The sequence below is a fragment of the Nostoc sp. genome (assembly GCF_036917815.1).
Lineage (GTDB): Bacteria > Cyanobacteriota > Cyanobacteriia > Cyanobacteriales > Nostocaceae > Nostoc.
Genome location: NZ_JBALEK010000041.1, coordinates 173015 through 230685 on the forward strand (window position 1 = coordinate 173015; position 57671 = coordinate 230685).

At 42.9% G+C, this 57671-nt stretch carries 37 protein-coding genes and 2 pseudogenes (2 of these 39 running past the window's edge); 18 read left to right on the plus strand and 21 right to left on the minus strand.

Translation table 11 applies throughout. The annotated features are described in order from the left end of the window. Window positions 1–1099 carry the 5' portion of an AI-2E family transporter gene (locus V7K97_RS11700; protein WP_334801075.1) on the minus strand. 68 nt of this gene lie to the left of the window's left edge, so only the first 1099 of its 1167 coding nucleotides appear in the window; it begins with the start codon at window positions 1097–1099; the stop codon falls past the left edge of the window. Between the two features lie 109 nt (window positions 1100–1208). Between V7K97_RS11700 and V7K97_RS11705 the strand changes: the two genes are divergently transcribed. Beyond that, window positions 1209–1694: a hypothetical protein gene (locus V7K97_RS11705; protein ID WP_442936814.1), complete on the plus strand. Its 486-nt coding sequence runs from the start codon at window positions 1209–1211 to the stop codon at window positions 1692–1694. A gap of 285 nt (window positions 1695–1979) precedes the next feature. Beyond that, window positions 1980–3407, plus strand: coding sequence for an LCP family protein (locus tag V7K97_RS11710; RefSeq protein WP_334801076.1), 1428 nt, complete (start codon window positions 1980–1982; stop codon window positions 3405–3407). A gap of 184 nt (window positions 3408–3591) precedes the next feature. On the opposite strand, the pseudogene V7K97_RS11715 reads toward V7K97_RS11710, so the two are convergent. From V7K97_RS11715 to V7K97_RS11750, 8 genes and pseudogenes are all read right to left on the minus strand, one after another. Then, window positions 3592–4219: pseudogene (locus V7K97_RS11715) on the minus strand (hypothetical protein); the annotation flags it as partial. A gap of 85 nt (window positions 4220–4304) precedes the next feature. Then, window positions 4305–4949, minus strand: a complete 645-nt coding sequence (locus tag V7K97_RS11720) for an FHA domain-containing protein (RefSeq protein ID WP_334801077.1) — start codon at window positions 4947–4949, stop codon at window positions 4305–4307. After that, window positions 4927–7059, minus strand: a complete 2133-nt coding sequence (locus V7K97_RS11725; protein ID WP_334801078.1) for a substrate-binding domain-containing protein — start codon at window positions 7057–7059, stop codon at window positions 4927–4929. The genes V7K97_RS11720 and V7K97_RS11725 overlap by 23 nt, the downstream gene beginning before the upstream one ends. Before the next feature lie 43 nt (window positions 7060–7102). Further along, window positions 7103–7783, minus strand: coding sequence for a response regulator transcription factor (locus V7K97_RS11730; RefSeq protein ID WP_334801079.1), 681 nt, complete (start codon window positions 7781–7783; stop codon window positions 7103–7105). A gap of 62 nt (window positions 7784–7845) precedes the next feature. Then, complete coding sequence (locus V7K97_RS11735) at window positions 7846–8964, minus strand: sensor histidine kinase (protein ID WP_334801081.1); 1119 nt, start codon at window positions 8962–8964, stop codon at window positions 7846–7848. A gap of 567 nt (window positions 8965–9531) precedes the next feature. After that, on the minus strand, window positions 9532–10659 hold the full coding sequence (locus V7K97_RS11740) for a hybrid sensor histidine kinase/response regulator (protein ID WP_334801082.1): 1128 nt from the start codon (window positions 10657–10659) through the stop codon (window positions 9532–9534). A gap of 195 nt (window positions 10660–10854) precedes the next feature. Beyond that, window positions 10855–12107 (minus strand): annotated as a pseudogene (locus V7K97_RS11745) (RNA-guided endonuclease InsQ/TnpB family protein). Between the two features lie 186 nt (window positions 12108–12293). Next, window positions 12294–17489: a GAF domain-containing protein gene (locus tag V7K97_RS11750; RefSeq protein WP_334801085.1), complete on the minus strand. Its 5196-nt coding sequence runs from the start codon at window positions 17487–17489 to the stop codon at window positions 12294–12296. Between the two features lie 432 nt (window positions 17490–17921). Here V7K97_RS11750 and V7K97_RS11755 point away from each other — a divergent pair, with 432 nt between their 5' ends. The 9 genes from V7K97_RS11755 to V7K97_RS11795 all read left to right on the plus strand — a co-directional run bounded on the left by V7K97_RS11755 (window position 17922) and on the right by V7K97_RS11795 (window position 27243). Further along, on the plus strand, window positions 17922–18761 hold the full coding sequence (locus V7K97_RS11755; protein WP_334801086.1) for a Pvc16 family protein: 840 nt from the start codon (window positions 17922–17924) through the stop codon (window positions 18759–18761). 30 nt (window positions 18762–18791) lie between these two features. Next, on the plus strand, window positions 18792–20453 hold the full coding sequence (locus tag V7K97_RS11760; RefSeq protein ID WP_334801088.1) for a phage tail sheath family protein: 1662 nt from the start codon (window positions 18792–18794) through the stop codon (window positions 20451–20453). A 111-nt stretch (window positions 20454–20564) separates the two neighbouring features. Continuing rightward, window positions 20565–21020 (plus strand): phage tail protein, encoded by a 456-nt coding sequence (locus tag V7K97_RS11765; RefSeq protein WP_334801089.1) that lies wholly within the window; start codon window positions 20565–20567, stop codon window positions 21018–21020. 6 nt (window positions 21021–21026) lie between these two features. Further along, the gene (locus V7K97_RS11770) at window positions 21027–21524 is read left to right on the plus strand and encodes a phage tail protein (protein WP_334801091.1); all 498 of its coding nucleotides are present in this window, start codon (window positions 21027–21029) and stop codon (window positions 21522–21524) included. Between the two features lie 11 nt (window positions 21525–21535). Beyond that, window positions 21536–21883 (plus strand): hypothetical protein, encoded by a 348-nt coding sequence (locus V7K97_RS11775; RefSeq protein WP_334801092.1) that lies wholly within the window; start codon window positions 21536–21538, stop codon window positions 21881–21883. Between the two features lie 241 nt (window positions 21884–22124). Then, entirely contained in the window at window positions 22125–22508 is a 384-nt protein-coding gene (locus V7K97_RS11780; RefSeq protein ID WP_334801093.1) for a phage tail assembly protein, read from the plus strand. Then, entirely contained in the window at window positions 22451–22654 is a 204-nt protein-coding gene (locus V7K97_RS11785) for a DUF6760 family protein (protein WP_334801094.1), read from the plus strand. The genes V7K97_RS11780 and V7K97_RS11785 overlap by 58 nt, the downstream gene beginning before the upstream one ends. Next, window positions 22651–24660 carry an FHA domain-containing protein gene (locus V7K97_RS11790; protein WP_334801095.1) on the plus strand — a complete coding sequence of 670 codons (2010 nt, stop codon included), beginning with the start codon at window positions 22651–22653 and terminating at the stop codon, window positions 24658–24660. Before V7K97_RS11785 ends, V7K97_RS11790 begins: the two co-directional genes overlap by 4 nt. Window positions 24661–25068: 408 nt before the next feature. Beyond that, window positions 25069–27243 carry a CHASE2 domain-containing serine/threonine-protein kinase gene (locus tag V7K97_RS11795; RefSeq protein ID WP_334801097.1) on the plus strand — a complete coding sequence of 725 codons (2175 nt, stop codon included), beginning with the start codon at window positions 25069–25071 and terminating at the stop codon, window positions 27241–27243. A gap of 436 nt (window positions 27244–27679) precedes the next feature. Here the strand turns inward: V7K97_RS11795 and tatC are convergent, their stop codons facing one another. After that, window positions 27680–28474 (minus strand): twin-arginine translocase subunit TatC, encoded by a 795-nt coding sequence (tatC, locus tag V7K97_RS11800; protein WP_334801099.1) that lies wholly within the window; start codon window positions 28472–28474, stop codon window positions 27680–27682. A 649-nt stretch (window positions 28475–29123) separates the two neighbouring features. Here tatC and V7K97_RS11805 point away from each other — a divergent pair. From V7K97_RS11805 to V7K97_RS11830, 6 genes are all read left to right on the plus strand, one after another. Continuing rightward, complete coding sequence (locus V7K97_RS11805) at window positions 29124–29354, plus strand: hypothetical protein (protein WP_334801100.1); 231 nt, start codon at window positions 29124–29126, stop codon at window positions 29352–29354. A 43-nt stretch (window positions 29355–29397) separates the two neighbouring features. Then, window positions 29398–30255 (plus strand): SDR family NAD(P)-dependent oxidoreductase, encoded by an 858-nt coding sequence (locus V7K97_RS11810; protein WP_334801101.1) that lies wholly within the window; start codon window positions 29398–29400, stop codon window positions 30253–30255. Between the two features lie 501 nt (window positions 30256–30756). Continuing rightward, complete coding sequence (locus V7K97_RS11815) at window positions 30757–32094, plus strand: P-loop NTPase fold protein (RefSeq protein WP_334801102.1); 1338 nt, start codon at window positions 30757–30759, stop codon at window positions 32092–32094. Then, a complete protein-coding gene (locus V7K97_RS11820) occupies window positions 32064–37187 on the plus strand; it encodes an nSTAND1 domain-containing NTPase (protein ID WP_334801103.1) in 5124 nt (1707 codons plus the stop codon). Before V7K97_RS11815 ends, V7K97_RS11820 begins: the two co-directional genes overlap by 31 nt. Window positions 37188–37283: 96 nt before the next feature. After that, window positions 37284–37448 carry a hypothetical protein gene (locus V7K97_RS11825; protein ID WP_334801105.1) on the plus strand — a complete coding sequence of 55 codons (165 nt, stop codon included), beginning with the start codon at window positions 37284–37286 and terminating at the stop codon, window positions 37446–37448. Continuing rightward, window positions 37423–37590 (plus strand): hypothetical protein, encoded by a 168-nt coding sequence (locus tag V7K97_RS11830; protein WP_334801107.1) that lies wholly within the window; start codon window positions 37423–37425, stop codon window positions 37588–37590. The genes V7K97_RS11825 and V7K97_RS11830 overlap by 26 nt, the downstream gene beginning before the upstream one ends. Before the next feature lie 482 nt (window positions 37591–38072). Here V7K97_RS11830 and V7K97_RS11835 read toward each other — a convergent pair whose 3' ends face one another. From V7K97_RS11835 to V7K97_RS11885, 11 genes are all read right to left on the minus strand, one after another. After that, window positions 38073–42695, minus strand: a complete 4623-nt coding sequence (locus V7K97_RS11835) for an nSTAND1 domain-containing NTPase (RefSeq protein WP_334801108.1) — start codon at window positions 42693–42695, stop codon at window positions 38073–38075. An 86-nt stretch (window positions 42696–42781) separates the two neighbouring features. Continuing rightward, window positions 42782–46576, minus strand: coding sequence for a caspase family protein (locus V7K97_RS11840; protein ID WP_334801110.1), 3795 nt, complete (start codon window positions 46574–46576; stop codon window positions 42782–42784). A 17-nt stretch (window positions 46577–46593) separates the two neighbouring features. Next, window positions 46594–47487, minus strand: coding sequence for a hypothetical protein (locus V7K97_RS11845; protein WP_334801112.1), 894 nt, complete (start codon window positions 47485–47487; stop codon window positions 46594–46596). 593 nt (window positions 47488–48080) lie between these two features. Beyond that, complete coding sequence (locus V7K97_RS11850; RefSeq protein ID WP_334801114.1) at window positions 48081–48587, minus strand: 3D domain-containing protein; 507 nt, start codon at window positions 48585–48587, stop codon at window positions 48081–48083. A gap of 209 nt (window positions 48588–48796) precedes the next feature. Next, window positions 48797–48964 (minus strand): LysM peptidoglycan-binding domain-containing protein, encoded by a 168-nt coding sequence (locus tag V7K97_RS11855; protein ID WP_334801115.1) that lies wholly within the window; start codon window positions 48962–48964, stop codon window positions 48797–48799. Window positions 48965–49694: 730 nt separating this feature from the next. Then, the gene (locus V7K97_RS11860) at window positions 49695–50138 is read right to left on the minus strand and encodes a helix-turn-helix domain-containing protein (protein ID WP_334801116.1); all 444 of its coding nucleotides are present in this window, start codon (window positions 50136–50138) and stop codon (window positions 49695–49697) included. A gap of 401 nt (window positions 50139–50539) precedes the next feature. Then, window positions 50540–51100 (minus strand): HPP family protein, encoded by a 561-nt coding sequence (locus V7K97_RS11865; protein WP_334801117.1) that lies wholly within the window; start codon window positions 51098–51100, stop codon window positions 50540–50542. A gap of 71 nt (window positions 51101–51171) precedes the next feature. Continuing rightward, window positions 51172–51747: a TetR/AcrR family transcriptional regulator gene (locus V7K97_RS11870; RefSeq protein WP_334801119.1), complete on the minus strand. Its 576-nt coding sequence runs from the start codon at window positions 51745–51747 to the stop codon at window positions 51172–51174. Between the two features lie 180 nt (window positions 51748–51927). Continuing rightward, on the minus strand, window positions 51928–53727 hold the full coding sequence (locus V7K97_RS11875; RefSeq protein ID WP_334801120.1) for an AMP-binding protein: 1800 nt from the start codon (window positions 53725–53727) through the stop codon (window positions 51928–51930). A gap of 26 nt (window positions 53728–53753) precedes the next feature. Then, window positions 53754–54317 (minus strand): cupin domain-containing protein, encoded by a 564-nt coding sequence (locus tag V7K97_RS11880; RefSeq protein ID WP_334801121.1) that lies wholly within the window; start codon window positions 54315–54317, stop codon window positions 53754–53756. A 211-nt stretch (window positions 54318–54528) separates the two neighbouring features. After that, window positions 54529–55542, minus strand: coding sequence for an iron-containing redox enzyme family protein (locus tag V7K97_RS11885; protein WP_334801122.1), 1014 nt, complete (start codon window positions 55540–55542; stop codon window positions 54529–54531). A gap of 159 nt (window positions 55543–55701) precedes the next feature. Here V7K97_RS11885 and V7K97_RS11890 point away from each other — a divergent pair, with 159 nt between their 5' ends. Further along, on the plus strand, window positions 55702–57671 hold the 5' portion of the coding sequence (locus V7K97_RS11890) for an NB-ARC domain-containing protein (protein ID WP_334801123.1). The gene runs 1723 nt beyond the window's last position; 1970 of the gene's 3693 nt are visible here — the first part of the coding sequence; the start codon lies at window positions 55702–55704; its stop codon lies beyond the right edge, outside the window.

A 57671-nucleotide genomic window follows, 5' to 3' on the forward strand; every position in this document is an offset into this window, starting at 1 on the left:
CAACAGGTGCAGTTGTCTCCCCAATGGTGTTGTCGTTTATCTGGCTACCAGGACGCAAGGCGCTTAAAGCAGTCTTAATCACAACAGCTGTGGGTACTGCCACAATTACACCCAATAGTCCACCAATTCTTGCCCCTGTTAAGACTGAAATTAAAATCCAAACTGGATTTAAGCCAGTAAAGCTGCCTAAAATTCGGGGGGCAATTAAGTTTTCGAGAATTTGCTGGACAATTACTGCTGCTATCAAAACTCTTACACCCATTGAGAAATCTTGCAAGGCTACCAATAATGTAGTCAGAGCGATGCCTACAGAACCACCAAAGGGGACGAGAGCCATCAGCCCAATAGTTAGTCCGAATAGCAACCCAAATGGTACTTTCAGCCACAAAAAGGTAGGAATCAGGGCTGAAGCCATACAGGTAGATAAAATCAACTGGGTGATGAAGAAATTTTGGAAACTGAGGCGGACTGTTTTGGAGAAAGGATCGCGGAATTTAGCGGGTAGCCATTCCACTAAACTTTGCCAGAGTTCAGACCCATGCTGTAAAAGATAGAAAGTCAAAACTATCGTCAAGAGAATATCTAGCAGACTAGTGACTGTGAGGACAGCCAGATTTAAAACTTGTCCAGCGATCGCTTGCAATTGTCCCTTGACGCGATCGTTGATTTGTACTACCAGAGCATCGAGGTTAATCGGTAAGCCAAAAATCTCAGCTTTTTCGTTTAAGATCATTAACTGAGAGCGTCCAGAGTCGATCAACTCTGGTAAGCGAGCCACCAGTTGTTGAGCTTGGGTAAGGGCCAAGGGAAAAAGTGTCACACCCAACGCCAATAAAATCGATAAAGCCAAGAGAAATACTAAAATAGCGACTTGCTCTCGCCTAGCACCATGATGCTCCATCCAACTTACGGGGTAGTTGAGCAGAAATGCTAATACTGAGGCTCCGACTAAAATGACTATGAGAGAATGGAAATAATTAAAAAATACCGAAATTGCCCAACCATTGATAACTAGCAACGGAGCGAATAGCGCGATCGCCCCGATTCGCGCTATTGGAGTGAATGTTTGCCACCAGTCGAGTAGCTTGCGTGTCTGCATTTTGAGCTGATTGCGGGATAGAACTAAGTTAAATCTTTCTTTACAGCTTATTATCTCTAACTATATGAGTCTTATTCATCCTTCTAGTTTAGGAGTTCGACTAACCCCAATGGATAATTTTGAATCGAAAGAGAATGGGGAGTGGGGAGTGGGGAATGGGGAATGGCGACTGGGAGGAGAAGAGGGAGAAGGGGGACAAGGAAGAATTATTGAAGAAGTCTCTCCTTTGTCTCTTCCCAACCCCCAATCCCCAATCCCCAGTACCCAGTATCTTTTACATTTAGTTCCGATTATCGGCTTTTTTCCATCCTTGTGGACTCTCTATCGGGGCCAGGGTAGTCGGGAACAACTTGCTATTAGTCGTCTGTCTATCACTTTGGCACTTACTTGGCTGTTGGGTTATTTATTATTAACTACCGGAGCAGCAACTTCAGATTATTTTCCGCTACGTCTATTTATCCTGAATAGCTTTCTCACATCAGGTTACTTTTTAGTCAGTGTTTGGTTGATTTTGCGCCTGACGCACGGCAAATCTGGGCGTTTAACAGGGTTTAGTACTTTAGCAGAACGAGTGCTTGGCAAGTATTTATCTTAATTTTTCAGGTGGTAATTTGTCAGTACTTTTACTTATTTCCTAAAAATTTACAGTTGATTTATCCATATATCTAGTCAAATCCAGTTTATTATTGCCATACTTCAGTAAAACATCTCTAGGTTGGCCCAAAAGAAAGAGAAATGCTGCTATAAATGTTGTGGTTGACACTACATGAAAAAAGTTAGCACTGATAATTAAGAGTTAGCTATTATGGGTTGATTTGTTTGGATGTTTTTAGTCTGCAAATTTACCGAATTTGACTAGTGAGTAAGTGTGAGGAAGTCTGTGACCATTCAAAGAAGTTCGGCGGAAGAAAACCAGTCGGGAAAAGCCTCAAAGTCCAGTAAACAACAAATTTCCCAGAACTCGAAATCAGGACGTTGGCTGTGGTTTTGGGTAGGTATGAGTGGGATTGCGATGGTATCAGCAACAGCAGGGGCGCTTTTGGCAGTGTCTTTAACCAGCACGCCTTTGCAACAAGCCCAGCTAAGTCCAAAGGATGAGGCGGCCTTTGATGGCGATCGCATTTCTGGAGGTGTGCTGCGATTTTCAGAATTAACTCGCCCGGTAAATCTCTTGGTAATGGGGATGAGCGTACTTCCCCCAGATATTCAAAACCCTCCCCCAGAAACCAAAAACCTCAGATACCAGCCCCAGGTAAACTCCTTTGAGGGTCTTTCCGATGTGATGCTCTTGCTCAAATTTGATCCAGAGACGAAAAAAATCATCATGCTCTCTATTCCCAGAGATACCCGCACAGAAATAGAGGGGTATGGGGTGAAAAAAATTAATGCTGCCAATGTTGATGGTGGACCAGCTTTGACTGCCAGAACCGTCAGTAATCTCTTGGGTGGGGCGGGAATTGATCGCTATATCCGAATTAACGTTTTGGGAGTTGCCAAGCTGATTGATGCTTTGGGTGGCGTGAGTGTTTATGTCCCCAAAAATATGAAATACCAAGATGATTCTCAGCATTTGTACATCAATTTGAAGGCTGGTAAGCAGCATCTAAATGGCGATCAGGCACTACAATTGCTGCGTTTTCGCCATGACGAACTCGGTGATATTGGTCGGATTCAGCGCCAGCAAATGGTGATTCGCGCTTTGATGGATCAAACACTCAACCCAGGTACTGTTGCTCAATTACCTAAAGTTCTTGATGTAGTGAAAGACCACATCGATACCAATTTGACGGTTGAAGAGTTAGTAGCACTCATGGGTTTTGGGGTGCGGACAAATCGCTCTAATATGCAAATGTTAATGCTGCCAGGTCGCTTTAGCGAGAAAGGCGAGTTTGATGCTAGCTATTGGTTGCCCAACAAAAATGGTATTACTAAACTGATGGCTCAACACTTTGGTTTGGACTCAGAACAGGAACAGCTAGCGACTACGACTAACCCCCGCTCTTTGCGGATAGCAATTCAAGATAGTACAGGTGGCGATCGCTCTAACCTCCAACCATTAATTAGAGCCTTGGAAAAATCTGGGTATCGCAACGTCTATATAGCCAAGGCATGGGGTGAGCCTTTAGATGTAACTCACGTTGTCGCCCAACAAGGAGATGGTGACAGTGCTGAATCAATTCGCAACACTTTGGGATTTGGAGAAGTGCGCGTGGAAAGTACTGGCAACCTTGGCTCAGATATCAGTATCCAAGTCGGTCAGGATTGGTTGCAACAAAAATCTATTTTGGAGAAGTCGGGGACGAAATAATTCCTAATTAATTAAGAATTGTGTTGATAAGTAAGTGGGCACAATCAAACCAAACTGTGTGAAGAAAAGTAAACAAGGCTCAAACTCTTTTTCCCCCTGCTCCCTGCCCCCTGCCCCCAGCTAAGTGCCTTATCCCAACGATAATTATTTACGCCGACCTACTTACTCGGAAGTACTGAACTGTTTACACTGGTACAAATGCTGATGACAGCGAATTTACTACCTGGCTCAGTTCTTGGAGTTTAGCTGCTACCACACCATTGGTTAATAATTCTTCTGCTTTAGCTAAAACCTCTGACATATCTAGACAAATACCACTGCGCCATAGATAAAACCCGCCATTCCACAAGGCTGTTTGCATTAGTTCACCTGGTTTACCTGCCAAAACCTCCTGAATCTCCGCCACCAGTTCTTCAGTAGTTCCCAAGGGTACGTTCTTGGTAGTAAAGCCGTAATCACGCGGTACGAGGTGCAATCTTTCTACCTCTTGGGATGCTACAGATGAAGATAAGCTGATAATCACAGTGCGATCGCGCGGTAAATCGCAACTACCTTCTAATCCTTTGACGAATGTAAATTTTGTGACTCCCCGCAGTTCCAGAGCTATCTGAAATATCCCTTCTGTTGGCGGATGGACAAACCCAGCAATTACGCGATCATCCCCAGCATAAGGACACCAGATTCGCTCCATTGTTGCTAAGGGTGGACGTTTGCCGAGTTTTTGCAAGTGGTAGAGTAGTCCAATTGACTCCTAAACCCTGCCAAATATCTATCAGAGGCAAGCCGTATTTTGTTGGGAGGCGATCGCCTCCAACTGTCTTTAATTTTGAAGTAATAAATGAGTAATGAGTAATGGGTATTACTCATTACTCATTTATTTAACAACTAAGATTTTTACTACACAACGTATATAGTGAAATTAACTAGGTTATCCTGACCGAATCGCAGTAAATCACCGTTAAGTAGGCGATATTGCATACCAGGAGTGAGAGGATTGTTGTTTAAAAAAATACCATTTGTACTCATATCAACAATCATGTATGAATTTTGCGACCAGTCCCAATCGATTCGCGCATGACGACGAGAGACTATTCCCTCACTGGGGATGCCAGTCAAGTCAATTTCTGGCGGCGCTATTCCTGGACTCTGACTGCGGCGACCAATATAACCACCTTCTCCAACGAGGTGAAATTCTCTTCCAGTGCTATGAATCAGCTTTAAGGCTGGCGCTCTTTGAGGCGGGGGAGTATAAGCAGGCGGTGTTGGTGGATAAGAAACCCGTGGCTGATAGACTGTTGAATAATCAATAGGGGCTTGTTGGGGAACCTGATAGTTAGGTTGTTCTGTTGCTGGCCGCTGATACTGAATAGGTGGTTGTTGACTGGCTGGTGGTTGACTGGGTTGTTGCTGAATAGGTGGTTGTGGTGTAGTGGAAACTACATTACCAATAGGAGTGGAACACCAGGGACAAACCTTAGCATTGTTAGGCAGGGCGCGGTTAAAATATTCGCAACTAGGATTAGGGCACCGATTTGCAGGCATAGGAATTTATCACATCAGGCGGCATAGGTTGTAAAGCGACAAGGCCCACTTTACTAAGTAAACATTGGCCTTGCTGAGTAGTTAGCATCGCAGCAAATGTAAGACCAGCAGGCGGGCGGCTGGTGTCTCTAGGGTACACTACAAAAATAGGGTATCCCAAGGGGTAGCTTTTGAAAGTTGGAACATCAACATAATAACTATTATCATGCTGACAGAAGTCATCTGAGAGAGTAATTGAGCGGTGATAGCGCAGTTGGAATAGAGGTTGACTAGCTGGCTTGTTGCCATCCACTATAGCTAGGGGATAGCCAGCACACTGTTTCCAAGTTTTACTGATAATACCAAAACTGATGATACCAGACCCTTCTAAAGTCTCGCTGCGTATCTTGATCTGGGTGTCTCCTGTCTTCATCTTTTTAACAGTACTATCAAATATAGCTTTGTCCTGAGGGTCATCTTTGAGAACTATTTCTTGAAATTTAATGATTGCTTCCGGTTCAGTTGGGGCAAAAGGTTGGATTTTAAGAGATGGAAGTTTGGAATTAATCTGCTGCCAATTAGTAATTTTACCTGTGTAAATTTTACGCAATTGATCAAGACTTATTTGCCCGCCAATATCATTGGCAAGACTTGAGCCGCTCTGATTAAATGCGACAAAAACAAATAAACCATCATAAGCAAATTGTTTTTTATCAAGTTTATCTGTAATATTATTTACCAAACTAGTAATTGCAAAGTCTTTTTTACTTGTTTGGAATTCTTCTACACTTTTAATCGGATTATTTGCATCTGATGAGACAACAGGTTTATAGTTAAATGTTGCGGCTGCATCTGGCTTTGGTATGGTCAATAATTCTCCTAAACTACTCTTGTCCACTTTTAGGCTCAAAACATAACTCCACGTACTCTCTGTTTCTCCTGTGTAAGTAAATTGTCCAGAGGGAACGTTGGAGACTTCTGAGAAATTCCGCAAAAGTTTAGACCATTCTATATATTGATTAGGGCTATCTGTTTTCCTACCCAAAAGCCAATACCAAATTCCTCCACCAAGTAGTAATAAAGCCAGAATTACTAGCAAAAGAAAAGGCATTGGGAAACGCTTTTCTGATTCTTGAGAAGCTGGCGAACGCACTGAACTATTGCTATGCTCTTCTTTGGGAAGTTGCAGCAGTGCTTGACGGGCTGCTTCTGCATTCTCGAAAGGAGTTTCCAGCCCAATTAGTCGATAAATAAACTGTTTTAAATGGCTATCTGTATCTGGCCATTGTTGATTATCTCTAGGATCGAGAGGCTGATTGGAGGATAAATTAGTTGTCCGTCCTACCCATAAATAAAAGGCTACTAATCCTAATGATTCTAAATCTTGTTCAGGTCTGACGGGTGCCGGTTGAGCAATAATGGGTGGAATAAATAAGTTTTCCCAAATCGCTAAATCACAAAAATATATAGAAAACTTTTGATTATTTTCTACTTTAATTAAAGTACTTTCTAAACTGATGTTGCCGTGAGTTATTCCCAGTTGGATTTGATTTGAGGGAAAACGCAGCTTTTGGGTATGGAGAAACTGGAGAGTTTGGAGACTTTGATTTAGTACCTCACGCACATCAGCAGATGTCATCGCTCCCTTCTCTATGATATATTTACCTAAAGTTTGGGATGAATCTATTCCTTTAGTGATTAAATAACAGCGTTCTCCTTTATCATCGGCGATCGCTTCTTTACTTTCTACCAAACGGAAGTTTTGAATTCTACTATCGGCTAAACTTACCCCACCCACCCGTTTGAAGGTGTCTTTGCGCTTCTGAGTCTCGCTTTCATTAAAACAACGATTGGGTAGCAGGTATTCTTTGATGATTACAGGCTGTTTGTCTTTGAGTTGGATACCTGAGTATAAGCGGCCTAAACCCCGCACACCAAGAAAACTAGCTATTTGATAAGTACCCTGATTTCCTTTAATCTCAGCCTCCTGCGGTAAAGTGGCGGGAAAACCACATTCCAAGCAAAACTTAGCGCCCTTAATTTGCTGCGCCGTTTGGAAGGGGCGATCGCAACTTAAGGGAGAATTGTACGAGCAGGGGTATTCTTGATAAAAAGATTCAAATGAAGGCATATACAAAGAGTTTCATTAATTGCGCCGATTACTTCTGTCGCCCTCAAGCGTGAACTAATCCTAACTTGAGGGCAGCCACAATAGCTTGAGTCCGACTAGTAACCTTCAATTTTTCAAAAATACTTGTGAGATGCGCCTTAACAGTAGCAACTGTTACATATAAACGTTTAGCGATTTCTTCATTAGAAGCACCTTGAGTTAACCAGTATAAAACTTCTTGCTCTCTTTCGGTTAAATGTACCCTATGACATGCTTTCACACAAGAGTCTGAATAAGCCTGAAAAAACCGGAAAAATCGACTAGCAACCTCCGAAGGTAGATAAATTTCCGATCTGGTAACAGTATCAATAGCTTCACACAGTTGGGTGGCCAAACGATTTTTAAACACATAACCGGCGGCTCCCGCCTGCATTGCTCTAAAAATCCAGTCGTCTTCTTGATGAGCCGACAATACTAAAACCTTACCAGTGTACGCAGTTTCTTTGAGACGTGCCAAAACCGTAATTCCATCACATCCTTTCAATTGCATATCCAGCAAAATTAAATCTGGACACTTCTGGATTGTAAACTTTAAAACCTGCTCAACCGAATCTGCATCACCAATAACTTCTACAGGTAATGCAGAATTAATACTATAAAAATTCAAGAGAGTACGTAAACCTTGACGGAAGCGTTCTTCGTCGTCTACCAACAAAACCGAAAGTTTATTATTATCATTAGTCATCTTTTTAATTACAAATTACGTTAGCGTAGCGGTAGCGACGCAGGAGCGTCATTACGAATTAATTATCCATTCCTTGGTCGAGGCAAAATTACAGAAAATTGCGCTCCACTTTCTGATAGAATTTGCGCCCAGATACTTCCTTGATGATCCAGAATAATTTTTTTAGCAATAGTTAAACCTAGTCCTGTACCTCCTTTACGCCGGGAATAAAATGGGGTAAATACTTTTTGTAAATCCTCTTGAGATAGCCCTGGTCCTTGATCAGAAATTTTAATTAAAACTTCATCTTGAAAAATTTGCCAACTACAGGTGATAGTTCCTGAATTAGGACTGAAATGAGCAGCATTACTGAGGATATTATCAAATACTTGTTTCATTTGCAATCTGTCTATCTTCAGTAGTGTCGATGTATCAGGAATCGATATATTAAGTTTTTTCTGATTAATCAAAGGTTGTAAACTTGTAATACTTTCAACCACCAAACTTCTGAAATCTTGAAGTGTTACCCTTAATTTTGTGCTTTGTCCACAATCAATTAGTTCGTTTAAATTAGTATCTAAATCTTGTATGCCTTCGCGGATGATTGTTGCTTGCTCTTGCCAAGGACTATCCTGTAAACCTAAACATAAGTTATGTGCATACAATCCGATAAGTCCTAGAGAGTTACGCAATTGATGACCGACTCGATGCAGAATATCTTCTAAGAGTTGAATTTCAGTTTTTTGTCTTCCATAGTCTAAGTAAATATCTACATACTTACTCAGAAGCATAGCAGAGCGTTTTATATATAGTTGCAAACTCGATGATAGAGGTTCATGAGTAATGATTTGAATGTATTCAGGTTTTTGATTTCTATAGGATATAGGACAAATATAAGAAATGGATGAAAAGCCTTTGAGTCTAACTTTATACAATTTTAATACGTGTGGGAAATCTGTAAACCATAATTCTGACCGCAAATAAGCTAAAGTTTTTTGGGAAAAAGGAGCTTGGTCTTGACCATAATTTATAACCTCCTGATTAGCTCTCAATGATGAATCGTGATAGACAATCCGAGCGAAAAAAATTGGATATTGACTAGTTAACTGCTCAGACTCAAGCTGACAAAAGCTCTGAATATCTGAGGAATTCAAATAATTAGAGCCATTGTCTAGTTTTTGTACAGAAAAGCCTAGTGTCATAGCTATCACTCGCTTTTTGCAATTAAATGTTTTTACTCTTCTGCTGAACAGCATAAAATTATGCAGCCTCAATAATCTTTATTTTTTTGTTAAGTTATCTTGTGAGATAATTTATACAAAGAATTATTAAGTTGGCATTCACACGGATATCTCACCTGCCTAAGTATATTGGTACGTAATGATTGTCATTTGCAACACCTCGATGAATAAGTTTGTAGTGAACACGGAAGCGCTCAAGGCAAGGACTAAAGTCCTGACTAAGTAGAGCGGCGTGAATAATTCAAGGTTTGTAGTGAGGACTTTAGTCCTCACTTGAGGGCTGGAGCCGCTCACCCCGCGCATTGTCTGAACTACGTTCAAAGTTATTTGGGGGTGAAGCTCATTGCCGTTCCTCCATTCTTCTCACCGCCAACTGTTCCAGTGTGGCGGGAGTCTCCTGGAGGTTTAGATGATCAGAACTGCTCTAGACTAATCTACAAACTGAAGTTACTGTTTTTCGGATTCTTGAACCAAACGCGGCAGTCCCCACCCTCAACTCTTAGTACGGGAAAAGTCAGTTCATCGGTTCTAGTTTTTCAAGTGTGCTATTCCAATCTGTACCGTTGTTTCCTGTTGATAGACACTTGAAATTGAGAACTGCCCACCACAACGTTCAACGATTTTTTGGACAAGTTTTAAGCCCATACCTATGCCCTGCTGTTCGTAGGTTTTGCGTTCAAACTGCATGAAAGCACCGATTTTAGATATCTGTTCTTTGGTCATGCCGCATCCGAAATCATGGACGGAGACATTTAGCATTCCTGCTACCACCTGACTACTAATCTTAATCGCTGTCCCACTCTGGGAGAATTTGAGCGCATTACCAACTAATTCATCAAGGATAATCGCTAGATATCGCTCCGATATTGACACCTCAGCCTCTTCAATTGCCAAGATGAAATCGTTGCTGCGATTAACACTTTGAGCATGAGATTGCAAAGCCGCTTCAATCGCTGCCATTGAAAAGTGACTTGACTGAGGTTCGATGTTTTGCTGCTGATGTGTTGATAACTCTAGTTCTAAATAGATCAAGAATTGTTTGGTTAATTTTTCTAGGCGACGGGCGGATTGATCTGCCATGCCTAAAAGTTCACGGATTTCGGCAGTATCCATGTCGTCAATATCTTCGATGAGTAGGCTGATGGTTCCGACAATGCCATTTAGTGGTGTATTGAGTTCATGGGGTAAACTAGAAACCAAGTTGCCGCGCAGTTCATTCAGTGTGCTTTCCAAGACTTTGATGGTACTTGCTTGGATATTCGATAAAGTTTGGATGTTGTCGTACTGTTGCTTAATCCTGAGCATTGAATGAATGCGTGCCCGCAATTCGACAGCATTAACGGGTTTACTAATGAAGTCGTCGGCACCTGATTTTAGGCAGCGAGCGAGGTCTTCTTTGGCGGTGAGAGCCGTCACCATGATGATGGGAACTGGCTGCCATTGCGGCATGGCTTTAATTAGCTGGCACACTTCTATCCCATCCATTCCCGGCATCATCAGGTCTAGCAAAATCACATCTGGCTGAAATAGGTTGAGAGATGCGATCGCCTCTTGACCACTGGCAGCGTAGTGTAGCAGATAATCTTGCTTATTTAAGAGGGTTTCAATCACATCAAAGTTATCGGGTTGATCGTCAATTACTAAAATAGAGGGCATATTTATTTGTGAGCCGAATGGCACTAAGAAAAGCCTAAAGGTATGTGTCGCGTCGGGAATGTATTCAAAGTGGGCTTCTGCCTCCGGTCAAGCTACTGGAGGCGGCAGCCCTCCCAGAATCGGTTAAGAGCCTCCAGGCTCTTAACCAGTCAGGGCAAGGGCTATATCTTCTTAGTGCCATTTATTTGTTAGCCTTTATTCCAAGTGAACTACCACACACTCAATCGGTACTCCGATTGAGTGTGGGCTTCCAACTTCACGGAGGAATGCCGCATCTTAGGCTTACGCCCTCGAATTGGTCTTACTTCCTCTCCATTGGCGTTAGCCTCCCCCGTCCCAAGGGAGGACAGCATTCTGATACCTTCTGCTCTAATGTTCATCGCTGCGTTACCATCTCTGTCATGATGAGTACCACAACTAAGACAAGTCCAAGTCCTTATATCTAGGGGCAACTCTGAAATTTGGTAATGACAATTAGAGCAAAGCTTGGAGCTAGGAAACCATCTGTTTATTTCTACCAACATCCCGCCACTATGTTCTAGCTTATAGGATAAAAAGTTGACAAAGGTTCCCCAACCCACATCAGATATTGCTTTGGAAAGTTTATGGTTACGAACCATGCCCAAGACATTCAAGTTTTCGACTATTACCACTTGGTTGTTATCAACTATCTTTCTAGATAGTTTGTGTAAGTAGTCTTGACGGACATTGCTAACTTGTTCATATACCCTAGCTACAATTCTTATTGCTTTTTTGCGACGATTACTACCCTTGATTTTACGTGCAGCAATACGTTGTTTTTTAGCTAATTTCTTTTCATATTTAGCTAAGTGCCTAGCATTTGGATATTTGGAAACTATCTCACCATCATAGGTAATTGCAAAATCCTTTATTCCCAAGTCGATCCCTATAACCTTACCATCTGTATTAGATGAAGGATAATCGCCCTCGTATTCCATCAACACAGAAGCGTAGTATTTGCCTGATGGACATTTACTAACAGTGACAGTTTTTATCGTCCCATCAAGTGGTCGATGTATTTTAGCTTTGACAGTTCCCAAGAATCCTGGGAACTTCAAGCAACCATCAACCTGTTTTACCTTCTGTGGATATTGAATTGATTGACGATGATGCCTTGATTTGAACTTAGGATACTTTGCTCTACCTTCAAAAAAGTTTTGATATGCACGACTAAGATTGAGACTCACAGATTGTAAAACCTGCGAATAGCATTCTCCTAACCATTCAGTATCTTTGTCTTTTTTGAGTGCTGGCAATAAAGAGTTTAGTCCAGATTGAGACAAGCCTTTCCCGGTTGCTTTGTAAGTTTCAACACATTTGTTCAAACCATAATTCCACCACCAACGCGCACAACCAAAGTGCTGTGCAAGTATCTCAACTTGTTTGTCAGTAGGATACAACCTAACCTTCACGGCTTGCCGTCTCATCTAAACTTCTCCCAAATATCGACCTGTTACTAATATATTCTATTTGTAGTAACGAGTCCAGGGATTGGCGGTTCTTCATACATCTTTTCTTTCTCTTTCCTACGGAAAGAATAAGTCAAAGATGCAATCATCACCGCCCGTCTTATATCCCGCCACTGATTCCGAGTACAGAATTCAGTGGGGGAATTACGACGAATTAGTTAAAAGCTGTTGAATGGTAGTGGCCAGTTGCTTGAGTTTCACGGGTTTAGTTAGGTACTCGTTGGCTCCTGCTTCTAAACAGCGATCGCGATCGCCGGTCATGGCTAACGCTGTCAAGGCAACGATGGGAATATCAATCAAGTTAGAATCGAGGCGAATCTGTCTCATTGCCTCTAAACCGTCCATTCCCGACATTTGGATATCCATCAAAATCAAGTCAGGCTGGTGAGTTGTGGCCAGGTCGATTGCTTCTTGACCATTTGTTGCTAATAGAATCTGATAGCCCTTGGCCCGGAGGTAGCTAGAAACTGTACTGATATTGGCTTGGTTATCTTCTGCTAGCAAGATCAGGGGGGCAGGGTGCGAATCGTTGGCAGGAGGGGAATCCAGTTTGAGAATCGCAGGGGGTTGATCAACTGCCGTCAATTCCGGCGAGAAGGGAGAACCGGGAGTACAGGGTAACTCAATCGTGAAGCAACTGCCCACATCCAGTTCACTGGTTAGCCCCACCCTACCGCCGTGGAGTTCGACAATCCGCTTCACCAATGCCAGTCCCAAGCCTGTACCTGTATATTGACGGTTCAAGGCGCTATCGATTTGGACGAAGGGCTGAAATAGTTGTTTGATATTCTCTGACGAGATGCCGATGCCTGTATCGTTCACGGCAATTCGCAGAAAGTGTTGCTCTGAGGAATCGGTAGTGTCGGGGGAAAGTTCAGCAACTTCTAGGGTAATGCGTCCCCCCTCTGAGGTGAATTTGACCGCATTGTTAAGCAGGTTAATTAACACTTGCCGAATGCGGCGTTCATCCACCAGCAGGTCAGGTAGATTCAGCTGAAGTTTGATTTCAACCTTAATCCCTTTTTGGAATGCCTGCTGTTTGATAAACGCCAGACTAGATTGACACAGATCACCCACTGAAGTTGAGCTGAATTCCAGTTTGATCTGTCCGGCTTCAATTGTTGCCACATCCAGGATGTCGTTGATCAACTCCAGCAAATGAGAGCCGCTGCCCTCAATGGTTTGCAAGGCTTTGAGTTGTTGCTCGTTGACGATGCCAAAGACTTCCTCTTCTAGCCCTTCGGTCATGCCCAAAATGGCGTTGAGGGGGGTGCGAAGTTCGTGGCTCATGTTCGCCAAGAATTCGTCTTTGAGGCGGGTGGCGCGGGCGAGTTCTTGGTTAGAAATTGCCAGTTGTTGATTGCTCTCGGTTAGCTTTGCCTCTGCCTGCTGTCCTTTTGCGAGTTCTTGCTGTAATTGCTCAAAAAGACTCGCTTGCTGAATGGCGATCGCTAACTGGTTGGCAATTTGTTGCAGAAGTTGCGCTTCCGAGTCTTTCCACACTCGTTTTTCTCGGCAGGCATGGACAGCCAAAACCCCCCAGAGCTTGTTATTTTGCCAGGGGGCAACCCAGCGATGGGTTTCGCTACCTCGCACCTCTTGTAAAATCGGTGCGATAATTTTGGACTGGATTTGACCAACGATTGAGTATTCCACCAGGCAATCCGTCCAAATATCGTTCATCACATCGGGGACAATCCGGGGTTTGCCCTGCCAGTAGCAATCGAGAATTTCTGGAGACCACACTTCGTTATCCCAGTGGCGGTCTTTGAGGGCGGGGAACTCACCAGATAAGGCTTCTTCGACAATTTGACTTCTGCCGTCAGCAAAGAGCCGGAAGACGATGACGCGATCGCAGTGCATCACGTCTTTGACTTGCTGAGTCACCGTTGCCAGGATCTCGTTGATATCTAGCGACTGGCGAATTTTTTGGATAATCGCCCCTAATGCGTGTTCTCGCCGCAGTTGCAGGGCAATTCTCTCTTCGGCTTGCTGCCGCACCAAGAGTTCCGACTGGATTTGCTCGTAGAGATTCGCTTGTTGAATGGCGATCGCTAACTGGTTGGCAAGTTGTTGGGTAAAGTCAATTTCAGACTGCTGCCAGTGGCGGGTTGTCGCACATTGATGGACGCACAGCAAGCCCCATAACTTGTTACCGCAAAGGAATGGCATAATCAGATTGGCACGCACCTGAAACTGAGAGAGGATGTCACTGTGGCAGCTTGTCATCCCACCGTTATAAATATCATCGACAACATAAGACCTACCCAAGGCATAGAGGGATGAATAGTTTTTGCCAAAGCAGTGGTCGTGTACCCGAATCGCTACCACTGAGGAAAACCCTTCTAGAGCTGATTCAGCCACAAATTCGCCATCATCAAAGTTGGATTCGGGATAAAATTTGAAAATGCACACCCGATCGGCCTGAATCACTGAGCGGATTTCCTGACAAGCCGTGTCGAAAATGGTCTGGAGGTCTAGGGATTGACGAATCCTCTGGGTGATTTCTCGCAGCAGTTGTTCTCGTTCGACCTGTTGGCCAATGGTTTTCTCGGCTTGTTTGCGATCGCTAATATTAAAGTTGACCCCAATCATGCTCTGAGGATTGCCCTGAGCATCTCGCACCAGCACCCCATAGGCTCTAATAAAGTGAATACTTCCATCGGGATGTACGACCCGAAACTCGGTATCGTATTCTCCCTGTCCTAAAACGGCTTGCTGGGCTAATGTTTCGGCAGATGTGCGATCGTCGGGATGTAGACTGTTTGCCCAAATGTCGTAGAACACAGGGGAATCAGATTGTTTTGTGACACCATACAGTTTGTACATCCGCTCATCCCAAAGGATGGTGTTTTGTAAAATGTCCCACTCCCAACAGCCGAACGCCCCAGATTTCAGGGACAAGGCGAGGCGCTCCGATAGTTTATGGAGTTGCGCTTCAGCTTGTTTGCGCTGGGTAATGTCTCGAAAAATACCCCGCGTGGCGATCTGCTGTTCATCTTGAAACTGACAATTGATATTCCCTTCGACGATGATTTCTCTGGCATCTTTGGTCAGGAATCTGGTTTCGATATCTAAACTAAGTGCGCCAGTAAATAGGCTTTCGATCGCTGTCTGGCAATACTCAAGGTCATCGGGATGGATAACCTGGAAAATGGACAACTGCTCTAGGTCGGCATCGTTGTATCCCAAGGTTTCTTTCCATGCCCGATTCACAAATAAAATCCGACCGTCGGGCGAAACGCTTTGGATCAAATCGGTGGCATTGTCGAAGAGGTCGCGCAGTTGGGCCTCTCGCGCTTGGAGTTCTTGAGTCCGTTGTTTTACCCTCCCTTCCAAGTCCTGGTTCAAGCGATGTAGTGCATTGTTTGCGACTTGACGCTGCAATTCTGCGGCTGCCCGCGCTGCAAATACCTGGAGGATGGCGATCGCTTCGGCGCGTTTCGCCTCCCCCAAGGGCTGCACGTCTAAAATGCAAAGGTTGCCAATCCCATTGCCCAGATCGTCTTTTAAGGCAATGCCCAGATAGCTATCTGCCTGCACGATCGTCAAGTTGGAATTGTCAGGAAAGAGTGCTTGAACTTGGCTTTGGCAGTGGAATTCCCCGTCTCTCAGGACATATTCGCAGGGAGTGCCAGCCGGATAGTAGGAAATTGACGGCTGTAAGGCTCCATTTCCCCAGAACCCCAGGGTATGGAGTTTGTCGTCCACCAGTTCGGTAACGAGGGCATAGCGGACATCTAATGCTTCGGAAATGTGGCGTACTAAGGCTGGAAAAAAGTCCTCTCCAGTGACTGCGGCGGTTCCTGTCACTAGTTTTTGCAGTGTTAATTCCGCTCGTTTGCGTAAGCGAAGCTCCTCGTAGACATCGCTAATGTCAGTAATCGTACCTACATAACCAATCACCTGGCCATCGGCATTCTGCTCCGCCACCGCCTGCCCATAAACCCAAATCACGATCCCATTGGGGCGTTGAAGGCGATACTCTCGGCGAAAAGGGCGGTTTTCTTGGACAGATTGATGCCACTCTGCCGTGAGCATATCTCGATCGTCGGCGTGCAACCCTTGTCGCCATCCGTCTCCGGTGGCGGCTTCTGGGGTGAGTCCAGCAATCTGACACCAGTGATCGTTGACATAGGTGCAGTTAAGAGCCACATCAGTGCGAAAAATCCCCACGGGGGCAGAGGTGGTTAATGTGATATAGCGCTGTTCGCTCTCCCGTAGCCGAGTTTCCGCTTGTTGGCGCTCGATCAGTTGCTCCTGCAATTTTTGGTATGTAATGGCTTGGCCAAGGGCGATCGCCAGATGCATTGATAAGGCTTGCAGCAGTTCAACTTCTTCCGGCAACCACTCCCGCGCGTGCTGGCTTTCGGTGGCATTGAGCAAACCCCAGAATTGATCGCCGCACAGCAGGGGCACCAAAATTTTGGCCCGGGTCTGAAGGCGGATCAGCATGTTGCGGTGACAATCTGACATTTCGATCGTGTAGATATCCGGCACGACCCGAATCCGCCCCTGACGATAAATCTGCGTGCAGTCTTGCTGAAACCAGGTGTCGTTAATCTGCTCGGCCATCAGTGACAGTGAGGAGTTGGTGGACTCGGCGACGACGATCATTTGCGAATCCCCATTCAACTGCCAAATGTTAACGCGATCGCAACCCAACAATTGCTGCACCTGTGCTACAGTCGTGTCCAGAATGGTTTGCAGACTCAGGGACGATCGGATTTGGGTAGCGATCGCTGCCACCAATTTCTCCCGCTCTGCCTTCGCTTTCAGGGCGATGGTTCGGGCTTCAACTTGTTGTTCTAGTGCAACGCTAAGGGTTTCCAATACTTCAATTTTCTCTGCTTCTAACCGCAAAATATCTATATTGCGGGAGATTTGCTGTAGACTTTCATCAGTCACCAGCCCCACCAGGCGATCCTGCTCATCCAGGATGGGTAAGTAGCGAATCTGATGCTGCTGGAGCAGATTAATCGCAAAAAATAAATCGCTAAAAGCAGACTCGTGCAGGGTGATGACTGGATGTACCATCACCCCCCGAATCGCTAGATTCTCCAGAGAACGCTGCTGGAGACTCAGGCGCACCACGTCCCGCTCTGTCAAAATACCTAGCAACCGCCCGTCTTCCACTACCAACACGCAGCTTGCTCGTGCCTCTAGATAGAGTTGATCCAGTTGCCCATCCGCAGTTTTCGTGGTATTATTAATAGCCCGCACGCCGATCATTAGGGCGATCGCCTCCATCACCATCGTATCCGGTTTAACTATCAGAGGATCGCGGGCGATCGCAAGCTTCAGTTTTGATGGGGTGAGAGTTGTTGCGGGGTTAAACATTAATGTAAAAGCATTTATTTTTTATTGTTCCCGTTAGCAATACACAAGTTGCTGAAACCGTAAAATTCTTAAATTTGAGAGCGTTGGGGTTTTGGGCAGATCAGGACTTACGCAAACAATAGCTAAAACCCTTATTTTTAGGTAGGGGCAATTCATGAATTGCCCCTACAGCGTCTAGTTTTGCGTAAGTTCAGATCACAATATCGAGCCATTGCCTTGCCGATCCGCTTGGCAAAATCGCGCCTCGCCCCCATCCGCTTCAAAGAACGCCCTTTCAACCTGGCGCTGTACAAAATCGCGTTGCTCCCGTAAGTATTTCTCCTCTGCCCCATGCCCCATCTAAAAAAATATCGACAAAAGTCTAATTAACTTTAGAAGACTGATACATATACTCTAGATGCATCTGGATTAGCTACCAGCACTAACACCTTGATGCTTATCTTCGTTCTTCAAACTTTAGCCGAAATTCTCGCTGGAGGAACCTCACTTACCAGTACAGAGCAAATTGACTTTAGCCATCCTGGTAATCGAAGGGAAGAGGGAGCAGGCCCAACTCTCAATTTATACATTTTTGATATACGTGAGAGTAAGCAGGTACAACATTCTGGTAGGCAAGTAGAACGCAAGCTAACACGCGCTCTACAACCTGCCACTGTAAATTGGGCACCGGCTTGGTTTGATGTTTCACTGCTATTAACAGCCTGGGATAGAACAGCTTTAGGTGAGCATCACTTTATTAGTGAGGCGCTGACTGTGCTGTTACGCCATCGCACCTTGGAAGAGGGGTTTTTGGTTCCTGAATTACGAGGCTATGGTAATTTGAACATGACAGTTGCCCTAGAGCCGCCAATTGAGATTGGCTCTTTGTGGAGCGCTCTCAATGTGCCATTGCGTTCAGCCTTATATTTGACAGTTACAATACCCTTCGAGCCACAACCTACTCCAGTACCTTTGGTTTGGGAGCGAATTTTCGATTTGCGAAATCAGTTGTCTCGCGATCGTGACAGTCTAGTATTAACCAGGCGAGTTGCGATCGCGGGTATTGTCAAAAGTACAGTCACAAATCTGCCGTTGGTAGCGACAGAAGTGGCTGTGAGGGGCACTGAAAAGTCCGTATTAACCACTAAAGAAGGGCTGTTCTTCTTTGAAGACCTTCATTTAGGTAATTATGTTTTGACTTTGAATCATCCTGGCTATTTACCCCAGAACGTCAATGCATTGGTAGATAACCAAAGTAATACTTTCAAAGAAATATTTCTAACTCCTGAATAATTAGATTTTTACTGACTTGGAGAGACTTTCATGGCTAGACTTGATTACTTTGCTCCCGGTGTCTATATTGAAGAAATTGACCGGGGTAGCCGACCAATTGAAGGTGTTAGCACGGCAGTTGCCGGATTTGTCGGCTTTACTGAAGATGTTCGTGGTGGGGCTGAATTATACAAGCCCATGCTAGTAACCACTTGGACGCAATTTCTCAACTACTTTGCCCGTCCTAACTCTGATGGGTTCACTGATTTCAACGCCTATTTACCCTTTTCAGTTTACGGCTACTTTATGAATGGTGGCGGTCGCTGCTGGGTGACGAGCATTGGTACTCAGTTACCAGGCGCACCCAGACCGGCAACTCCAGAACCGGCTGCTCTCAGAATCAACTCTAGAGGTAATCGTCCAGCCCTCCGCTTTACTTTGCGTCCTGAGCAAGCAGCAGGCGGATTAGTAAATATTGTAATTATTGATGGTTCGCCCCGCGCCTTACCTGAAGGTACTGAAGGAGAAGCGCCTCCAAATACGGGTGAATATTTCACAGTTCAAATTCGTCGAGGAGATGAACTTCTAGAGCAATACGAGAATTTGACAATGAACCGCGAACCTGCTGGTCAAACAGCAACTTATGCGCTGGCGGCATTGAGAAGTTCGATGTATATCACTGTAGAAGACATCACTCAAAGTGGACAGCCTTTAGCTCGTCGTCCGGTGAATGGTCAATATGAACTAGCACCGCCCATTGTTGCTACCCCACCCGATAGATTTTCGCAAAATTTAGAAGGGGTTCGAGACGATCGCACCGGGGTACGCGGTATGTTTGAAATTGATGAGATTACCATGCTAGCGTGTCCTGATGTGATGCGGGCTTATCAAGAGCAGGTGCTTAATTTAGATCAAGTCCACGGCATCATCGAACTGATGATTAGTATGTGCGAGGGTTCTGCCAGTGGCGATATTCCCAATCCGCCCAACCGCATGGTTGTACTTGATGCCCCACCGGAAGCCGTCAAACCTCAACAAGTTGTGGAGTGGTTGAATAGATTTAATCGTCGTTCGATGTTTGCGGCCCTTTATTATCCTTGGATTAAAGTACCCAATCCACGCGATCGCGGTAATCCAATTTTAGTCCCTCCTTGTGGTCATGTGATGGGCGTTTGGGCCCGCACCGACGAAACCAGAGGAGTTTACAAAGCCCCTGCAAATGAAGTTCCCAGAGGCGTAATTGGTTTAGGCTATGATACAAATTTCCGCGAACAAGAACTATTAAACCCTCTGGGAATAAATTGCATTCGCAGCTTCCCCAACCGAGGTATCCGCATTTGGGGGGCACGCACTTTAGTTGAGCCAGATAAAACAGAGTGGCGTTACATCAGTGTCCGTAGACTAATTAGCTATATCGAAAAATCCCTAGAATTGGGGACTCAGTGGGTAGTTTTTGAACCGAACGACCAAGATTTATGGGCACGTGTAACCCGCACCGTTAGTAATTTCTTAGAGCGTATCTGGCGTGAAGGTGCTTTGTTTGGAGCATCTCCAGCCCAAGCATTCTATGTCAAGTGCGACGAAGAATTGAACCCACCAGAAACCAGAATTTTAGGACGTTTGTACATCGAAGTGGGAGTTTGCCCAGTCAGACCAGCAGAATTTGTTGTTTTCCGCATCAGCCAATGGAATGGCATTGAAGATAGCGAATAGGGCATTGGGCCAAGAATTCTCCTAACTCTTGTACAGACGCGATTTATCGCGTCTCTCCCCATTCCCCATTCCCCATTCCCCAATTAATTACACACAAAGGAGTCTAAAAGTATGGCAGGCGAATTTTTAACCTCTTGTAAATTTTACTTTGAGGCTGATGGAATTACGGATAAATTCATCAAAGAGATTAGTGGATTAGGCGTTGAAAATACCCCAGCCCAAGAAGTCCACGGCTCATCTAAAAACGCCAAACTGATGCGCCAAGCTACACCAACTGTTGTTAAATTTACTAACATCACAGTAAAAGTCATTGCCACTGATGATATAGACCTTTATAAATGGTATCAAGATTGTAACGAGGACATGGGTGATCCTCGTAAGTGGTCAAGTAAACGTAAGACTGGTTCGGTAGTTGCTTACGACCAACAAGGTTCTGAAAAGGCACGGTGGAACATTGTCAACTGTTATCCCTGTAAATACACTGGGCCTACCTTAACTGCCTCTGGTGGTGATATGGCTAATGAAACCATTGAATTGGTTCACGAAGGAATTAAACGGATCAAATAATTAACAGTGGTACAATCTCCAGACCAACTTCAAGATGAAATTCTTACGGCTCATCGGTTCTACTTAGGACTCACGCTAGAAGGTCAAAACGATGCCAATTGCTTCTTTTTGGAGTGTCAAGGCTTCAAAAGAACACAAGAAGTAATTGAAATTTCTGAAGTCACTTCTCAAACCTGGGGTACAAATGGGCAGTCAAAAGGTCAGGTAGTGAGAACTAAGCTTCCTAGCAATCCCAAGAGTGGTAATCTCATTCTGCGTAGAGGTACTACCAAATCTATGGATTTTTGGAATTGGTTTGAAAAAGTCCAACAGGGTAAGTGGTCTGAGCAACGTAGACTTGTGGCTTTGTCTATTTATAATCAGGCAAATCAAGAAGTAGCTAGATTTGAATTAGCCGGTGCTTGGCCTGCAAGTTATAAAATTGCCGATGTCAACGCCCGCAGCCATGATATCGAAATTGAGGAGGTGGAGGTTGCTTTTGAGGAATTTAAACGCGTGAAATAATCAGGAGAACTATGTTTCCAACAGAGTTTGAATTTATACTGCCAAAGGGATATCTAGACTCTGAAGGCAACCTCCACCGCAAAGGTGTAATGCGGTTATCAACGGCGATAGACGAGATTGCACCCTTGCGCGACCCACGCGTTAAAGCTAATCCTGTTTATGCCACAATTATTATCTTGTCACGAGTGATTACCCACTTGGGGGCTTTATCAGAAGTGACTCCTGCAATAGTGGAAAACTTTTTTGCCCAAGATTTAAATTACCTCCAAGATTTTTACCGTCGAATCAATGGATTGGAAGGCGAAACTTCCATACCAGAAGATGCAATAAATTCCCCCGAAGCAATTCTTCATAATTGAATTGGGCATGGGGTATGGGGTCTTAGGAGTTAGAAGTTATAAGGGACTTAGAAATAAATTATCCAAAGAAACGAACCACAGAGACACAGAGAACACAGAGAGAGGAGAAATAGAGAGGGTTTTTGGGTCAGTTTTTAGGACATTTTTTTATTTGGAAGTCCCTAAGACTTCTTTCCCCAATTCCCAATTCCCAATTCCCAATGCCCAATGCCCAATGCCCAATGCCCAAATTAAATAACCTATGCGCCGTAAGAAAGATACTCTCTGCACAGAATTTGCCTTCACTCTTCCTAAAGGGTTTAGTGATGGTGAACACCGAGTACATCGTCATGGGGTGATGCGTTTAGCCACCGCCAAGGATGAAATTTTGGTGCAACAAGAGCGGAGAGTTCAGGAAAATCCAGCTTACGGTGTTTTGGTGATGCTTGCACGGGTCATCACTCGCTTGGGAAGTTTCAACTCTGTGAGTCCTGATTTACTTGAAGGACTGCTTTTACATGACATTGCCTATCTCCGAGAATTTTATAATCGCATCAATCAGCAAGGTAATGTACACATTCCGACACAATGCCCCCACTGCAATACTCAATTTTCAGTGGAGCTAGAACTAGCGGGGGAGTCGTAAGCTACCCCTCTGATACTTTATATGAGGAGGTAGCTTTTATTGCTTATCATTTTCATTGGTCACAAGATGATATTTTAAATTTAGAACATACTACCCGTCAGCGATGGGTAGCAGAAATCAATAAAATTAACCAAAAATTAATATGAAAGTAAAAGTTAGCTACTCACCAACTTTAAGTGAACTCAATGAAGTTGACCTGACCATAGAATCTACAACGAAAGGAGAATGGCTAATAGGTCGTTCTCCTGATTCTGATTTACTCCTAGACAGCCCTGATATCAGTCGGGTACACGCTAAGTTTTTTCTTAAAGGTGGAAATTACTACTTCTGCGACCTTGGCAGTAGAAATGGCTCAATATTTAACGGCAAACAGACTGAAAAAGATCGACCATATTCTTTGACCGATGGAGATGTGATTCGGATTGCAGATTATGTTTTGATCTTAGAAGCAGTTGCTCCGGCCTATGAACAACCAGAGACAGTCTTTAGGATTATAGACCCTTCAATGTTTTCTCGACCGCGATCGCCTGAAAATGTCAGCACTCCCAACGCTGCTAATCCAGCCCCAGAGGTTGTAAATAAAGTAGAAACACCTGAAATTAATGCTCCTCATCCAGAAATCAGCGAAATCTCAGAAGTTGTTTCTACTCAAGCGGATGATGTTATCCCCGTTGCTGAGGTAATCACCCCTGAAAATATCATTCAAACTCCTGAAGCAGTCAGCGAAGTTACACACGATGTTCGTGATGAAATTGTGGATTTGCGTACATTAGTTACACCAGAAGTCAGCGCAGATGGTGAAGAAGTAGAGGTTCCAGAAATCAGCGAATCTTTGACTGAGCCTGATGACGCAATAACTGCACCGGAAAACATCATTGAAACTCCTGAAGAGGAAAGTACAGTTCCAGAAGCCACTCACGAGGAGGTTGCAAACTCGGAAGTGCCAGTGGCGGCAGAATCTACCTTTGTACAGCCCCGTGATATCAGTGCCATTCCCGAAGCTACCGAGGATGAGGATGCCGAGTTTGAAGCAGCACTAGCAGCAGAAGTCACCTCCGTACAGCCTCGTGATATTTTCCACCCAGTTCCTGTACAGAGTCCAATTGCCGAAGCTACCGATGATGAGGATGCCGAGTTTGAAGCAGCACTGGAAGCAGAAGTCACCTTTGTACAGCCTCGTGATATTTTCCACCCAGTTCCTGTACAGAGTCCAATTCCCGAAGCTACCGATGATGAAGTCGTAAATTTAGATACACCAGTTAGAGAAGAGGTCAATTCAGATTCTGGTGATTTTGTCAATGAAGTTGCTGAAGAGGCCGAAATTCATCACCAAGAAACATTGAGCCAAGTACCAGAGCAGGAAAACCAAGTTACACATCATGTCAGTGATGAAGTAGTAAATTTAGATAAGTCCGTGACAGCAGAAGATAGCACAGATGTTGATGAAGTAGAACCTAGTTCTGCTGTTGATGAAACAGTAAGGGAAGTTTCTGAAGCACCGACAGCACCTGATGATAATGTCTCGGAAGTTTTCAGCAATCAATACATTGATTTGAGTAATACAAGTACAGAAGAAGTTAGTGTAAATGTTGATGATGTTTCTGCACAAGTAAGTGAAGTCTCTGGCTCAGCTGATATTCAATCTTTGGAAACAACAGAAATTGAAGCTCCTGATAACGTCAGTCAAACTATTGAAGAAGTTTCTGAACCAGAAGCAACTCAATCTGATGAAATTCCAGAAGAAACAAATGTAAGTGAGCCTGCTCAAATGATCGTTGAAAGAAATATAGTACTCATTGCTCACGAAAGTAAGAAATTAGAACTTGCTGAATTTGTTTCTCAGCATCAAGAATTTTTCTCCCAGAGCTTTACAATTACCTGGCCATCTGTTAGCGAAGTCTTGGATAAACAGGCAGGTATAACTATTAGTCAACAAACTCCTGCACCAACTTCTGGAGGATATCAAACAATTGCTTCATTGGTTGGAGCGGGAGATATTTTAGCAGTGATTTTCTTGAGAGATTTGCTACAACCTCAGCCTGGCCAAGCAAATGAAGAAGCACTGCTAAGGTTATGCAATATTAATCAAGTTTTGCTGGCAACTAATTTGCCAACAGCAGAAGCGATCGTGCATTATCTTAAACAGATATAGCAATTGTAAATGAGTTACTAACAAAAAGATCCCCGACTTCTTAAAGAAGTCGGGGATCTGATCCTGTCGGTGTTTACAAGTAAAATATGATTCAATACAGTTCAGAATGAGCAACAAAACACTTGTAGAGACGGCGATTTATCGCGTCTTGTAGAGACGGCGATTTATCGCGTCTTGTAGAGACGGCGATTTATCGCGTCTTGTAGAGACGGCGATTTATCGCGTCTTGTAGAGACGGCGATTTATCGCGTCTCGAAAACCAAAAATTGTTGCCAGTAGCCCTTAACCCAAGCGTATTGAAATATGATTGCTATATTTTTTGGAAAGTTGCAAATTGCGTAGAATAATTTCAATATTAAAAATTAATCTAAAAATATAGGTATATTTTAAAGTAAAACCTCTTAAAAAATGGTTGTGAATTTTAAAAGTTTATTTAGACAGCCAGTTATTCTTTCAAGTGCGATCGCTACACTTATCTTAGTAGGCATTCAAAAACTGGGGGTTTTCGAGCCTTTGGAAATGAAAGTCTACGACCAAATGATCCAATTACGTGGCAACCCAGACCCAGACTCTCGTCTATTAATTGTTGCTTTAACTGAAAAAGATATTCAAAAATGGAATTGGCCTCTGTCTGGTGAACTTCTAGACCGGCTGTTAGGTAAACTTGAAGAATATCAACCGCGAGCCATTGGTCTAGATATTTTTCGTGACTTACCAGTAGAGCCTGGTCATAACAAGCTACTCCAACGCCTACAACAGAGCGATATCATTATTCCTATTTGCAAACATTCTGGTTCTAACAATCCGGGAATAGCACCGCCAAAGGGCGTTGAAGCCGAGCGAGTCGGATTTAATGATGTCGTAGAAGATACTGATGCCACAATTCGCCGCAACCTATTATTGGTAAGTGCAGAGAAGTCTGATTCCTGTCAAAGTACCTATTCCTTTGGCTTACAGCTAGCGCTCAAATATTTAGAAGTCGGAGGCATCCAACTAGAATTTACCCCAAAAAAGGAACTACGACTACGCAATACTATATTTAAACCCCTGGAAAGTAACGCTGGCGGTTATGAGAAAGCGGATACCAATGGCTACCAAATCCTGCTTAATTACCATTCTGGTCATCACGTCGCCCAGCAGGTAACTATTACAGAAGTACTTGAAAATCAAGTTAAACCAGATTTGGTGAAAGACCGCATCGTTTTAATTGGTTCAACAGCCAATAGTTTAAATGATATTTTTAATACGCCATTTGCTAGTGGTAAGTCAGATAATTCTGGCAAAATGTCAGGAATTGAAATTCATGCCCAGAGCGTTAGTCAAATTCTTAGTGCTGTTCTGAACAAACAGCCTCTATTTTGGTTTTTGCCTGAGTGGGGTAAAGTCCTTTGGATATGGGGATGGACTGTAGTTGGTGGGTTGCTGGTATGGCGAATTCAGCATCCACTAGGTTTAGGATTGGCAGTAGCCACAGCCCTTGCAGTGTTATTTGGAGGCAATTTTGTCATTTTTACCCAAGCTGGATGGTTCCCAGTCATACCTCCGGCGTTGGGGTTAGTATTTACCGCCGGCAGTGTCCTGGCCTATAGTGCTTATCAAACCAAGCAAGAGCAAAAAGAAATTACCCAACGGGTTCAAGAACACCAACAATTAATTGGGGAATTGCAAGGTCTTTTACGGCAGCGCGGCAATGCCTCAAATGAAGCATCAACGATAATTATTGATTCCATTGGGCAAGAAATTGCACTAGGCACGCTATTAAACAATCGCTATCAAATTACTGAACGGTTGGGTTCTGGAGGATTTAGTAATACTTACGTGGCTAACGATATCCAGCGCCCTGGTAATCCGCAGTGTGTGGTTAAACAGTTGCGACCTCCTCGCCAAGATGCGGAATATTTAAATGTTGTCAGACGCTTATTCGACGCTGAAGCAGAAATTTTAGAAACTTTGGGTAAGCATCCACAAATTCCCCAACTGCTAGCTTTCTTTGAAGAAAATCAGCAATTTTCTCTAGTGCAAGAATTTGTTCGAGGACATGCTATGGACAAAGAGCTAATCTCTGGTAGGCGACTAAAACAAGCTGAAGTTGTAGAGATGCTCAAAGAAGTTTTAAACGTGCTGGTTTTTGTTCATAGCTATGGCGTAATCCATCGAGATATCAAACCTGGTAACTTGATTAGGCGAGAATCAGATCAGCACATTGTTTTAATTGACTTTGGCGCTGTGAAGCAGATTCAACCTCAGCAACAAGAAGCTCAGACCATTGCAATTGGTACTCCTAGTTATGCACCTTCGGAACAAATGAGCGGGTTGCCAAAACTCAATAGTGATATTTATGCGTTGGGAATTATGGGAATACAAGGTTTAACTGGGGTAGATCCCAGAGAATTTCGCCGAGACACAAATATTGGTGAAATAATTATCCAGAGTACATCCGATCCTAATATTTGGCAACATTGGCGCGAACTAACTGACGCTAAAAACGAGTTAGTTATTATTTTAAATAGAATGGTACATTTCGACTTCACTCAACGATATCAGTCAGCAGCAGAGGTGCTTAAAACTCTCGAAAGTCTTTAGTAAAATAAGGTAGGAGGCAAGGGACTGACAAATAAAAAAATACTCAACTACTTCTTGTAGGGTGGGCAACATGAGCGCCTTTGCCTATGAGCGCTCATGTTGCCCACCCCACAAGATTGGAGAATTTATTTGTTGGAAGTCCCTAAGTACAAGACTAAGGATAGACCTTAGCGCTCTTCTATGACTCTCGATAGAGAATAATCCAGGCGATTAGAAATCGCGGCTACACATACAAAGTCCGCCTGCGCGGACTAACATCAAAATAGGGTTTCAAATTTAATCTGACGAGAGTAATAAAAGAGCGTTAGTCGATATCTGTAGGTTGGGTTGAGGAACGGAAACCCAAGATTTTATCCTTGTTGATGTTGGGTTGAACGGCAGTGAAACCCAACCTACATTGACATATTTTATGATCAGCGATCGCCCGGACTTGATATCATTTACCTGTGAGCTTCACCAGTCCAACACCACCGAAGTAAAGGGCTAAAACTGCACCTGCTAAGAGACTTTGAGTTAGGGGGTCGGTGGAAGGTGTAAGGACGGCTCCTAAAATCACTGCTCCCATAATCACGTAACGCCAACCAGAAACCATCCGTTCAGACGAGACAATGTTCAAATTACCGAGCAACAGTTGGATGATGGGAATTTGAAATGCTAAACCAGTGCTGAATAACAATAGGAGGACAAATTCAAAATATTTATCAATTGACCAAAGTTGTTCAACTACATCTGCTCCGTAGCTGATGAAAAATTTCAAGGCTGCGGGGATAAGGAGTAAATAGGCAAATACTAACCCCCCTGCAAACAGCACACTCGAACCCAAAACCACAGGCCCCAGTAAACGGCGTTCGCGGCGAGTCAGTCCTGGAATCACAAACTGGATAATCTGGTAAAGAATGAATGGACTAGTAAGTACGATGCCCGTGTAGGCTGCAACTTTGAAGGAGACAAAGAAATATTCTCCTGGTGCCAGTTGGAGAAATTTTACTCCTTGTGCTGGAACCTCAAGTAGCTGGACAATTGGCTTAACGGCAAAGAAACAGCCGATAATGCCTACTGATACGGCAATCAGCGAATAGAAAATCCGTTGTCGCAACTCTTCTAGGTGGTCGAAAAGGGACATTTCGATTTCACCTGGCAACTCATCAAGAGGATCAGTATCTGAGTTGCCATATCCTTCTGTGTCGATGTTGGGAACGTTTACAGTATCTACGTCTTGTGAAGGGGTCATGAGTCAGCTAGTAGGCAACATTTGTTAACTATTTTATCCGGGGAATGGAGCTACCAAGATATGTTTTTGGGTGCTGCGGGTTTTTTCTCCTGTTTTTTCGGTTTGCATCTGCATAAGTTAGTAGGAAGCCATCTTGTAGGCAATGCCTAACCTAAAATAGGGTGGAACCGATAATGTAGAAATTACGTCTCTGCGGCTAGTACTTGGTCAAGCAGTTTTAAGGTTTTGTAGTGAGTTAGCGCGGCTTTCTCTCTTGGCGCTAGCGAGTCTTTTCGACGACAAGCTAATCGCGGACTCGCTTGCCGCCGGCGCTATCGCTCTTAGCGTCTCCCCTTCTCCCAAAGGGAGAGGCTAGCGCCAAGGGAGAAGAACGGGCTAACTCACTAGTACAACAAGGCAAAAGTAAAAAGTAAAAAGTAAAAAGAAAGAATACTTATACCGCAAGCTTTTTACCCATTTAGGATGGTAGGTCTATTTCCGCCGTGATGTACTACGAACTTGCTTACCCATCAATTTAAACTTGATAGACTACTAGTACTGCTGAGTAAATTTACAGAACATCAACATATAATACTCAGTTTTAAAAATCCGGTTCATCAAGGTGGCATCTATACATAGTGTAATCGGAAATTTTTAGCTGAGGTTGGGTATGAACCGGAGAATTTGCATTGCTTTAATGGCATTGCCTGTTTATTTATGTAATGTTCAGCTAGGCAATACTTGTAGTAGTGACATGATAATTGTCAAAAATCAGTTTCCCACAATAGCAGCTCTAATTGCTTACAGTACAAATGCTCATTCACGTATACTGCCGTGGCAAATATCGGCTAGAGATGACCAAACCGAAGATTGCCTTCGTGCTGGCACTTGCAAGGATTGATACTAATTCGTAATTATGGCAGTTCTATCATCAGAGAAAATTAATGGTTGTAGAAAATCAAGGTACAGTAGTGGTTACAGGAGCCTCAACAGGAATTGGTCAGGCGTGTGCTTTGCTTTTAGACCAGTTGGGTTTCTCTGTTTTTGCTGGGGTGCGTCAAGATATTGATGCTCAAACACTTAAACAGAAAGGATCGCAAAGGCTGATTCCGATTTTTTTAGATGTTACTGATGCTGAGTCGATCGCCGCTGCGGTTGATCGGGTAACAAATGCAGTCGGTGGGGCGGGGATTTTAGGTTTAGTGAATAATGCCGGTATTGCTGTTCCTGGACCTTTGGAATTATTAGCGATCGCCGAATTTCAACAACAAATGCTGGTTAATGTCACTGGACAATTAGCAGTGACACAAGGGTTTCTTGGTCTATTACGCCAGAGTCGAGGCCGAATTGTCAATATGGGTTCCATTTCTGGTAGAAGTCCGACGCCGTTCTTAGGAGCTTACAATGCGTCCAAATTTGCCCTCGTTGCACTCAATGATGTAATGCGGATGGAATTACGACCTTGGGGAATCTCCGTTTCGATTATCGAACCTGGGGCGATCGCAACTCCAATTTGGGAAAAGTCCCTAAGTCAATCGGAAATAGCACAGCACGACTTACCCCAATCGGCACAAAATCTCTACGGACAGGGGATGAATATTGTCCGCAAGAAAATGCAGATTCTCGCATCTGGGGGAATTTCTGCGGATCTTGTCGCTCAGGTTGTTGTCCAGGCGCTGACTGCAAAGCAACCAAAGACACGTTATCTGGTTGGACAAGATGCCAAAATTGGAGCGTTGCTGAAGCATATTTTGCCCGATCATCTCCATGACCGGATAATTTTATACGCAATGGGTTTGTAGATTACCAAAATCATGATTTTCATCAACAAAATCATGATTTTCATCAACAAAATCGTGACTTTCGTCAATAAAATCATGATTTCGTCAATAAAATTATGACTTTCGTCATCAATATTATGCTGATTTAGGAATGAGATATAGAATTTAGGTGAACTACTTATGCTTGTCTACAAACTAAACATGATGCTTCTGTAATCATGAGCAGTACAAAATTGTACTTAAGAGTACCTTTTTTTCTGTTGGATATTTTTAATATTCATAAGAGTAACTTATTGGATATTTAAGACATTTGCTATTTGTACTTATAGTAGTATTTCTGCTTACTTTAACTCAAATATCAGCATTGCTATGTGCTATATAAAACGTGGATATTAAAAATTATCCGGAATGCTGCTAGTTTAGTTAGTAGTTTGATTGAAATGTACTTAAATTAAGCAATAAATTCCCTAAAATCAATATATTTATTTTGTCATCCCTATTCCTGAGTGAACTCGATTAGTTATGCTCCTAGATTTAGAAAGATTTTATCAGGCTTGCAATCCCAGCAGACCTCTAATTATAGGAAATGCCAGCGATCGCAGGTACTATATCGATTTTGCTGCGGTGCGGGGTGGCAAAATCATCGAAGCTTTGCAGCGCACCATCGCTCGCATCTCGCCAGATGCCCCAACTTGTCAGCTATTTACCGGACATCTCGGCTGTGGAAAATCAACGGAGTTGTTACGGCTGCAAGCTGAGTTAGAGGAGCAGCAATTTCAGGTAGTTTACTTCGAGTCTACCCACGTCTTGGAAATGGCCGATGTGGATGTGACTGATATTCTCTTGGCAATCGCTGGCCAGGTGAGTGAAAGCCTAGAAGCCATGAAAATTAGGTTCAAACCTAGCTACTTTAGCAAGTTATTTGGTGAACTTGTGGATTTTTTACATACGCCAATTGAACTTGGGGTAGAAGCAGAGTTATCTGTGGGAATTGCTAAAATTACAGCGAAGGCTAAAGAAAGTCCCCAATTGCGGCGGCGGTTAAGAGATTATTTAGAACCGCGAACAGCAAATATTTTACAGTCAATTAATCAAGAATTGCTAGAACCTGCCATCAAGCAACTGAAAGCCAAGGGTAAAAAAGGACTGGTGGTGATTGTTGATAACCTGGATCGAGTTGCAATTCGGCCTTTACCATCGGGGCGATCGCTGCCAGAATATTTATTTATTGAGCGCGGCGAACAGTTACGCAAATTGAATTGTCATGTAGTCTACACTATTCCCTTAGCCTTGACTTTTTCCAACGATAGCGCCGAACTTCAGCATCGTTTAGGCGGAGGAGTCGCCCCAAAAGTCTTACCGATGATACCTGTGCGTCTGCGCTCTGGCGAGATTTTTCCTCAAGGGTTAACAATGTTGCGGCAAATGGTTCTAGCTAGAGCTTTTCCAGACATTTTGCCTAGCGATCGGTTAGGCTTAATTACAGAAGTGTTTGATAGTCTAGAAACCTTAGATCGATTGTGCCTGATTAGTGGTGGTCATGTACGCGACTTGCTAGGTTTGCTATTTGACTGTCTGCGAGAACAAGATCCACCTTTCGATCGGGAGTGTGTCGAATTGGTAATTAGAAGACAGCGCGATTACCGAGCCAACGCCATCGATCCCAATGAGTGGGAATTAATCTTTCAGGTGGTGCAACAGCAGAGGGTCAGAGGTGATATAGAATACTACACCCTATTGCGAAGTTTATTTGTATTTGAATACCGCGATCATCAAGGAGCTTGGTTTGCCGTCAACCCAGTTTTAGCAGAGACGGAAAAATTTAAATCATGGTCGAACGACACCCACAAGCAGATATAAGAGCAGCTAACGAGCTTGCTCTACGGAGTTTGGGGAGAGCAATTACCCTTTCTAGCGGTCAATTCTCCCTGGTTTTGGTGTGCTGCAATTATCGAGTTTTGCAAGAGCAAATGCTGCAACGACTCGAAGAACTCTCTTCAGGAGTACATCAAATTCAGAAGGTAGTTCTGCCCCATAATGCTAGAAGTCTTTACACAAGTATTCATTTACAACTGGTAACTGAAGATAATCCGCCATCGGCGTTGATGATTTTGGGTTTAGAGTCAGTAGATGGAATCGATGATTTACTGAGGTCTATTAATCATATTCGGGATGAGTTTCGCAAACGCCACCCATTTCCGATGATTTTGTGGGTGAATGAGGAAATATTGCCAAAGGTAGTGCGTTTAGCACCAGATTTTGCTAGTTGGGCGGCTACACCGATTCAGTTTGAAATGACAACTCAATCACTGCTGCAATTTCTGCAACAGGAAACTGACTCTTTATTTGCTACGGTGTTACTAACCGATGGTGGACAACACCAACCTCCTCAAGTTGCAAAGCATTATTCTACTGTGGAGCAAGTCTGGGAACATAGCTATGAACTCCACTTTGCCATCAGAGAGTTGCACGATCGTGGTATTACCTTAGAGCCAGCATTACACGCTAGCTTAGAATTTGTTTTTGGTTTAGATAATTATATTAGCGATCGCATCAATACAGCTTTAAGCCATTTTCAGCAAAGCTTGCAGGTTTGGCAAAAGTTGGTGGAGCTAGAGAATAAAGGGGATGAGGGGGATGAGGGAGTGTTTTCTTACCCTGCGCCTCCTAATCGCCCATCTCCACTGCTTCTGCGACAGGGAATTTTGCTGTTTTATATTGGGCTGTGTTATTGCCGTTTTGCAGAGCAAAATCAAATAGAAAACCGCCGCCATTGGTATACGGCTAAATCTTATTTTCAGCAATGCTTGAATATCTTGCAGGTGGCTGGGCGTTTAGATATAGTGGCTAGATTTATTGGTCAACTTGCAGCAGTTTTGCAATATCTGCAAGAGTGGGAAGAATTGCAGACTGTTGCTCAAAAGTCTTTGGAGTTACATCAAACTTATGGTAGTCAAATTCAATTAGCTTGTGACTACGGTTTTCTGGCACAAGTGGCTGTGCAGCAGTCGCGGTGGGTGCAAGCGAGTATATTAGCACACGTATCACTGCTAAAGTTAGGTGAAGCGCAAAAGCAAAACGACCCTTATAACTGCTTATTTCCCTTATTATTGGGGCAAATTTACTATTTAGTGTTGGCGAAAGCACAGCGAAATTTAGGTGAGTTAGAAGTCGCTCGTGAATACTTAGAAAAGGCGACAAAAGAACTACCAGCAGCCTTAGAAAACAGCACCCATCAATACGATGCCCATCGTTATATTCGCTTGTTGCGAACACTGCGATCGCTATATTTTGAAGAAGGGCGCTATCTAGAAGCCTATTATATTCGCCAGAAACGCCGTTCTGTTGAGCAGCAGTATGGTTTTCGGGCTTTTATTGGTGCAGGACGTTTGCAACCCCAAAGACAGGCGACAAACCCAGCATTAATGTCACCTTCTGGAAGTAGCAGCGTTGCTTTAGAAATTGCGGCTTCGGGTCGAGAGCGTGATATTAATAACTTAATTGGCAGAATTAGCCGCGCCGATCAAAAGTTGACGGTGATTCACGGTCAATCAGGGGTGGGTAAGAGTTCTACCGTCACGGCGGGTTTAGTTCCAGCCCTGCAAAATCGAGCCATTGGCGATCAAATAGCTGTGCCTGTGGTACTGCAAGTTTATACCGATTGGGCACGGGAACTGGGAAAATCTTTAAGTGAGGCGATGTCTAGTGACGCATCCCTTGCTATCTATGCTGATATCAAAAGGGAAACAGCCATTGAACCGGCAGCTTTGCCTTACTCTGGCACACCGATCGCCATTGGGAGAATTTTACAACAACTAAAAGAAAATGCTGATAACCATCTGATCACAGTTTTAATTTTTGACCAGTTTGAAGAATTTTTCTTTGGTTATAGCGATCGCAATCAAAAGCAAGAGTTTGATAAATTTATTAGCGATTGCCTCAATATACCCTTTGTCAAAGTTATCCTTTCGTTGCGAGAAGATTATTTACATCGGTTATTAGACTTTAAGCATCTTTCGGCGCTGGAAGCAATTAATAATAATATTCTCGACAAGCATATTCGTTACCAGTTAAATAATTTTTCGCCCGAATATGCTAAAGCAATTATCCGAAAATTGACCGAGCGATCGCAGTTTAATTTAGAACCCGCTTTAATTGATGCCTTGGTTGAAGATTTATCAACAGAATTTGGAGAAGTCCGCCCCATTGAATTACAAGTTGTGGGAGCGCAAATTCAAGACGAGCGCATTACTACATTAGAAGAATATCAGCCCTATAGACCTAACAAACTCATCGAGCGCTATATTAAAGAACTGATTAAAGACTGCGGCCCAGAAAATGAACGAGCCGCATTACTTGTCTTATACTTATTAACAGATGAAAGCAACAACCGACCTTTTAAAACTCGTGCTGAGTTAGCAACGCAGCTAGCAGAGTTAGAAGATGCTGGTAAATTGGAGTTAGTCTTAGATATTTTAGTTAGCTCTGGTTTAGTGGTACTATTCCCTGATGTCCCAGAACGCTATCAACTGATTCATGATTATTTAGTAGACTTGATTCGCTATCTGCAACAACAAGAATCAAGCTTCCAGGTACAACTAAATAAATTGCGCTACAAAGTAGAACAAAGTAAAGCTGAGATTGAGCGACTTAAGAGCGAACTTAGCCAAAATAAGCAGCGTTCCAAATTTGTAGATACTCATCCCCAACAGGGGTTAGACCTCTTAACAGAATTGCGAGAATTACACAAACGAGAAGAATTGAGTCAGTTAGAAATTGAACATTTGCGAGCTGAACTCAAAGAAAAAGAGTTAACAGCTAAACTCGCAGAAAGTCAAAAGAAACAAAGACTCAGTGAAGCTCAATTAAATCGTTCGTTGAAAATTGCCCTGACTGCTTCTGTTCTCGCCATATTCGGGTTAAGTGTCTCCATAGTCACAGCAGTCGATAGCGAGATAAAAACCCTGAGTGTATCCAGTGAAGCCCTCTTTGCCTCACAAAAAGGTATTGATGCTTTAAAGGAAGGTTTAAAGGCGGGGAAAAAATTACAACAAACAGTCTGGGTAGATTCCTATACAAGAGAAGAAGTTTTAACGGCACTTTATCAAGCAGTATCCGGGGTAAGAGAGTATAACCGCTTAGAAGGGCATATATCTGGGGTGAATAGTGTGATGTTTAGTGGCGATCGCTCTTTAATAGCCTCAGCTAGTGCAGATAATACCATCAAACTCTGGCATCCCGATGGTAGCTTGGTTAAAACCTTGTTGGGACACGAAGATGTAGTCAATAGCGTCAGTTTTAGCCCCGATAGTCAAATCCTTGCTTCCGCCAGTCAAGACAAGACAGTGAAACTGTGGAGTCGAGAGGGTCAATTGCTTGCTACCTTATTAGGGCATCAAGCTGTGGTGAATAGCGTCAGTTTTAGCCCAGATGGTCAAACCATTGCCTCGGCGAGTACTGACAAGACGGTGAAACTGTGGAGTCGGGACGGGAAATTACTGAAAACCTTGCAGGGACATAATGGTGCAGTTTTGGGTGTCGCTTGGTCGCCTGATGGTCAAACCATTGCTTCTGGGAGTGCTGACAAGACGGTGAAATTGTGGAGTCGGGACGGGAAATTACTCAAAACCTTGCTCTTACATGATGATGCAGTCATAAGTGTAGCTTGGTCGCCCGATGGTCAAACTATTGCTTCTGCTAGTTTAGACCAGACGATTAAACTGTGGAATCTGAAGGGTAAGCTACAGCGAACCTTATCGGGGCATAGTGCTGGAGTTACCAGCGTCAGTTTTAGCCCCGATGGTAAAACCATCGCTTCCGCAAGTACCGATGAGACAATCAAACTTTGGAGTAGTGACGGTGTGTTGCTAGGAACCCTGAAGGGACATAATAATTGGGTTAACAGTGTCAGTTTCAGCCCTGATGGTCGCACCCTTGCTTCCGCCAGTCGAGACAAAACGATTAAACTTTGGCATTGGGATGATGTGTTACTGCGGAAGCCCAAAGCCGATAATGATGACTGGGTAACTAGCATCAGTTTTAGCCCAGACGATCGCACCTTAGCAGCAGCAAGTCGAGATAAAACGGTAAAACTTCTCAGTCGTGATGGTAAACTTATCCGTACATTCACAGGGCATAAAGGGCAAGTTTGGGGCGTGAGTTTCAGCCCCGATGGTCAAGTAATTGCTTCAGCGAGTAAAGATAAAACGGTGAAGCTTTGGAGCCAAGACGGTAAACTACTCAATACCTTGCAAGGTCATAATAATACCGTCTTGAGTGTTGCTTGGTCGCCTAATGGTCAAGTAATAGCCTCAGCTAGTAAAGATAAAACAGTGAAGCTTTGGAGTCGCAACGGTAAACTACTTAACACCTTGCAGGGACATCAAGATGCGGTGAATTGGGTCAGCTTTAGTCCTGATGGCAAGTTGCTAGCCTCAGCCAGTGATGATAAGACCGTGAAAATTTGGAGTGTAGAAGGTAAATTGCTATACACACTGACTGATCATAGTCGCCGGGTAAATGGAGTTGCTTGGACACCTGATAGTCAGGCGATCGCTTCAGCTAGTATTGATAGTACAGTGAAGATTTGGAGCCGGGATGGTGATTTGCTAAATAATCTTACGGGAGATGGCGATAGTTTCATCAGCGTGAGTTTTAGCCCCGATGGTAAGACTTTGGTAGCCAGCAGTGATGACAATCTGAGGCTTTGGAATCGAGAAGGGACATTGCTGATTGCTTTGAAAGGTTATAAGGATGAGTTAACCAGCGTCACTTTCAGCCATGACGGGAAAACTTTGGCTGCGGGTAGTGCTAATGGTACCGTGATTTTACAGAATTTGGCGGATATCCAACTAGAAAAATTACTGGCGCATGGTTGCTATTTGCTACATGATTATTTGCAGACTAATCAAAAGGTAATGAACAGCGATCGCGCCTTGTGTTCTGGTAAGTGATAGCCTATTTGATTATCGAATTTACTTAATGGCTATTCAGGTGAAACAAGCCTAACGTTGGGAAAGTAGGTGCGATAGCGATTGACATCACGGGTTATGTTACAAAGATTTATTACTGACCTCAACCCCAATGAAGAAAATCATATTGGGGAAGCAATTATTCGAGAGAATGGGGAATTGGAGTATTTGAAGACTTATCGCTTATCAGGAATGCAGACTCGCCGGGGAGTGTCAATTGCTGAGTCAGTTAGCGCAGCATAATTGGAATTTGGATGCTACAGCTAGTAAATTGGGCAATACACGAGAGGAATTTGTGCTGCGTTTAGAAAAGGTGGGTTTTGGTTATTTGCTTAATGCAGAAGTAAGACAAGCAGCATTGAAAAAAGTCAAGGGTAAAAAGTGATATTGTTTTGCTAAGATTCAGCATTAATTTTTTACAAATTAATTTCAATACATCCGCCAATTTACGAAGGAGTAAGCTATCGCGCGTATAAATTGCACTTTTTAGGGTCTATAGATTGCAGCAATACGGTCATTAATTTCTCTGCGGGTGCTGTTTGCGTCATGTGTCATATTCTACGACGCAAGGTGTACAATCTTCCTTCTTCTTTTTTCTCCTTACCCCAATTTACTGAGTGGATACGAATTTTCTTTGCACTAGGGGGAGATGTAGCGGGAGAAGGGATAGTAGAAAATTGAGATGTAACTGAAACTGGTACGTCGTCACAGAGATAGCGATCGCTCACTTACTAAGTACTTTTGACACACCCAAAGTACTGGGAGTTGATACTGCAATTGTTTTGCCTATACTAATTTTCTGTGTTTGTTCTGGCAACTGAGAAGCTTTAATTCCTTTACAGAGATGGCGATCGCTCTCACCTGAATCTAGTTGTTGGGATTTGCAGTAGTTGATGGTACATTGTCACAGAGATGGCGATCGCTCTCCACATTAGGGTTATTCTGCAAATAGTCACTAAGGCGATCGCAAGCCCCTTGCATCAGCTCATCGAATGATTGAATGTGCCACAGTTCAGCGATACCATCATCACTTGCGGTAGCTAGTAACTTCCCATCGGGGCTAAAACTAACGCTCTCGATTTGAGAACCTCGATGCCCTATCCAGCCTGCAAACTTTTGACCGTGTAAATCCCACAACTGTACAGTACCTTTGTCCCCGCTACCGACAATCATCTTGCCATTGGGGGTAAACGCCACCGCTTTTAGTTTGAAGCCAGATATCTGGAATGGCTGTAGTGACTGTTTGCCTTGCAAATTCCACAAGCGGACAGTACCATCATCTCCGGCGCTGGCTATTTGCTTACCATCTGGACTAAAAACTGTGTCATAAACAGGGCCTAGATGACCTCTAAATGGCTTTGCTAACTGTTGACCTTGCAAATTCCATAAGCGGACAGTACTATCATCTCCGGCACTGACTATTCGTTGACCATCCGAACTAAAACTGACGCTGTTAACTTTGCCTTTATGACCTTGAAATGGCTGTGCTAACTGTTGACCTTGCAAATTCCATAAGCGGACAGTACGATCATCTCCGGCACTGACTATTCGCTGACCATCTGGACTAAAACTGACGCTGCGGACTTTGCCTCGATGACCTTGAAATGGCTGTGCTAACTGTTGACCTTGCAAGTTCCACAAGCGCACAGTACCATCATCTCCGGCGCTAGCTATGCGTTGACCATCTGGACTAAAACTGACGCTGAGGACTTTGCCTCGATGACCTGTAAATGGCTTTGCTAACTGTTGACCTTGCAAGTTCCACAAGCGAACAGTACCATCATCTCCGGCACTGGCTATTCGCTGACCATCTGGACTAAAACTGACACTGCGGACTGTGTCTTGATACTGTGTGAATTTTGCCTGCTGGTCGTTTAAATTCCACACACGGACAGTACCATCATCACCAGCGCTAACTATTAGCTGTCCATCTTTGCTGATACTGACACTTCTGACTGGCCCTTGATGCCCTTGAAATTTATCTAACTCATTACCTTGTAAGTTCCACACACGGACAGTCCCATCTCCAGCAGCGCTGGCTAGTTGCTTACCATCATGGCTGAATGCCACATCCCAGATTCTACCTTCATGCCCTCTAAATGGCTCTCCTAATTGCTGATGTTGCTGACCTTGCAAATTCCACAGGCGGACAGTCTTATCTTCTCCTGCTGTTGCTAGTCGCTGACCATTCGGGCTAAATTTGATGCTGCTGATACCATTGATACCATTTTTATTTCCTTTCCATTCTCCCAACGGATGGCCTTGCAAGTCCCACAAGCTAATAAAACCGTCATCGCCAGCACTAGCGATGATTTGATCGTCTGGACTGAACGCTACGCCCCAAACTAGCTTTTCTTGTTGAGGCGCAAGTTTCCTTCCGAAGGGTTGCCCAATGGCGTTGCCTTGTAAGTTCCACAAGCGGACAGTATCGTTTGCTCCTCCGGTAGCTAAAAGCTGACCATTTGAGCTAAAGCTGATACTTTTGACAAAGCCTTGCTTTGCTGACCATTTTTTTACAAGGCGACCTTGTAAGTTCCACAGACGGACAGTATCATCACGGCCGGCAGTCGCTATTAGTTGGCCATCTGGACTAAAAGTAAGATTAGTGACCAAGCCTTGCTCTGCTGACCATTTTTTTACAAAATGACCTTTTAAATCCCACAGGCGGATAGTGTCGTCATCTCCAGCACTAGCCAGAAGCTTATTATCTGGGCTAAGAAAGCTTCTAACTGTGCCTTTAGCCTCTTTCATGCGAATGCGTTCTCGGACTGAATAAACTGCTTCTTGCAGCGTTCCTGTCACTTGATTTTGTAGCTGTTCACCTGGTTTAAAGAATCGCAACAGTGGGTGTTGTAGTGACCTTCCTGCTCGTAGGCTATAAATTAAGGCATCTAACCCTTGCTGCGGTAGCTTTGCTTCTGCTGTTTCTCTAGAAGCACTGGTTTCACCAATCTTTGCACTTCTTTGACTCCACAGCGCCCAAACAGTTAACCCGCTTAAAATCAAGATAGATCCGATCGCAAACCGCCATCCCCAACTATTGTCCCGGCGTTTCTGTAAAACACTTTGTTGGACAAATTCTGTTTCTAACTTATTAAACCAATTGTCATGAGACTGAAGTTCCTGATTTAAGACATCAAGATAAGGATTACTATTCCAAAGAAACTGTTTAGGTTTCTTTCTCAAACCCTCTTGTTGATGCTGTCTTTGCTGCGATCCTTGAAAAAGCCAAGTTTTGATTTTTTTATTAAATTTACTAGGTAAGTTTTCAAAAAAGCAGAAGCAGCGATCTAAGCAATCAATTACAGTTTCAGCTTTGGCTTGCAAACCTGATGGCTGTTCCTTGCTGGCGACACTTTCCCACTCTTCGGCAGCCGGTGTCAGCCGCCGTTGTAAAATTATGTCTTCTTCCTCTTCTTTTCTCCACTCGGATAATTTATTCCATCCCTGTACTAAAGCATCATGGGCTGGCTCTACATACTTTCCGCCTTGAGAATTCAAACTTTCAACAATTAAACGCGCTTTAGAAAAGCGTTCGATGACTGTTTTCACGCGATCGCTTTCTTTCTTGTCAGAGTAAACTAGTTCAGACTTGGGAACCTGTCGCCTTGCTAATTCGACACCTTGGAATGAAATCATCCGCAACATTACCCGACGTACTGTATCTTTATAAGCAATGTCTTCTGCAACTAACTGATCGTATTCTTGGTTAGCACGCTTGGTTAGAGAACCGACTACTCTTCCTAATTCTTCGTAATCTTTCTTCGTTAAGGCGCGGTTATCCCTGGTGCGGTCTTCCGAATACTTCAGGTACAATTCGCTGAGGGTGAAAGAAAGTAAAGGTAAAGCACCTGGCATTTGTACGACTTCGTTGATCAGTTCATCCACCAAGCTGGGAGGATCGAAATATACCACTTTTTCTGACGCTGGTTCCTCAATTGCTTTCCGGAATTCATCCTGGGTCATTGGCGGGACGACAAATCGGGTATCATCATTCCAAAAGTCTTTGAGTATAGAGTTTTGAAACTGACCCTCAAAGTCGAGTCGCAAGGTGATAACTACGTGGATTTTGTCGGGATATTTAGCGATCGCATTCTTGATCAATTTCTGAAACTGCTCTTGTTCTTTGTCACTCTTAGACAAAGTGATCAACTCTTCAAACTGATCGACTGCCAGCAATAGTTTAATCTGAGGATTAGTCTGGCTCCAACGTTTAACGATGTTTGCTAAAGCTTGCTCGTCTTTTTCTAATTCTGCAACAGTAATTGTCGTTGCAATTGGTAAACATACCTGTGCTAAAGCCTGCAAAGGACTTTCCCCTGGACGCATGGGGTCTAAAATCTGAAACTTATGTTCCGGGGAATCACGCAGACGCTTCAACAACCCGGCTTTCATTAAGCTGGATTTACCTGTTCCAGAAGCACCTAGTATGACTGTCAACGTTTGTTTATTGGAAACGACTTTCTGATAAAGCTCTTCAATCCGGTTTTCTCTACCAAAAAACAAGTTACTGTCTTTTTCGTCATAAGATTGCAATCCTTGATAAGGATTATTTTCTAAGTTAAGTGGTGGTGCATCCTCCAATTTATCTCGGTCAAAATTAGGTAACAGAAAGATAAATTCCCCTTTGTCATGTTTTTTGAGTGGCCACAGACCTGGAGTTTGCCGCTTGAAGTACTCTTCTGTGACAACTTCAACTTTATTTCGCAAATAAAAGTACAGTTCAGTTGCCGTAACAATCCCATCGTCATCCGAGTCAGCTTTTTTGTCAGTTCCACGTAGGGCATCAAAAAGCGCTTTGGCAAAGGGAGAGTGAACCTCGTTACCTTCTTTTACTTCCCCCCGCACACCCACACCCAAAGAATCCAAGGCTTTTTGATCATCAGCAGCAGAAGTAATTACTTGCCAAGCTGCATCACTGATAAAGCGATCGTAGCGTTCTTTATAGACTGTGACTTTGGGCAGAATCTCTCGGTTGAGACTTGCCCACCGGAAAGCACCTGCAAAACAGCAATCTAAAATTGCTAACATATGCCGACAAGGGAGTTTAGTTAGGGCATTATGTAACTCCTGCATCGGCAAGTGAGTACTACTATCTTCTAATGTGGCATCTTGCGGAATCAAATAGCCTACTGGCCCCTCTTGCTCTTCTAGAGCATCTTTGGCGATACCATGTCCAGCAAAATAGAAGAGGACGCGATCATCTTTGGTAACTGTAATTGTTTCGCTGTCAAGAGGTATTTGTCCTTGTTTTAAGTCTGCAATTAATTGCTTGAGTTGATTGAGGGTAGCGCGTTTATCTAAAATTAACTTGACTTCGTACTTATTTTGTGATTGATATTGCTGTTTGAGCGACTGATGTTGCTCTTGGATAATTTGAGCAAGTTTGAGAGCATCAGGAACGGCGGTTTCTAACTCTCTAATCCCATTTTCATAATTATTAATACCGATAATGATAGCGAAATTACGCCTAAACTTATTTTTTGACATTAATACACCTCTTAATGGCATAAATACATAAGTGAGCCAGGCACTCATTCAGACAAAGAAATGCCAAATGAGTACCTTTTTGCTGTTTACTTCTGTTTTTTAATTGCTGCAACTAAAGCTTCTAACCCAACTGTTGTTAATTCGACACCAAAGTAACTTAAGTGGTCACAAGGTACTTCTTGAATGTTGGGAGGATGCGATCGCCCTCTGGGAATACTCGTGATACTATCGACAATGACTGCTATATCATTTGGCGTGCCAAAAAAGGGCAATTCTACAACTTTCTTAAATAAACGTTGTTGTAGCCGTTCTATGATCGATGCTCTCTCTACTTCTTGTTCTAATGCTGCGGGAATAATAGAGGTATTACCAGCGATAATTGAGTAGGGAATGCCAGGGTCGTCACTCTCAGCGAGAGATTTGATAAACTCAGAACTTGGGTTCATTTGGGCTAGGGCTACCCGAATATTTTTTTCTAATGTACCCATCAATATAGCCACCACTTTTGCTGGCCAAACAACTGTAGAAAGACCGTTGAGTGCAATACCCAGAGTCAATTTTACCCAATCTTCCACCACAGCCCAAGGAGAACCTGCATTTGGTGTACCCAACATAATCAGGTGTTGGACAACTTTATTACCTCCTTCTCGCTCAATAAACCAGCGAGATACCAAACCACCCATTGAATGAGCAATAATGTGTAATTGTTTCCCGTGATTTTCTGATAAACCCACATCTTTTAGTCGTCGTTTTAAATGTTGGGCATTCTGCTCAATGTTAGTATTCAGATTTTCGTAATCAAAAGTGAGAACTACATCATAAAGTTCGCTGATGGAAGACTTTTGCCCATCCGGTTGCAATACAGGTTGTTTGATTGTAAACACTAAACTTTCAGTATCGCCGATAATCCCGTGGATGTAGAGGGCAATTCGTTTTGCTTGTGCTATCTGCTGCTTAACATAATTCTCATCCTGGTTATAGGTTACTTTCTTGTCCTCTCCCACGGAGGCTACTGCTAAAATCGGATATTCAAATTCCCGTCCCAAACCCTGGCTGATCACTTTTTGAAAAAAGATGCGAATAGAACCTTCTAAACTACGTTCTCCCTCGCTAACGGGGGCTGGTAATCTTTCTAACTCAATTTCGATTTTGCCATCTCCAGTTGCTTTCCCGCGACCTAAGGGTAAGAAAAATTCCCCATCATAACCCACAGGAAGCAAGTATTCATTGTTAACTAGTTGTCCATCAAATAATAATTTTAAAGGTGCATCTGGGGTGACAACTTCGTGGTCTTTAACGTTACTCAGTTCCAGTACACTTAATCCTGGGTCTGTACCGCGACTGGTAGTAAATTGGAAGGGTCGAATAACTTCTGGATTTTCTCGTAAAATCGGGGGGACAATTTTATTACCTAAATCTCGGCTGACTTGTGGTGTAGTTGTAAGGCGAACATTTGCTACTAAGCTGGGATGGGGTAGTAACTTTACCCCTACCGCTAATTGTTGTTCTTGTTCTTGAGAAACTGGGCTAGAATCTAAAGGACGGACTGTAGTGATTGTGATTTCCTCAGCGTACCAATCATCAAACCTCTTAGCCGCTCCCATTTCGCGTTCGCGATCTTGCGTGCGAGTCATTAAACGCTCAAGACTACTTTGATTTGGGGATTCTATATCTCTAGTTATAGGTCGAGGAGCATCAAGTTTATCCTGATTTAGTAATCTGACATTAAATTCATCCTTGGTCACAATCAATTTAAGAATGTCTTTGTACTCGGTAATTAAGAGTTTCCAATACTCATCAGGGACTTCGAGTTCCACCAATTCCTCTCCATTTATTAGAGCATAAGCTTCTTCTCCTGCTTCCAGCCTAATACTACCTGCTTCAAAAAACGGGGCGCTAATAGCAAAACTATCTGAAAGGTTGACCAAAGCACAGTAAAGTGGCTTTCTAGTTGTATTGGTAAGTTTAAGTTTAAATTCCGGCTTTTGCCATTCACCGTCCTTATACTTGTACTGCAAACGTATCTGCTTTGATTGTGATAAATCCTCATCAACAAATATGAGTTCCATCTTCACGTCACCAGGTTTAATTTGAGTCGCCGCAGTATTTGCAAGTTGAGCAATTGTTATCCAACGAGCAATATGTTCTAAACGTTTAATTGCCTTGTCTGCATTGTCTGGAGTGTAATCATCAATTTGAGCTACTAGGGGTCGGTCATCTGTTGCTTTGGTTACTATATACTGGTTATTGCGACACAACAGGCGAAAATTGGCTTTGCCAACTTCTTGTGACTCGCGGACATAGGCTGAGGGTTTACCATTGAGTCCGGCTGTTTTGAGCTTTTCAAGCGCCAGATTTACACCTGTTTCATCTCCCTCAAAGTAAACCCCTAAAAGCGGTAATGGTAAACTGGTAACAACTGCTTTAAAAGTGCGATCGCTTTCGCTTTTCAGGTTTTGCACTCCTTCGATATCTATCTTGCTCTTAGTTGGCAATACCTGAGTCACTTTTGCTCTACCCACAGACTTTGAGGGGTCGCGCAAATCATCGATAGTGGCATCAAAGGGAAACAGTGCCAGTAAAGTAGTTTCGCTATCTTTGGGTGGTTGCACTCCGTGGACAGCACCACCTTCAATCACCCAGCCAGAGGTTTGATCTTGCTGAACAATAAAGTAGGGTTCAATTTCAGCGATCGCACCATCGAGGAAAAATTTGTTATCATCCTCAATGTGATTTACTTCCAATTGCGGAGATTGATCTGACCTTTCACTGCGGACAATGGCATTTGTACGTCCAAATAAATCCCGATAAGTCAGCTTTCCGTTGGCTTTGGAAAGTGTATCCATCAAAAAATAAGAGAAATAACCCCGACATTTACCAGGATATTCCTTTGCTGTTTCGTAGTCTCGACAAGCTGCTAAAAGAACATGACGACCCGTGGGTATCTTCCAGCCAGTCGGGTGTTTTTCGGGGTCACGGTCACGGAAATCTGATAGTTTCTCTAAATCTTCCAGCTTAAAAATAAAGCTATTCAGTGGACGTTCTCGCTTGTCTGTGTTTAAGCGTCGTTCTTTAGCTTCTTGCATTGGGTCTTTGGTGCCGGAACCAGAGTGGCAACAATCTAGAATAATGGTCAGATGCGGCTTTTTTTCTGCTACTTCCGCAATTAGTAGTGCCAATTCTTTATCTGCCAAATCCCAGCCGTTCTCGGTACGGCTGTCGTAGCATACTAAAGTTTCATCCTGATGGTCTGGTTCTATGTGCCAAAATTCCTTTGGTGCTAATTCCTGGGAACCATGACCACTGTAATAGAACAAAACTACATCGTTTTCTCCAGCTTGACGAAGATGGTTGCGAAAGCCATCAATAACAGCCTCACGGGTTGCTTGTTCATCTTTAAGTGTTTGTAAATACAGTTGGTATTCTTGTTTGTCAAATCGTGCGTTTAGATACTCTTCGATTGCTGTAATATCGTTTACACACCCTTGGAGGCGATGATTAGGGTTGGGATAGTTATCGATTCCCACAAGCAAAGCGTATAATTTCCGACTTTCGATTCTTCGCGTTGGAATCACTATCGCAGTTAGAATACTAAAGAGTCTATCAATTCCCTCTGTAATTCTAGCTATACTATTAGCTGCTTCAATTTCGCGGTTTAAGTCGTCTATTCCTTTTTGGAGTGAAGATTCATTTAGTCGTAAGTCTGCTGAAAGTCCTTCTAATATTGTATTTTCTACTTTCCCAATTTCAGCAGCAAGTTTATCTCGTTTATTGATAAAAGCTAATCTTTCTCCTGATTCGACATCGTTAATATTTATTTGATAAAGTTTCCTGGAGATTTTTGTTAATTCTTCAAGTGCTGCTTCAAAGTTAGTAGACATAAATTAATTTCTCCTAATTAATGACTATTTTTTTCGGAAATAAGTGCTGACAATGAATTAGTTTCCTGTATAAAACTATTTAGTTGTTTACTAGTTAATTCTCCTTCAATAGAAGCAAGAAAAAGCTCTTTGAACTTATTTAAATTATTACTTGCTTTATCTATTGCTAATATTATCTCAGCATTCTGTGTCAGAACAGTTAATCTTGTGTTAATCCATGCATCTTCATTATCTATACTTTCTGATTTAAGAGGTTCAATTACAAGGCGTTGTTCTTGTAAATCTTGTATGGTTCCGACATCTTCTTCCACTAATTTACTGATGAATTTTAAAAGTTTTTCTTGTCTTGTTATTTCTCCATAAATTGTGTATTTTCGCTTTTCTAATTCTCTTCTAAGTGAGCCATTAATCCGAGAATCAAGAACTATCTCAGTGACTGATGGCAACTTATCAATTTTGATGGGGCTTAAATTTAGAAGCTTGCTACCACTCCCCTCTAACTGAGCAGTTATATTCTCAACTGCTTTCTCAGTTCTAACTGGAGAGTCAGAATCAGCTAGCTCTATAAGTTTACTAAAGTATGCTTGCAATAACTCATTATGCTTACGAAGTTCATTGATAAGTGAAAGCCGTTTTTTATCTTGTTCTGACAATTCATTATAGGTATTAACAATTCCATCAGCAGGTTTATTACCATTGACTTGTATCCTATCTCTTCTGCTCTTTAATACCTGTTCAGATGTTGCCTTGATTTTAATCTGACCAGCAGTATCTAATAGAGAATTAGTAGCTTCAGCAAAAACTATTCCAGATTCCGCGAATTTTTTATACTCATCTGTAGACCTACAGCCACTTGTGAAGGTTGCTATAATCACTATTACTGCCAATGTTTTGTGAAAATTTTTCATCATAAGTATTTGACATTAAATTGCTGATTCAAAGCGGTTGTTTTGCATACACATTATTTGTATAGCAACTTCTATTTGGACTACAAGTAGTTAACCATCAATATTTGGAAATTCTCAACTACTCTTTATCAAGCTATCACCTTGTTTTTATGCAGCAGATCAGTTATTGTAACAGTTATTAACAATAGCCATTTGAACATACATTACCCGGATTTCTCACAAGTGAAAAAAATCATGGGAGTGAACAAAATTTAGGATGATTTAATTGATACATGATTAAATTGGATAAGTGAGCAGGATAAACCAAAGTAAAAACAGAAAGCTACAAGTTCTGTAATTAAGGTTAATCCTGCATCAGATGCTACTGTCTCACCCTTAAAATTAACTACGATTGCAGATGACTTTACTTGTTCAAATTTGAACTGTTACGGTATACAATCTGTTTTCTGAGAAGTCATGCTTAAAACTGCTGGAATTCATTTGCAATAGACATTTTGGCAGTTTTTGACTCCTCTTTTCTCTGGCTTTGTGAGAAATCCGGGTGTACGCTTCAAGTCCTTGTTAAGCGCAAACACTATTTTCTGGGCTATGTGGCATTAGGGAATGGTAAGTATCATCCCAACTTGAAGCTGATTAGGGTCAGATCCAATTACGGCTTTATTTGCATCGTAGATTTTTCTCCACGATTGTTCACTACCATCCCCGTAAAATTTTTGGGCGATCGCGGAGAGAAAGTCACCTGGTTGAACAGTATAGGTTCGACTATCAGGATGATTACCTACCCCATTATCTAAAACTGCCGTGACAGACTTTACACCTAAATTGATAGCTTCGCTGTTGGTATCAACAAAGATATCAATCTTGTTACCTTGAATTGCTGTACCCGTATCTAGTGCTGCGGCTTGAACCTGCCTTCCATCCCAAAGTATCAAGGTAAAGTTTGTTTTCAGGGCAATAACATTTGGGTCTATAGCGCACTGTAGATGCCCTTGACCACTAAGTGCTTCACCTAATGTAGATCCAAAAATGCCAGTCGCAGGTGCGTGTCCTTGTGTTTCTTCCCTGCTGTAAAATGTAGCTTGTAGATTCAATTGAGTAGACATGATTTTCTCATGAGTAGATTTTGGACATTTGAGAGCTTTATTTTCCATTTTTTTTGCTTGAAATTTTAGTTTCTATTAGAAAATAAAGCTTCAAACTTTGACTAATTAATAGTTTCAGAATCTGGCTTCGATAATTGTTTTCCAACAGTGACACAAGAGGGTTAAGATCAGTTATCCGGCTTAAGCTATTAACGCTAAGTTATTAAGACTTAGGGAATGTGAAGTACCCAATCTGGTTCGATGTGGTCTGGACCTTGTATTAATATCGTCTTATTAGCGTCTATCAGTGCTTGCAGTGGCACTCCAGCTTGCTGAGCTATCTTCAAAAGATTGTCACCTTCTTGTACTTTATAATCTTGACCACGTGTAACTGTCATAATTTTCTCCTTTGATAAGTTAAGTTTTTGGAAAAGACAAGGTTTAGCTTGCTTGCTAACCCTTTCGCTCTTTCTTAATATCAATACTATTCTTTAGTAATTGGATTGATAATTAACTATTTTTAGGTAAGAGACTAATTAAGTATTAAGTATTTTTAGATTATTCCCACAATCAAAAAATACGCTTATTTACAAATTGCATAATAAGCGTATCAGATGCGCGATAATATATTAGTTAATTAATTAGCGGCTAATAGTTAGGTAATATAGCTGTAGCCATAAACATTAGGACGTAGACTATAAGAGTTAGCATTGCATCCACCCTATCTGAATGGCAAAAGCTTATAGTGATGATTGATTTTCGGCGAAAAGTTATGCAAGCGATTGAATTGGATGGTCTCAAGAAGTTTAAGAAGTAAAAAGTAAAAAGATAATCCCCATAAATAAATTGAGGGGATTTAATAAGGACACCTTATTTCTCTCTACGAGACGCAATCATGCGAACGCGCTGCGCCACGACGCTCGATGACTCGCTTGCCGCCGGCGCTATCGTTATAAATGTTTTTATTTCATTCCATAAATAAATTTAGTTGCTCTCAAACCATTTTTCTTTTTCTTGATGAGTGCCTTTTTACTTTTTACTTTTGCCTTGTTCGGTGATGCAATAGAAACCGTTCTCCAGCAAGCAGCGTCCTAACTAAGCTGGCTACGGCTATATTTTAGGGTATCATTATAACAATGAGTGAGAACGCTGTATTTTTCTCCAAGCACAGGGAGTATTTTGATAGTAGTCTCGAAACTGACAGTAGAAATGATTGATATTTTGATAGCCTACTTTTAAAGCAATATCATCAACGGAGTCATTAGTTTCTAAAAGCAAGGTGCTTGCTTCTGCTATCCGACGCTCGATAATCCAATTATTGACCGTTTTCCCGGTAAGTTTTCGCACTAAGTCGGTTAAATAAGCTGAGGAATAACCAACTGCTTGAGCTACTTCTTTTAATCTAATACTTTGATGATAATTCACTTCAATAAACTCGAAAACCTTATGCAGTCGGGGAATGGATGGAAATATGGAATCTTGAGTATTTACTTTTTTACTTTCCTTGTTAGTAGAGGATTTTTCCTGTTTTAGATTAACCCTAACAAGACCATTTTCTGTAAAAGTTGCCATTGTTCTTTTCCTTTAAAAATTAAGGTTTTTTGAACATCAGGTTTAGCTTGTTCAATACCTTAGCCAAAATAAGAGGATGAAAAGAGAAAACCGATGTAATAGAGTTATTGTCTTCGCATAAATTTCCAAGCTTGGGTGCGATCACCTACGGTGGGCGCTTGCGCCATCGCAAATGTGGCTTTCTATATGTCCGTGAAATCTTAAAAATGCGAGACTGAAATCCCTGAGCCTATTTTATTAACCCAGATTTTTGCCAAGCTTAGTGGTAATGGTCGTGTTCATCCCGTTTCTTGTGGCATTGAACCCTCGTAAATTGGCAGAGGTATCGTTACTAACGTAATATCTATTAACCCAGTTTTCTGCGCGAATGCTACTCATACCCTTGATCTAGTGAATCTGCTTTACCAATATTTCGGGTATCTACTTTCGTGGGTAAAATTATTATAGAGAAGCGCAACAAGGATTAAAATTATTGCTCCAAAAAGAGTGGGAAACAGCAGAAAACTCCATACTGGTTTTGTCAGGTAAATAATAACTGGATTGGAGCCTGCTGGTGGGTGAGTTGTTCGGGTAAGCATCATCACAGAAATGGCAGTACCAACAGCTATAGCAACTGACCACCACGTTGCTCCAAAAAGCTTCAGACATACCAAACCAATAAAGGAACTCAAAAAATGACCTGCGAGCACATTTCGCGGTTGTGAAAAGGGCACATCTGGAAACCCAAAAACCAAAACGCAGGACGCGCCAAAAGAGCCTAGTACAAGTGCTACAGAAAATGTATTGCAGAGAAGCGCGATCGCACTGATTGCCAGAAATCCTCCTAACCAAGCAAGTATTATTGCTCTAGCCGAATGCTTAGGAGGTAGTTTACTATTATCTCCTTTGAACTTATAAAAAAAATTTATCCAAGACGCTGTTTTTCTGGTGCTACCAGTATCGCTGTTTGATTGCCTAAGCATACACATTCACCTCAAATTGTTAACTGCTTTGTACAGACTGGTCTGTATAAAAATGTCAAAAAAATAAATGGTTAATTAATTAACTGCTTAACTGCTTCTCGTGCAGCTTGAATAGCTTGTGTTGATCTATAAATTTGACTCTCAGTAATTGCTCCCTCAAACAGAATATAGATGAAATCTGCAAGCATTACTGTATTATTTTTCTTGGTTGAAATATTCAATCTGTCAACAAGTTGCCTAATGTAATCCTGCAAAGCATTTTTGTGATTTACAACCAAGAGCCGAATCTTACTGTCGGGTGACGGAAATTCCGAGGCGATGTTTAAGAAAGCACAGCCTCTAAAGTTGCTATCAGGTAACCATCCTTCTAAAAAAGTAAACAGGCTCAACAAACGTTCTTGGTGATCTTCATAGAGTTCAACCTCTTGCTGCAACCAAGAAAACCAATTTTGATGACGCTTGTGCAAGTACGCTATACACAACTCTTCTTTGGAGGAAAAATGGTGATAAAAACTTGCTTTGCTTACCCCTGCTTCCGTAATCACTTGATTGATACCAGTAACATGGTAGCCTTGCTCGTAAAACAGCCTAGATGCTGTTTGTAAGATTTTTGTACTGGAGTCACCAGATAAATTTCGTAAGCTCATAAAATAAAGATACTTTAGACAGACAAGTTTGTCTAGTACTAATCTGAATATTTTTCAATTTTCAGTGGGTAAGGCACAAGACTCGAAAAAAATTTCCCGCCGGATCATAAATATTTTAGGCATAGCGTTGATATATTAGCGCTTTTGACTGGAGGTCAAAAGCGACGGCGGAACTTTTTTTTATTGGATCTTCCTAAGCGCCTCCCCTACTAATAAGTCCTTGCGAACCTTTCCTGTCGCCGTCTTGGGCAAGTCGATGAAGAAAAACACTTGGGGTTGCTTGTAACAAGCAAGTTGAGACCCACAAAAATGGCGCAAATGTTCTTTGGTAAGGGCTTGGGAGTCTCCTACCTCCACAAAAGCCACCAAAAGGGTGTGGTTTTTCCCTAGCTCTTCGGGTGAGATCCCAATGACCGCCGCCTCTTTTACTTGTTCGTGTCGGCACAGCACATTCTCAATCTCTATGGAGGAAATGTTCTCCCAACCGTAATCAGTTTCTATATAGATTAAGTCCTTCAGGCGGTCTCGAATTTCTAGATAGCCATCTGGATGGATAATTGCCATGTCGCCGGTGTGGAACCACCCATCCCGAAAGGCTTTTTTGGTAGCTTCCAGATTTTTGTAGTAGCCTGTCGCTACTGTATTACCTGCCACAATCACTTCCCCCAAGGTACGACCATCCCAAGGAACGTCTCGTTTTGAGGCATCGACCACTCGCAATCCCGTTCCAGCATGGATGGTTGCCACTCCTTGACGGGCACGCTTAAGGGCACGGTTTGAAGCGGGCAATGCCTGCCATTCTTCTTGCTCCTGACAGACGACGTAGGGGCCGAAGGTTTCATTTAACCCATATTGGTGGATGAAATTGACCCCCATCTGATCTAATTGTTGGATCAGGGTAGGAGCAGGAGCAGATCCCCCCGTGGTAATCGTCAGCCCCCGAAATGCTTTTTTGTCGTTAGGGGCTGATGCCAGCGATCGCACAAGGCGAGGAGCACCAGATAGGTGGGTAATCTGGTACTGGGAGAGTGCCTGACTTATATCTGCAAACCCATCCCGGATTTGATCGCCTGGCAGGACAACTTGGGTAGCTCCCACGGCGACATTTGCCCAGATATGCCCCCACCCATTAACATGAAACATGGGGAGCAGCCACAGATACTTCGAGGCTCGGTTGAGTCCAATCATCAGCGCCTGCCCCAGTGCATTCAGGTAAGCGCCTCGGTGATTGCAAATTACCCCTTTTGGACGACCAGTAGTACCACTGGTAAAGTTGATGGCGAGGGGATCTAGTTCGTTGACAACGGTTTGATCCAGCCGAAAATCGCCATTTTCACCCGCCAGACAGGTTTCGTAGTCGAGGACTCCAGAATAGATTGGGTTGGCAGCGCTATTGATAACAATTACTTGTTGTAAGTGGTCAAGGGGAAGCTGAGGGTCAAGGAGGATTTTCTCGCTCAAGGAAGCATCCACAATTAAGACTTTCGCCTCGCAATATTCCAGCAGAGATAGGAGGTCTGGCGCTGCCAACCAAGGATTCAGCATGACGATCGCCGCACCGATGGCTGGAATACTGAAGTGGGCTTCGATTGTCTGTTGATTATTCTGTGTTAAGAAAGCAACGCGATCTCCATACCCCACCTGGAGTCGCTTTAGGACTTGTGCCAAACAGCGAGAGCGGTGCAATAGCTTGGCGTAAGTCACTATTCCATCAGGGTAGACGATCGCGCTTCGGTTAGGAAATGCCTGACCACTGCGCTCTAAGAAAGTAGTTGGACTCAAGGGTACATAGGAATGCATAGGTTCTCTTTTAATATGAACTGATATAGCGATCGTGGGATATGACGAAGGACGTGCAAAATTACCCATGTTGTAAAGTTTAGTAACACAAATTCTCAAAACCCACTTGCTTGGGATGCCGGAATGTATGCCTAACCAAAACAAAGAAACTACCATTGAAGATGCTGGTACTCTGACCATAAAATCAGAGTATTTCCCACTAATGACTATCCTGAAACAGGCTTAACATCTTCGTTGCCTGAAGCAAACTCGTTCCACAAATCAGGCCGCTGCTTGACCTTGATATAACGCGTAGCCAAAATGGTGCAGCCATTGATGGAAGCCATTGTATGAAAAGTGCTTGGTGAACGAAGTATTAACGATCCGGGCAAGAATGTGACACCATTCTCTATATAATCCCCAGTTAACACTAAGACCATTTCATATCCTATATGTTCATGCAAGGCAACAAATGCGCCTGCCTCATATTTAAGAATTGCGGCATCGGGACCTTGCAGGTCTTGATCTACCAGACTAAATATTGTGTGAATTCCAACACCTTTTCTAATCTCTGGTTGATAAGGTACGAACTCAAGATCATCGGGTAAGGAAACATTTTCCATGCCCAGAAACTTAATTACCCTGTCGTTGATGGAATTGTATGGGAATGGGTCGAACTTTACTTGCCCATTGCTCATCAATTGGCCTTTTCTTGGAATTGGGGCATCACTTTTGTTTGTGTCGTTGTATCCCAATGAGGGTATTTTTGACTTTTGGTTGTTCTTTAACATTTGCTTGCTCTTTATTTAAATTAATTGAATCTTTCTTTGTTCTTGGCTAAGAGGATGTTTGAAAAGTCAGACTTAAAACCCCGCTTCCATTCATTTCCCTCTTCAGGAGAGAGGCTTTGAAACCCCCATTTCTTCATAGAGAAGGCTTACTCAGGGGGTTAGGTTTGGGAGGTATTGCTGTTACCAACAATACTTTTCAAACATCCTCCATTCAAGCGACGGAGAGTCCTTTATTGGCTTGGTTACGGGTTTCTAAAATGCCCTTGAGAATGCCGTCATAAACTCCGGCTCTGGCTTCCAGCATCCGCATTGCACTAGAGAACACCTTTTGCAAGTCAAGAGAGGTGTGTATATAGGGTTTTCCGGCAGCAAACCACCCCTCACCGTGGTCTTCATCAAGTTCGCAATGAACGACAAAAAATTTCACCATCTCTTCACTCAAACCGCGACGGCGCAGGTGTGCCAAAACTCGGCGCTGTTGGAGGGGAATTGCCAATTCTAAAGCTCCCATCCCGCCAATGCCGTAATGAAGTCCATCGGCAAACCAGCAGAGGTTAATCTTGGTATTGAGCAAGTGGCAAGTCTCTGGGTTAATATCTTCGGAGCATGCTCCACCGAAGTAATCCATTAGGGGTTCAAATAAATTGGGGTGAGCCTGGGCGAAATCCCCCTGACCAAACTCGTCATAGAGATTGTGATAAAGTTCTTCGCGCATCTCAAAAGGCACAATCAGGCTGAAGGCGGCAACGTGCAGGTGAAAGCGTTGCATGTTGACTCGGTAATTGGCAAGGAAGTAGCGGACTTCTTCATCGCTCAAATCATCGCGATCGAACAACTTAAATAGTGGATGGTGGTTGACACGATGCTGGCTAATCTGCTCTTTTAGCCACGGCATGAAAACTTCAACGCAATCGAGTTCAGTGGGGAGTTGCTCTTGGGGTAAATATTGCTGCTCAACTTGCTCAATCAGGTGCCGAACTTCCCATTCTCTGAGGAAGCGGGGAGTTGCTAACCCAAATCCCTCTCGCATTAAGCGCAAGTTCATGTCAAATAAAAGGAACTGAATTTTTCGCCAAGCCAGACCTCCTTTATTTTGAAAAGCTTCATGTGCCAAATTTTCGACTTGCTCGATGGGATATACATACTGTTTAAGCACTTCCCAGGAATTGGTCTGTACTAAGTTAGATTTGACTGATAATTTTTCAGAGTAATTCAATTTCAACATTCTCTTTCTTCCTTGGTAAAATCGATGTGAATTTCTATTTTTTAGGAACTATGGTTATCAAGCTGCCATTGAGTTCCCTTTGGTTTGAACCTGATATATTTATCAAAACCCACTGCATACTGGCTTACCGCCTGAGGATTACTGACTTATTTCTGAGTTGTGACTGACTTTGAACGCATTAGTGGTAAAATTCATCAAGTCGTAATCAAACGAGCCATGCCAAGGTCGCTTAGGGTTCGTCAGCAGTTCATTCAGAAAGTCAAACTGGCAGTCAAACGTAACGGCTTTCCCAGCCAAAGAGCTTTGGCTTTTGATGTAGGGTTGGCTTTAGCTACAGTCAGCAACTTTCTCACAGGTAAGCCAGTTGACTATGTAACGTTTGAAGAACTTTGTCAGAAGTTGGCACTGTCGTGGAGAGAAATCGCTGATTTGGATTTGGAACTGCCATCCCAGACTGTAGATCAAGATAAAAAGACTGGAGCAGTAACCACTAATAATTATCAAAACTGGGGAGAGGCGATTGATGTCTCAGTTTTCTACGGGCGCACCGAAGAATTAGCTACGCTGAAACAATGGATTATTAATGACCATTGCCGACTGATTACTTTAATCGGTATGGGTGGAATTGGTAAAACAGCTTTGTCTGTAAAATTAGCGCAGCTTTTGCAAACCGAATTTCAGTACCTGATTTGGCGAAGTCTGCGTAATGCGCCACCAATTCATGAGCTTTTGAACAACCTAATTAAGTTTTTGTCCCATCAGCAAGAAACAACTTTACCAGAGAACTTAGACGATAAAATCTGTTGTTTGATAGAATATTTGCGTGCAGAGCGTTGTTTATTAGTCTTAGATAATGTAGAGTCAATTTTATCAAGTGACAAACGTGCAGGAGCATATCGCCAAGGGTATGAAGGATATGGAGAACTGCTCAGAAGTTTGGGAGAGACTGACCATCAAAGTTGTCTAGTGTTGACCAGTAGGGAGAAACCCAGAGAAATTAGGATTAAAGAAGGTATCAATTCTCCGATTCGTTCACTGAGGTTATCTGGCTTAACAGGGGGAGAAGGCGAGAAAATTCTCGCAGAAAAAGGCTTTTCGGTTTCAGAAAATGAATGTCAATCGTTGGTAGAGTTGTATGCAGGCAATCCTTTAGCGTTGAAGATTGTTGCAACTACTATTCATGAGTTATTTGACGGAAATGTTGCTCAGTTTTTAGAACAAGGAACCATTGTTTTTGGTGATATTTCGGACTTACTTGACCAGCAGTTTCATCGATTATCAACTTTAGAACAACAAGTAATGTACTGGCTGACAATTAATCGAGAATGGGTATCATTTAGGGATTTACAAGAGGACATTATTCCTGCTGTTTCACTCAGAGATTTGTTAGAAACTTTAGAATCTCTACAATTGCGCTCACTAATTGAGAAGACTGCTGGAAATTTTACTCAACAACCAGTGGTGATGGAGTATGTTATCAACAGCTTAGTTGAGCAGATTTGTCAAGAAATTCAAGTTGGAGAAATAGCCCTATTTGATAGTTGTGCATTAATCAGAGCTACTGCCAAAGATTATGTGAGAAATGCACAAATTCGGCTCCTCCTCAAGCCCATTGCAGATAAATTACTAAACCTTTTTGGTGTCCCAGAAAATGTGCAAAACTATTTGAATCAACTCTTATCAAAGCTGAAGTCTTTTGCCCCTCGAAAACCAGGATATGCGGGTGGTAATATTCTCAATTTACTCTGGCAGCTTAATATTGATCTGAGTGGCTATGATTTTTCTAACTTAACAGTTTGGCAAGCTTACCTACAGGATATGAATTTGCATCGAGTTAACTTCACCAATGCGGATCTGAGTAAGTCTGCTTTGACTCGAACTTTAGGGGGTGTTTTAGCAGCGACTTTTAGCCCAGATGGAAAACTATTAGGAACAAGCATTGATAATGAGATTTGGTTATGGTCTGTTGCAAACATCAAACAAATTATTACCTGTAATGGTCATACTGCTTGGGTACAATCACTTAGGTTTAGCCCAGATGGAGATATTTTAGCCAGTGGTAGCAACGACCAAACGGTAAAATTGTGGAATGTCAAAACTGGGCAATGTCTGAAAACTCTGCGAGGTCA

Excerpts from the sequence above, each read along its gene's own strand:
- V7K97_RS11730 (WP_334801079.1), bottom strand. The coding sequence starts at position 7,783 with ATGACTAATGATAATAATAAACTTTCGGTTTTGTTGGTAGACGACGAA.
- V7K97_RS11775 (WP_334801092.1), top strand. The coding sequence starts at position 21,536 with ATGTTTCCAACAGAGTTTGAATTTATACTGCCAAAGGGATATCTAGAC.
- V7K97_RS11810 (WP_334801101.1), top strand. The coding sequence starts at position 29,398 with ATGGTTGTAGAAAATCAAGGTACAGTAGTGGTTACAGGAGCCTCAACA.
- V7K97_RS11735 (WP_334801081.1), bottom strand. The coding sequence starts at position 8,964 with ATGACACTAGGCTTTTCTGTACAAAAACTAGACAATGGCTCTAATTAT.
- V7K97_RS11720 (WP_334801077.1), bottom strand. The coding sequence starts at position 4,949 with ATGCCTGCAAATCGGTGCCCTAATCCTAGTTGCGAATATTTTAACCGC.
- V7K97_RS11755 (WP_334801086.1), top strand. The coding sequence starts at position 17,922 with ATGCTTATCTTCGTTCTTCAAACTTTAGCCGAAATTCTCGCTGGAGGA.
- V7K97_RS11760 (WP_334801088.1), top strand. The coding sequence starts at position 18,792 with ATGGCTAGACTTGATTACTTTGCTCCCGGTGTCTATATTGAAGAAATT.
- V7K97_RS11790 (WP_334801095.1), top strand. The coding sequence starts at position 22,651 with ATGAAAGTAAAAGTTAGCTACTCACCAACTTTAAGTGAACTCAATGAA.
- V7K97_RS11885 (WP_334801122.1), bottom strand. The coding sequence starts at position 55,542 with ATGTTGAAATTGAATTACTCTGAAAAATTATCAGTCAAATCTAACTTA.
- V7K97_RS11865 (WP_334801117.1), bottom strand. The coding sequence starts at position 51,100 with ATGCTTAGGCAATCAAACAGCGATACTGGTAGCACCAGAAAAACAGCG.
- V7K97_RS11725 (WP_334801078.1), bottom strand. The coding sequence starts at position 7,059 with ATGCCTTCATTTGAATCTTTTTATCAAGAATACCCCTGCTCGTACAAT.
- V7K97_RS11765 (WP_334801089.1), top strand. The coding sequence starts at position 20,565 with ATGGCAGGCGAATTTTTAACCTCTTGTAAATTTTACTTTGAGGCTGAT.
- V7K97_RS11870 (WP_334801119.1), bottom strand. The coding sequence starts at position 51,747 with ATGAGCTTACGAAATTTATCTGGTGACTCCAGTACAAAAATCTTACAA.
- V7K97_RS11815 (WP_334801102.1), top strand. The coding sequence starts at position 30,757 with ATGCTCCTAGATTTAGAAAGATTTTATCAGGCTTGCAATCCCAGCAGA.
- V7K97_RS11780 (WP_334801093.1), top strand. The coding sequence starts at position 22,125 with ATGCGCCGTAAGAAAGATACTCTCTGCACAGAATTTGCCTTCACTCTT.
- V7K97_RS11840 (WP_334801110.1), bottom strand. The coding sequence starts at position 46,576 with ATGTCTACTAACTTTGAAGCAGCACTTGAAGAATTAACAAAAATCTCC.
- V7K97_RS11825 (WP_334801105.1), top strand. The coding sequence starts at position 37,284 with ATGTTACAAAGATTTATTACTGACCTCAACCCCAATGAAGAAAATCAT.
- V7K97_RS11880 (WP_334801121.1), bottom strand. The coding sequence starts at position 54,317 with ATGTTAAAGAACAACCAAAAGTCAAAAATACCCTCATTGGGATACAAC.
- V7K97_RS11795 (WP_334801097.1), top strand. The coding sequence starts at position 25,069 with ATGGTTGTGAATTTTAAAAGTTTATTTAGACAGCCAGTTATTCTTTCA.
- V7K97_RS11835 (WP_334801108.1), bottom strand. The coding sequence starts at position 42,695 with ATGTCAAAAAATAAGTTTAGGCGTAATTTCGCTATCATTATCGGTATT.
- tatC (WP_334801099.1), bottom strand. The coding sequence starts at position 28,474 with ATGACCCCTTCACAAGACGTAGATACTGTAAACGTTCCCAACATCGAC.
- V7K97_RS11750 (WP_334801085.1), bottom strand. The coding sequence starts at position 17,489 with ATGTTTAACCCCGCAACAACTCTCACCCCATCAAAACTGAAGCTTGCG.
- V7K97_RS11850 (WP_334801114.1), bottom strand. The coding sequence starts at position 48,587 with ATGTCTACTCAATTGAATCTACAAGCTACATTTTACAGCAGGGAAGAA.
- V7K97_RS11705 (WP_442936814.1), top strand. The coding sequence starts at position 1,209 with ATGGATAATTTTGAATCGAAAGAGAATGGGGAGTGGGGAGTGGGGAAT.
- V7K97_RS11845 (WP_334801112.1), bottom strand. The coding sequence starts at position 47,487 with ATGATGAAAAATTTTCACAAAACATTGGCAGTAATAGTGATTATAGCA.
- V7K97_RS11860 (WP_334801116.1), bottom strand. The coding sequence starts at position 50,138 with ATGGCAACTTTTACAGAAAATGGTCTTGTTAGGGTTAATCTAAAACAG.
- V7K97_RS11740 (WP_334801082.1), bottom strand. The coding sequence starts at position 10,659 with ATGCCCTCTATTTTAGTAATTGACGATCAACCCGATAACTTTGATGTG.
- V7K97_RS11820 (WP_334801103.1), top strand. The coding sequence starts at position 32,064 with ATGGTCGAACGACACCCACAAGCAGATATAAGAGCAGCTAACGAGCTT.
- V7K97_RS11805 (WP_334801100.1), top strand. The coding sequence starts at position 29,124 with ATGAACCGGAGAATTTGCATTGCTTTAATGGCATTGCCTGTTTATTTA.
- V7K97_RS11875 (WP_334801120.1), bottom strand. The coding sequence starts at position 53,727 with ATGGTCAGAGTACCAGCATCTTCAATGGTAGTTTCTTTGTTTTGGTTA.
- V7K97_RS11855 (WP_334801115.1), bottom strand. The coding sequence starts at position 48,964 with ATGACAGTTACACGTGGTCAAGATTATAAAGTACAAGAAGGTGACAAT.
- V7K97_RS11785 (WP_334801094.1), top strand. The coding sequence starts at position 22,451 with ATGCCCCCACTGCAATACTCAATTTTCAGTGGAGCTAGAACTAGCGGG.